This window comes from Allobosea sp. OK403 (assembly GCF_900113835.1).
Lineage (GTDB): Bacteria > Pseudomonadota > Alphaproteobacteria > Rhizobiales > Beijerinckiaceae > Allobosea.
In genome coordinates, this window is record NZ_FOQV01000008.1 from 110,144 (window position 1) to 166,946 (window position 56,803).

At 65.6% G+C, this 56,803-nt stretch carries 51 protein-coding genes and 1 pseudogene (2 of these 52 cut by a window edge); 25 read left to right on the top strand and 27 right to left on the bottom strand.

Translation table 11 applies throughout. The features are described 5' to 3' along the window. The 3 genes from BMZ97_RS22685 to BMZ97_RS31625 all read left to right on the top strand — a co-directional run. A protein-coding gene (locus BMZ97_RS22685; RefSeq protein ID WP_092175029.1) for a GNAT family acetyltransferase crosses the window boundary here: on the top strand, positions 1–311 show its 3' portion. It extends 115 nt beyond the left edge of the window; 311 of the gene's 426 nt are visible here — the last part of the coding sequence; the start codon falls outside the window, past its left edge; the stop codon is at positions 309–311. Positions 312–440: 129 nt separating this feature from the next. After that, a complete protein-coding gene (locus tag BMZ97_RS22690) occupies positions 441–1,667 on the top strand; it encodes a winged helix-turn-helix domain-containing protein (protein WP_092175391.1) in 1,227 nt (408 codons plus the stop codon). 267 nt (positions 1,668–1,934) lie between these two features. Next, positions 1,935–2,627, top strand: coding sequence for a DUF930 domain-containing protein (locus BMZ97_RS31625; protein ID WP_244546554.1), 693 nt, complete (start codon positions 1,935–1,937; stop codon positions 2,625–2,627). Positions 2,628–2,642: 15 nt separating this feature from the next. Here the strand turns inward: BMZ97_RS31625 and mutT are convergent, their stop codons facing one another. From mutT to BMZ97_RS22710, 3 genes are all read right to left on the bottom strand, one after another. Continuing rightward, a complete protein-coding gene (gene mutT / locus BMZ97_RS22700; RefSeq protein WP_092175396.1) occupies positions 2,643–3,059 on the bottom strand; it encodes an 8-oxo-dGTP diphosphatase MutT in 417 nt (138 codons plus the stop codon). 206 nt (positions 3,060–3,265) lie between these two features. Beyond that, positions 3,266–4,516 carry a bifunctional glutamate N-acetyltransferase/amino-acid acetyltransferase ArgJ gene (gene argJ, locus BMZ97_RS22705; protein ID WP_092175032.1) on the bottom strand — a complete coding sequence of 417 codons (1,251 nt, stop codon included), beginning with the start codon at positions 4,514–4,516 and terminating at the stop codon, positions 3,266–3,268. Positions 4,517–4,630: 114 nt separating this feature from the next. Next, positions 4,631–5,479, bottom strand: coding sequence for a peptidylprolyl isomerase (locus BMZ97_RS22710; protein WP_092175035.1), 849 nt, complete (start codon positions 5,477–5,479; stop codon positions 4,631–4,633). 376 nt (positions 5,480–5,855) lie between these two features. Between BMZ97_RS22710 and secA the strand changes: the two genes are divergently transcribed. After that, entirely contained in the window at positions 5,856–8,636 is a 2,781-nt protein-coding gene (gene secA / locus BMZ97_RS22715; RefSeq protein ID WP_092175038.1) for a preprotein translocase subunit SecA, read from the top strand. An 86-nt stretch (positions 8,637–8,722) separates the two neighbouring features. Here the strand turns inward: secA and BMZ97_RS22720 are convergent, their stop codons facing one another. Continuing rightward, on the bottom strand, positions 8,723–8,995 hold the full coding sequence (locus BMZ97_RS22720) for a hypothetical protein (protein WP_139221290.1): 273 nt from the start codon (positions 8,993–8,995) through the stop codon (positions 8,723–8,725). 146 nt (positions 8,996–9,141) lie between these two features. Here BMZ97_RS22720 and BMZ97_RS22725 point away from each other — a divergent pair, with 146 nt between their 5' ends. From BMZ97_RS22725 to serA, 3 genes are all read left to right on the top strand, one after another. After that, positions 9,142–10,122: an SPFH domain-containing protein gene (locus BMZ97_RS22725; protein ID WP_092175044.1), complete on the top strand. Its 981-nt coding sequence runs from the start codon at positions 9,142–9,144 to the stop codon at positions 10,120–10,122. A gap of 8 nt (positions 10,123–10,130) precedes the next feature. Next, positions 10,131–10,580, top strand: coding sequence for an NfeD family protein (locus BMZ97_RS22730; protein WP_092175046.1), 450 nt, complete (start codon positions 10,131–10,133; stop codon positions 10,578–10,580). Positions 10,581–10,678: 98 nt separating this feature from the next. After that, positions 10,679–11,935 (top strand): phosphoglycerate dehydrogenase, encoded by a 1,257-nt coding sequence (serA, locus tag BMZ97_RS22735; protein WP_092175049.1) that lies wholly within the window; start codon positions 10,679–10,681, stop codon positions 11,933–11,935. Between the two features lie 110 nt (positions 11,936–12,045). On the opposite strand, the gene BMZ97_RS22740 is transcribed toward serA, so the two are convergent. Further along, the gene (locus tag BMZ97_RS22740; protein WP_092175052.1) at positions 12,046–13,020 is read right to left on the bottom strand and encodes a KpsF/GutQ family sugar-phosphate isomerase; all 975 of its coding nucleotides are present in this window, start codon (positions 13,018–13,020) and stop codon (positions 12,046–12,048) included. Positions 13,021–13,175: 155 nt separating this feature from the next. On the opposite strand from BMZ97_RS22740, the gene BMZ97_RS22745 reads away from it, so the two are divergent. Continuing rightward, complete coding sequence (locus tag BMZ97_RS22745) at positions 13,176–14,699, top strand: outer membrane beta-barrel protein (RefSeq protein ID WP_175525679.1); 1,524 nt, start codon at positions 13,176–13,178, stop codon at positions 14,697–14,699. A 110-nt stretch (positions 14,700–14,809) separates the two neighbouring features. Here BMZ97_RS22745 and BMZ97_RS22750 read toward each other — a convergent pair whose 3' ends face one another. Further along, complete coding sequence (locus BMZ97_RS22750; protein WP_244546563.1) at positions 14,810–16,645, bottom strand: M3 family oligoendopeptidase; 1,836 nt, start codon at positions 16,643–16,645, stop codon at positions 14,810–14,812. A gap of 233 nt (positions 16,646–16,878) precedes the next feature. On the opposite strand from BMZ97_RS22750, the gene BMZ97_RS22755 reads away from it, so the two are divergent. From BMZ97_RS22755 to BMZ97_RS22765, 3 genes are all read left to right on the top strand, one after another. Beyond that, positions 16,879–18,372 carry a sigma-54-dependent transcriptional regulator gene (locus BMZ97_RS22755; RefSeq protein ID WP_092175060.1) on the top strand — a complete coding sequence of 498 codons (1,494 nt, stop codon included), beginning with the start codon at positions 16,879–16,881 and terminating at the stop codon, positions 18,370–18,372. Between the two features lie 312 nt (positions 18,373–18,684). Then, positions 18,685–20,493: a L,D-transpeptidase scaffold domain-containing protein gene (locus BMZ97_RS22760; protein ID WP_175525680.1), complete on the top strand. Its 1,809-nt coding sequence runs from the start codon at positions 18,685–18,687 to the stop codon at positions 20,491–20,493. A 180-nt stretch (positions 20,494–20,673) separates the two neighbouring features. After that, positions 20,674–22,479, top strand: a complete 1,806-nt coding sequence (locus BMZ97_RS22765) for a peptidoglycan L,D-endopeptidase MepK (RefSeq protein WP_092175065.1) — start codon at positions 20,674–20,676, stop codon at positions 22,477–22,479. 230 nt (positions 22,480–22,709) lie between these two features. Here the strand turns inward: BMZ97_RS22765 and BMZ97_RS22770 are convergent, their stop codons facing one another. Continuing rightward, complete coding sequence (locus BMZ97_RS22770) at positions 22,710–23,324, bottom strand: glutathione S-transferase family protein (RefSeq protein ID WP_092175068.1); 615 nt, start codon at positions 23,322–23,324, stop codon at positions 22,710–22,712. A gap of 184 nt (positions 23,325–23,508) precedes the next feature. Between BMZ97_RS22770 and corA the strand changes: the two genes are divergently transcribed. Beyond that, positions 23,509–24,576, top strand: coding sequence for a magnesium/cobalt transporter CorA (gene corA, locus BMZ97_RS22775; RefSeq protein WP_092175071.1), 1,068 nt, complete (start codon positions 23,509–23,511; stop codon positions 24,574–24,576). A gap of 193 nt (positions 24,577–24,769) precedes the next feature. On the opposite strand, the gene BMZ97_RS22780 is transcribed toward corA, so the two are convergent. Both BMZ97_RS22780 and BMZ97_RS22785 read right to left on the bottom strand, forming a co-directional pair. Beyond that, positions 24,770–25,012: a DUF2312 domain-containing protein gene (locus tag BMZ97_RS22780; protein WP_069688540.1), complete on the bottom strand. Its 243-nt coding sequence runs from the start codon at positions 25,010–25,012 to the stop codon at positions 24,770–24,772. Positions 25,013–25,123: 111 nt separating this feature from the next. Then, positions 25,124–25,927 (bottom strand): N-formylglutamate amidohydrolase, encoded by an 804-nt coding sequence (locus tag BMZ97_RS22785; RefSeq protein ID WP_092175073.1) that lies wholly within the window; start codon positions 25,925–25,927, stop codon positions 25,124–25,126. A 127-nt stretch (positions 25,928–26,054) separates the two neighbouring features. On the opposite strand from BMZ97_RS22785, the gene BMZ97_RS22790 reads away from it, so the two are divergent. Genes BMZ97_RS22790 through pyk form a run of 3 tightly spaced genes read left to right on the top strand, consistent with a single transcriptional unit; the run spans position 26,055 to position 29,257 of the window. Then, entirely contained in the window at positions 26,055–27,359 is a 1,305-nt protein-coding gene (locus BMZ97_RS22790; protein ID WP_092175399.1) for a glycerate kinase type-2 family protein, read from the top strand. Between the two features lies 1 nt (position 27,360). Continuing rightward, positions 27,361–27,804 carry a DUF1036 domain-containing protein gene (locus tag BMZ97_RS22795; RefSeq protein ID WP_092175076.1) on the top strand — a complete coding sequence of 148 codons (444 nt, stop codon included), beginning with the start codon at positions 27,361–27,363 and terminating at the stop codon, positions 27,802–27,804. A 13-nt stretch (positions 27,805–27,817) separates the two neighbouring features. Further along, on the top strand, positions 27,818–29,257 hold the full coding sequence (gene pyk / locus BMZ97_RS22800; RefSeq protein WP_092175079.1) for a pyruvate kinase: 1,440 nt from the start codon (positions 27,818–27,820) through the stop codon (positions 29,255–29,257). 68 nt (positions 29,258–29,325) lie between these two features. On the opposite strand, the gene BMZ97_RS22805 is transcribed toward pyk, so the two are convergent. From BMZ97_RS22805 to BMZ97_RS22820, 4 genes are all read right to left on the bottom strand, one after another. Further along, the gene (locus BMZ97_RS22805) at positions 29,326–30,291 is read right to left on the bottom strand and encodes an alpha/beta fold hydrolase (RefSeq protein ID WP_092175081.1); all 966 of its coding nucleotides are present in this window, start codon (positions 30,289–30,291) and stop codon (positions 29,326–29,328) included. A 56-nt stretch (positions 30,292–30,347) separates the two neighbouring features. Further along, positions 30,348–30,989, bottom strand: a complete 642-nt coding sequence (locus BMZ97_RS22810) for a tetratricopeptide repeat protein (RefSeq protein ID WP_175525681.1) — start codon at positions 30,987–30,989, stop codon at positions 30,348–30,350. A gap of 165 nt (positions 30,990–31,154) precedes the next feature. Beyond that, a complete protein-coding gene (gene ykgO, locus BMZ97_RS22815; RefSeq protein ID WP_038363015.1) occupies positions 31,155–31,280 on the bottom strand; it encodes a type B 50S ribosomal protein L36 in 126 nt (41 codons plus the stop codon). A 178-nt stretch (positions 31,281–31,458) separates the two neighbouring features. Further along, entirely contained in the window at positions 31,459–32,250 is a 792-nt protein-coding gene (locus tag BMZ97_RS22820; RefSeq protein WP_092175086.1) for an MBL fold metallo-hydrolase, read from the bottom strand. Positions 32,251–32,442: 192 nt separating this feature from the next. Between BMZ97_RS22820 and BMZ97_RS22825 the strand changes: the two genes are divergently transcribed. Further along, positions 32,443–32,640 (top strand): hypothetical protein, encoded by a 198-nt coding sequence (locus BMZ97_RS22825; protein WP_092175089.1) that lies wholly within the window; start codon positions 32,443–32,445, stop codon positions 32,638–32,640. Between the two features lie 88 nt (positions 32,641–32,728). Here the strand turns inward: BMZ97_RS22825 and BMZ97_RS22830 are convergent, their stop codons facing one another. The 4 genes from BMZ97_RS22830 to gcvA form a co-directional block, all read right to left on the bottom strand. Then, complete coding sequence (locus BMZ97_RS22830; protein ID WP_092175093.1) at positions 32,729–33,838, bottom strand: NAD(P)H-dependent flavin oxidoreductase; 1,110 nt, start codon at positions 33,836–33,838, stop codon at positions 32,729–32,731. Between the two features lie 96 nt (positions 33,839–33,934). Further along, positions 33,935–34,279 carry an antibiotic biosynthesis monooxygenase family protein gene (locus BMZ97_RS22835; RefSeq protein ID WP_092175096.1) on the bottom strand — a complete coding sequence of 115 codons (345 nt, stop codon included), beginning with the start codon at positions 34,277–34,279 and terminating at the stop codon, positions 33,935–33,937. A gap of 80 nt (positions 34,280–34,359) precedes the next feature. Continuing rightward, positions 34,360–34,782: an antibiotic biosynthesis monooxygenase family protein gene (locus BMZ97_RS22840; protein WP_210188312.1), complete on the bottom strand. Its 423-nt coding sequence runs from the start codon at positions 34,780–34,782 to the stop codon at positions 34,360–34,362. 269 nt (positions 34,783–35,051) lie between these two features. Beyond that, a complete protein-coding gene (gcvA, locus tag BMZ97_RS22845; RefSeq protein WP_210188313.1) occupies positions 35,052–36,092 on the bottom strand; it encodes a transcriptional regulator GcvA in 1,041 nt (346 codons plus the stop codon). Here gcvA and BMZ97_RS22850 point away from each other — a divergent pair. From BMZ97_RS22850 to lpxD, 3 genes are all read left to right on the top strand, one after another. After that, complete coding sequence (locus BMZ97_RS22850) at positions 36,091–36,894, top strand: crotonase/enoyl-CoA hydratase family protein (protein ID WP_092175101.1); 804 nt, start codon at positions 36,091–36,093, stop codon at positions 36,892–36,894. The genes gcvA and BMZ97_RS22850 overlap by 2 nt on opposite strands. Before the next feature lie 51 nt (positions 36,895–36,945). Further along, positions 36,946–37,386: a DUF1330 domain-containing protein gene (locus BMZ97_RS22855; RefSeq protein WP_092175104.1), complete on the top strand. Its 441-nt coding sequence runs from the start codon at positions 36,946–36,948 to the stop codon at positions 37,384–37,386. A 452-nt stretch (positions 37,387–37,838) separates the two neighbouring features. Beyond that, positions 37,839–38,879, top strand: coding sequence for a UDP-3-O-(3-hydroxymyristoyl)glucosamine N-acyltransferase (gene lpxD / locus BMZ97_RS22860; protein WP_092175107.1), 1,041 nt, complete (start codon positions 37,839–37,841; stop codon positions 38,877–38,879). Positions 38,880–39,204: 325 nt separating this feature from the next. Here the strand turns inward: lpxD and hemC are convergent, their stop codons facing one another. Further along, a complete protein-coding gene (hemC, locus tag BMZ97_RS22865) occupies positions 39,205–40,149 on the bottom strand; it encodes a hydroxymethylbilane synthase (RefSeq protein WP_092175110.1) in 945 nt (314 codons plus the stop codon). A gap of 240 nt (positions 40,150–40,389) precedes the next feature. Between hemC and BMZ97_RS22870 the strand changes: the two genes are divergently transcribed. The 3 genes and pseudogenes from BMZ97_RS22870 (at position 40,390) to BMZ97_RS22880 (ending at position 42,482) form a co-directional block, all read left to right on the top strand. Next, positions 40,390–41,613, top strand: a complete 1,224-nt coding sequence (locus BMZ97_RS22870) for an MFS transporter (RefSeq protein ID WP_092175112.1) — start codon at positions 40,390–40,392, stop codon at positions 41,611–41,613. Between the two features lie 99 nt (positions 41,614–41,712). Next, positions 41,713–41,955: pseudogene (locus BMZ97_RS22875) on the top strand (flagellar biosynthetic protein FliP); the annotation flags it as partial. A gap of 89 nt (positions 41,956–42,044) precedes the next feature. After that, a complete protein-coding gene (locus BMZ97_RS22880; protein ID WP_210188314.1) occupies positions 42,045–42,482 on the top strand; it encodes a response regulator in 438 nt (145 codons plus the stop codon). Here the strand turns inward: BMZ97_RS22880 and BMZ97_RS22885 are convergent. Further along, a complete protein-coding gene (locus tag BMZ97_RS22885; RefSeq protein ID WP_092175115.1) occupies positions 42,455–42,634 on the bottom strand; it encodes a hypothetical protein in 180 nt (59 codons plus the stop codon). The two genes, BMZ97_RS22880 and BMZ97_RS22885, sit on opposite strands and share 28 nt — an antisense overlap. Before the next feature lie 48 nt (positions 42,635–42,682). Then, a complete protein-coding gene (locus tag BMZ97_RS31355; RefSeq protein WP_175525682.1) occupies positions 42,683–42,877 on the bottom strand; it encodes a hypothetical protein in 195 nt (64 codons plus the stop codon). 269 nt (positions 42,878–43,146) lie between these two features. Between BMZ97_RS31355 and BMZ97_RS22895 the strand changes: the two genes are divergently transcribed. After that, the gene (locus BMZ97_RS22895) at positions 43,147–44,931 is read left to right on the top strand and encodes a hypothetical protein (RefSeq protein ID WP_139221291.1); all 1,785 of its coding nucleotides are present in this window, start codon (positions 43,147–43,149) and stop codon (positions 44,929–44,931) included. 32 nt (positions 44,932–44,963) lie between these two features. On the opposite strand, the gene BMZ97_RS22900 is transcribed toward BMZ97_RS22895, so the two are convergent. The 5 genes from BMZ97_RS22900 to BMZ97_RS22920 are packed head-to-tail and all read right to left on the bottom strand — an operon-like array spanning position 44,964 to position 50,926. Further along, positions 44,964–47,459, bottom strand: coding sequence for a glycosyl hydrolase 2 galactose-binding domain-containing protein (locus BMZ97_RS22900; protein ID WP_092175124.1), 2,496 nt, complete (start codon positions 47,457–47,459; stop codon positions 44,964–44,966). Between the two features lie 6 nt (positions 47,460–47,465). After that, positions 47,466–48,485 (bottom strand): DUF1839 family protein, encoded by a 1,020-nt coding sequence (locus BMZ97_RS22905; protein WP_092175404.1) that lies wholly within the window; start codon positions 48,483–48,485, stop codon positions 47,466–47,468. Between the two features lie 5 nt (positions 48,486–48,490). Further along, complete coding sequence (locus BMZ97_RS22910; protein WP_092175127.1) at positions 48,491–49,411, bottom strand: amino acid--[acyl-carrier-protein] ligase; 921 nt, start codon at positions 49,409–49,411, stop codon at positions 48,491–48,493. Between the two features lie 4 nt (positions 49,412–49,415). After that, positions 49,416–50,636, bottom strand: coding sequence for an acyl-CoA dehydrogenase family protein (locus tag BMZ97_RS22915; protein ID WP_092175407.1), 1,221 nt, complete (start codon positions 50,634–50,636; stop codon positions 49,416–49,418). Positions 50,637–50,680: 44 nt separating this feature from the next. After that, on the bottom strand, positions 50,681–50,926 hold the full coding sequence (locus tag BMZ97_RS22920) for an acyl carrier protein (RefSeq protein ID WP_092175131.1): 246 nt from the start codon (positions 50,924–50,926) through the stop codon (positions 50,681–50,683). Positions 50,927–51,346: 420 nt separating this feature from the next. On the opposite strand from BMZ97_RS22920, the gene BMZ97_RS22925 reads away from it, so the two are divergent. Next, positions 51,347–52,540 (top strand): acyltransferase family protein, encoded by a 1,194-nt coding sequence (locus BMZ97_RS22925; RefSeq protein ID WP_092175134.1) that lies wholly within the window; start codon positions 51,347–51,349, stop codon positions 52,538–52,540. Here the strand turns inward: BMZ97_RS22925 and BMZ97_RS22930 are convergent. Both BMZ97_RS22930 and BMZ97_RS22935 read right to left on the bottom strand, forming a co-directional pair. Then, positions 52,516–53,778 (bottom strand): UDP-phosphate alpha N-acetylglucosaminyltransferase, encoded by a 1,263-nt coding sequence (locus BMZ97_RS22930; protein ID WP_139221292.1) that lies wholly within the window; start codon positions 53,776–53,778, stop codon positions 52,516–52,518. The two genes, BMZ97_RS22925 and BMZ97_RS22930, sit on opposite strands and share 25 nt — an antisense overlap. Continuing rightward, entirely contained in the window at positions 53,775–55,727 is a 1,953-nt protein-coding gene (locus BMZ97_RS22935) for a GumC family protein (RefSeq protein ID WP_175525683.1), read from the bottom strand. The genes BMZ97_RS22930 and BMZ97_RS22935 overlap by 4 nt, the downstream gene beginning before the upstream one ends. 485 nt (positions 55,728–56,212) lie before the next feature. On the opposite strand from BMZ97_RS22935, the gene BMZ97_RS22940 reads away from it, so the two are divergent. Next, positions 56,213–56,803 carry the 5' end (the start) of a glycosyltransferase gene (locus tag BMZ97_RS22940; protein ID WP_092175142.1) on the top strand. 636 nt of this gene lie beyond the right edge of the window, so only the first 591 of its 1,227 coding nucleotides appear in the window; it begins with the start codon at positions 56,213–56,215; the stop codon falls past the right edge of the window.

Below are 56,803 nucleotides of genomic sequence, written 5' to 3' on the forward strand. Positions count from 1 at the left end.
CCTTCGCCCGCCGCGATGCGCATTCGACGCTCCTCGTCGCCGAGATCGAGGGCCGCATCGTCGCCAGCGTCATGGTCGGCGAGGACGGGCATCGCGGCTGGGTCTATTATGTCGCCGCCGATCCCGCGATGCAGGGCGCTGGTCTCGGCCGGGCGATGATGGCGGCCGCCGAAGCCTGGCTGGTCGGGCGCGGCGTCTGGAAGCTGCAATTGCTGGTTCGCGGCGACAACGACAAGGTCAAGCGCTTCTATGAGCATCTCGGCTATACCGACACGAAGTCGAGTTGCTTCCAGAAGGTGATCGCGCCCTGAGCCTTCGAGGCTATTATGAAAACCGGCTTCCACCGGTCGGGTCGATGTTTCGGCGCTGACGCAGCCTGTCAGCAGAGGCGGCTGCGACGGCTCTACAGCGGGGCGAAACGCGGCTAGCCTTTGCGCATCATGGCCAGACGTCCGAAATCACCGCCCATCCTTCCCGCCTCTGAGGCTCGCCGGATCTGGCTGCACGCGCAGCGCCTCGACGAGCCGGAGCCCTTCGGCGCCGGGCCGGAAGCGACGCGGGCCGCGGTCGCGCATCTCGGCTATGTCCAGATCGACACGATCAACGTGATCGAGCGCTGCCACCACCACATCCTCTACAGCCGCATCCCGAGCTATCGCCGCTCCGATCTCGCGCAGGCGCAATCGCTGGATAAGAGCGTCTTCGAATACTGGACGCATGCGCTCTCCTATGTTCCGACTGCGGATATCCGCTTCTTCCTCGGCGCGATGAAGGCGCATCGCGAGGAGCCCAAGCGCTGGTCGGCGGTCGGCTCGCCCGAGGAGGCGCGCAAGCTGCTGCGGCGCATCCGCAAGGAGGGCGCGCTCACCATCCGCGACATCGACACCGACGTGCTGGTCGAGAAGGCCCATCTCTGGGCGAGCAAGAAGCCGTCCAAGGGCCTGCTCGAGCGCGCCTTCTACGATGGCGAGCTCGTCATCTCGGCGCGCGCCGGCATGCTCAAGACCTATGAACTGATCGACCGGCATTTCGGCTGGGAGAAGAAGCCTACTCCCGCGAGCGAGCGCCAGGTCGTTGCCTACAAACTCGACCGGGCGCTGCGGGCGCAGGGCGTGGTCAGCCTCGATTCGATCTGCCATCTCGATGCGCCCGCCAAGAAGGCCGTGGCCGAGCTGATCGCTGGGCGGGTCAGGCGCAAGGAGCTCGTGCCGGTGCGGATCGAGGGCGCCGAGAAGGCACCGCATTGGGCAAGCCCCGAGGCGCTGGAGGCGGTCGCTCCTCCTGAGGCAGGCCTGGTCCACATCCTCTCGCCTTTCGATCCCCTGATCATCCAGCGCAAGCGATTGAGCCTGTTCTTCGGCTACCAGCACCTGTTCGAGGCCTATTTGCCTCGGGAGAAGCGGGTCTATGGCTATTTCGCCCTGCCGGTCCTGCTCGGGGACCGGATCGTCGCGGTGCTCGACCTGAAGACCGACCGCGCAGCCGGCAAGCTCTTGATCCAGCAATGGAGCTGGCTTGCGGGGGAGGAGACACCGGCGGCAAAGGCCGCGATCGAGGTTGAGCTCGCGCGCTTCGAGCGGTTCCAGCTCGCGCTCGGCAGCGAGAGCGAGCCTGCCTTCGCAGAGGCGCTGCCCGAAGAGGAAAGCTTTGCCGCGCTTCGCGCTTAGACTCTGTTCCGCGAAGCTTAACCCCGTCATTGCGAGCGCAGCGAAGCAATCCAGAGGCGTAGAGCGAGCCCTCCTGGTTTGCTTCGTCGCTCACGCTTCTCGCAATGACGAGCCCATCTGCGCGAAGGGCGATAGCCTATCCCGCCGCAAAAATGCCGGCTTCTTCCGCCGTCTTGCCTCCTGCCGCACGGCAACCCACGGAGCTGTCCGGTGAGATCTAGCCCTTTCTCCGTCTTGGTGAGTGTCCCAGCTATGGCAGGCTGAACCGTGCCGGTATGGGCGCTCGCGCAGATCAGGCCTCCGTCGCAGGGCGTATCCGTTTCGCTCCTGCTGCATCTGGTGCTGTTATCGCTGCTCGGGCTGGCGGCCCTGCGTCCCAGGGAGGAGATCGTCCCTCACCCGGAAAGCGGCGTCGATGTCGAGCTGCTGAGCTCTCCGCAATTCGAGGCGATGATCCGGCCGAAGCCTGCGGAGGAGGCGCCAAAGCCGCTACCGTCAGCGCCGCCGCAAACGGCTCCGGAGAGGGGCGCGCCTGTGGTTCCGCCGGCGAGCGAGCTACCGCTCGAATCCGGCGCGATGATCAAGGCCTCCCGGCTCATGGCGGCGGCTGCCCTCGCCAATCCCCTCAGCCGACAGGCGCGAGAAGCCCTTCCCCATCTCGCCGAGGAGGAGCGTGTCGAGCAGCTTTGCGGGCTGGAGGCGATGAGCCAGATCCATGCCTGGAAGGCCGAATTCCAGCCTGACAGGCTGGTCGCCTATGCCATGGCCGGCACGAAACTTTCCGGCCGTGAGCTCCTCGCTGAGGGTGCGGCTTTCCGCAGCAAGCAGCACTGGTACGCACTGCGCTTCAAATGTGGGTTCACGCCCGACCGAAAGCAGGTCGTGGCCTTCGAATTCCGCGTCGGTGATGCGGTCCCGCGCGCGCAGTGGGAGATGCGCGGCCTGCCGGCGATCCATTGAGGCGAATGGGTGGCCTCAAGCCCCCAGCAGGTCGATCAGATGCGGGATCAGGGGTTCGTCGGCCGGTGGCATCGCCAGTTGGCTGAGCTTGCCGGCGCGGACCCATTTCAGGGCCTGGCCCTCGCGCGAGATGGCCGTGCCTTCCCAGCGCCGGCAGATATAGAGCGGCATCAGCAGGTGGAAGTCCGGATAGGCATAGCTCGCAAAGGTCAAGGGCGCGAGGCAGGCCTCTTTTACGGTGATACCGAGCTCTTCCGAGAGCTCGCGGATCAGCGCGGGTTCGGGCCGTTCGCCGGCCTCCAGCTTGCCGCCGGGGAACTCCCACAGGCCCGCCAGCGCCTTGCCTTCGGGGCGTTGCGCGACAAGGACGCGGTTGTCGGAATCGATCAGGGCGCAGGCGACGACGAGGAGGAGTTTCACGCGGGTGTCAATGTCCGGAGAGGATGAGGTGGACGGGTCTGTCTCCTTACCCGTCACACTCACGATGTCATAGACCGCGTCGCCTTCGTGCAAGAGCGAAGTCTCGTCGCCCCAGATCGCCTGATTGCCTCTGATCAGCTGGTGAAATACTCACCCGGCGCGGGGCTCTCGAAGGCGAAGCGGCCTCCGGCCAAGGGCCGGGCGAGCGCCCGTTTCACTCAGGAGCGATAGTCACCATTGATCTCGACATAGGCCTTGGTCAGATCGCAGGTCCAGACCGTGGACTTGCCCCGGCCCAGTCCGAGATCGGTGGTGATGACGATGTGCTCGCCGGTCATGTAGGCTGAGACCGCCTGCTCGTCATAGGATGGGGCGCGCGCGCCCTGCCGGGCGACCATGATGTCGCCGAAGGAGATGTCGAGCTTGTCGCGATCGGCGGGCTCGCCGGCCTTGCCGACGGCCATGACGATGCGGCCCCAATTGGCGTCCTCGCCGGCGATGGCGGTCTTGACCAACGGGGAATTGGCGATCGAGAGCGCGACCCGCTTGGCCGAGCGCGCGGAGGTCGCTCCCGCGACGCGGATCTCGACGAATTTGCGCGCGCCCTCGCCGTCCTTGCAGACGAGATGGGCGAGCTCGAGCAGCAGCGAATTCAGCGCGCGCTTGAAGCCGGAGAGGCGGGCATCGTTGACCTGGGTGATCGCAGGCACGCCGCGCTCGGCCGCCTTGCCCGTGGCGAAGAGCATCAGCGTGTCGGAAGTCGAGGTGTCGCTGTCGACCGTGACCGCGTTGAACGAGCCTTTCACGCCCTTGGAGAGCAGCGCCTGCAGGACGGGTGCGGCTACGGGTGCGTCGGTGAAGACGAAGGAGAGCATGGTCGCCATGTCGGGCGCGATCATGCCGGCGCCCTTGGCGATCCCGGCCAGCACGACCTCCTTGCCGTCGATCTTGGCCTTGCGGGAGAGCGCCTTGGGGAAGGTGTCCGTGGTCATGATCGCCCGGGCGGCGTCGATCCAGGGGCCATCCGCGGCGCGCCTGGCGCAGTCGCTCAGCACGCCCTCGAATTTGGTCGCGTCGAGCGGCTCGCCGATCACGCCCGTCGAGGCGATGAAGACTTCCGAGGGCTTGCAGCCGGCAGCCTTGGCGGCGATCTCGGCGGTGAGCTTGACCGAGTCGCGACCTTTGAGCCCGGTGAAAGCGTTGGCGTTGCCGGAATTGACCACGATCGCGCGGGCCGAGCCTTGCGCCAGATTCTCGCGGCACCAGTCGACCGGGGCGGAGGGGCATTTCGAGCGAGTGAAGACGCCCGCGGCTTGCGTGCCCTGGTCGAGCAGCATCAGCACGACATCGGTGCGGCCCTTGTAGCGGATGCCCGCCTCGGCGGTCGCGAAGCGCACGCCCGGCACGGCCGGGACCTTGGGCTGGCGCTTGGGCGCGAGCGGGGAAACGGGGACATCCTTGCCGGCCATCGAAGCACCTCCAGATCGAGGAAGCCCATGTGCCGCAGGCCGATGACGAAAACAAGAAGGGCGGCGCATGCGCCGCCCTTCTTTAGTCTCTTGGATGATCGTGGCCGAAGCCTCTCAGGGCTTCTTCGGCTCAGCCGCAGGAGCAGGCGTGGCAGCGGCGGGCTGGTCCAGCCGCTCGACCTTGGCCTTCTCGCGCAGCGCCAGCACGATGTCCTGCTGGGCCTTGCGCTCGAGATACTGGTCGATCTGCGGCTTGACGGCGGCGAAGTCCGGGGTCGGCTTGGTGCGGCGGTCTTCGAGCTTGATGACATGCCAGCCGAACTGGCTCTTCACCGGGTCGGAAATCTGGCCCTTCTGAAGCTTGAAGGCGGCTTCGGCGAATTCTGGCACCATGCGCTCCTTGCTGAACCAGCCGAGATCGCCGCCTTCCTTGCCGGAGCCGGGATCCTTGGAGAGTTCGGCGGCGACCTTGGCGAAATCCTCGCCCTTCTTGACGCGCTCGGCGGCCGTCTTGGCCTGAGCCTCGTCCTCGACCAGGATATGGCGCGCGTGGATCTCTTCCTCGGGCGGCAATGCCTTGACGGTGTCGTCGAACAGCTTCTTGGCGGCTTCCGGGGTCGCGGCCTTCTTGGCCTCGCGCTGGAGATATTCGTCGAGCAGCACCTTGTCGCGGTTATAGGCGAGGCGGGCGGCGAAATCGGGACCTTCGGCGACCTTGGCGTCGGTGGCGGCCTTGGCGCCGAGCTTGAGATCGACGAGATAATTCACCACCTCGTCGCGCTTGCGCTCCTCGGGAACCTGCGCGAGCCTCTCGCCGAGATCCTCCGTCGCCAGCGCGACGTCGCGCTCGGTGATGGCGATGCCGTTGACCTTGGCCACGATCTTATCGGCCTGGGCCAGCGCAGCGGGCGTCGCGGCGAGCACGAAACCGAGAGATATCATGGCGAGACGTGACAGCGTCATCGGGTCAAACCTTCCGCAAGCAGCAAAAACCGGTCATTTGCGCTGCACTGCCAGTTGAACGCGGCAAAGGCAAGGCAGCTGCGCCGTTTCAAGCTTTCACAGGGCGATGCTTTGCCGGCCTTTGCGTGGCTTGCGCAGTTCGATCGCGCGGCTCCCTTGGAACCGCGCGACAAAAACCCCACATCGGTTGCGAATTCCTCCGCTGGCCAAGGCTCGCGCTTGGTGCAAACAAGGCTCGCACTTGGTGCAAAGCGGTGCTGGACCCCGCCCGCGCACGCGTCTAAACACGCGGTCGAATTGAGAATTATCGGGCTTTCGCCCGCGCGCGGGTCACCGCGGACGCAAGGCGAAAGCTGCACTATCGAAAGGCCCAACAATGCTTGGCGCGCTCGCAAAGAAACTCTTCGGCTCGTCGAATGATCGGCGGGTCAAGGGCTATGGCCCTCGTGTCGCAGCGATCAATGCGCTCGAAAACGAGATCGCCGCGCTCAGCGACGAGGCCCTGCAGGCGCGCACCGCCGAGTTCCGCCAGCAGCTCGCCAATGGCGCCAAGCTCGACGATCTCCTGGTGCCGGCCTTCGCCACTGTGCGCGAAGCGGCCAAGCGCGTGCTCGGCCAGCGGCCCTATGACGTCCAGCTCATCGGCGGCATGGTGCTGCATGAGGGTGCCATCGCCGAGATGAAGACCGGCGAAGGCAAGACGCTGGTGGCGACCCTGCCGACCTATCTCAACGCGCTCGAAGGCAAGGGCGTGCATGTCGTCACGGTCAACGACTACCTTGCCCGCCGCGACGCGGAATGGATGGCCAAACTCTACAATTTCCTCGGCCTGTCCGTCGGCATCATCGTCCACGGCATCGACGATGAAGAGCGCCAGCGCGCCTATGCCAGCGACATCACCTACGGCACCAACAACGAATTCGGCTTCGACTACCTGCGCGACAACATGAAATACGACGTCGCGCAGATGTCCCAGCGTGGCCACCATTTCGCGATCGTCGACGAGGTCGACTCGATCCTGGTCGACGAGGCGCGCACGCCGCTGATCATCTCCGGCCCGCTCGACGACAAATCCGATCTCTATGTCGCGATCGACAAGATCCTGCCGGGCTTGGTGGCCGGGGATTTCGAGGTCGACGAGAAGCAGCGCGCCGTCTCGCTGACGGAAGCCGGCAACGAGCATATCGAGGAGCTGCTGCGTGAAGCCGACCTGCTGAAGGAGGGCGATCTCTACGACGCCCAGAACGTCACCCTGGTCCATCACGTCAACCAGGGCCTGCGGGCGCATTCGCTGTTCCAGCGCGACAAGGACTATATCGTCCGCAATGACGAGGTCGTCATCATCGACGAGTTCACCGGCCGCATGATGCCGGGCCGGCGCTATTCGGAAGGCCTGCACCAGGCGCTCGAAGCCAAGGAGCACGTCACCGTCCAGCCCGAGAACGCGACGCTGGCCTCGATCACCTTCCAGAATTATTTCCGGCTCTATTCCAAGCTCGCCGGCATGACCGGCACGGCTTCGACCGAGGCCGACGAGTTCTTCGAGATCTACAAGCTCGAAGTGGTCGAGATCCCGACCAACGTCCCGGTCGCCCGCAAGGACGAGGATGACGAGGTCTACCGCACCTTCGGGGAGAAGGTCCGCGGCGTCATCCGCGAGATCAAGGCGGCGCAGGAGAGCGGCCAGCCCATGCTGGTGGGCACGACCTCGATCGAGCGCTCGGAGCTCGTCGCCGAGATGCTGGCGAAGGAAGGCTTCAAGCAGATCGATTTCAGCGACCCCAGTGGGCTGGAGCCGATCTACGCCGCGGCCCGCGCCGGCAAGCCCTCGAAGGCTTTCGCCGTGCTGAACGCCCGCTTCCACGAGCTGGAGGCCTATATCGTGGCGCAGGCCGGCGTGCCCGGCGCCATCACCATCGCCACCAACATGGCCGGCCGCGGCACCGACATCCAGCTCGGCGGCAATGCCGAGATGCGCATCAATCACGATCTCGCCGGCATGGCGGAGGGGCCGGAGCGGGAGGCCGAGGCGAACCGCATCCGCGCCGAGGTGATCGACTTCAAGCAGCGCGTGATCAAGGCGGGCGGGCTCTACATCGTCGGCACCGAGCGCCATGAGAGCCGCCGCATTGACAACCAGCTGCGGGGCCGCGCCGGTCGCCAGGGCGATCCGGGCCGGTCAAAATTCTTCCTGTCGCTGCAGGACGACCTGATGCGCATCTTCGGCTCCGACCGGATGGACGGCATGCTGCAGAAGCTCGGCCTCAAGGAGGACGAGGCGATCGTCCATCCCTGGATCAACAAGGCGGTCGAGAAGGCTCAGGGCAAGGTCGAGGCGCGCAACTTCGACGTCCGCAAGAACATCCTGAAATACGACGACGTCATGAACTCCCAGCGCAAGGTCGTGTTCGAGCAGCGCCGCGACTTCATGCGCCAGCCGACCGTGCGCGAAACCATCGACGACATGCGCCAGGGCGTCGCCGAGGATCTCGTCAGCCGTCATATCCCCGAGGAGGCCTATCCGGAGCAGTGGGACACCGCCGCGCTCAAGGAAGGTGTGATGCAGTTCCTCAATCTCGATCTGCCGATCGAGGATTGGGCGAAGGAAGAGGGCATCGCCGACACCGAATTGCGCGAGCGCATCCGCAAGATCGCCGACGAGGATTACGCGGCCCGCATCGAACGCAACACCGAAGAGGTGATGACCTATGTCGAGAAGCAGGTGCTGCTGCAGACGCTCGACCATCTCTGGCGCGAGCATCTCGTCACGCTCGACCACCTGCGCCAGGTCATCGGCTGGCGCGGCTATGCCCAGCGCGACCCTCTGAACGAGTACAAGCAGGAAGCCTTCGAGCTGTACGACTCGCTGACCGACCGCCTGCGCGAACAGGTCACCGGCAATCTGATGCGCATCGAGGTGCGGTTCGACGCGCCTGAGGAACCGGGCAGCCTGCCGCCGCAGGATGAAGCCGGTTCCGGCTTCGGCGGCGGCGATTACGGCAGCACGGGCCTGCAATATGCGGCGATCGAGGGCGACATCGCGGTGCTCGACCGCAACCCGACCGACCCCGCAAGCTGGGGCAAGGTCGGCCGCAACGAGGCCTGCCCCTGCGGCTCCGGCAAGAAGTACAAGCACTGCCACGGCCAGTTCGTCTGAGGGCAAAGGCGCTGGAAGCCCTTCTCCCGCTAGGGGAGAAGGGAAGAAGGCGTCGCGTCATTCTCGGCCTTCGGAAACGCTGGCGGCTATTTCCGCTTCTCCTCGCAGATGTTCATCCTGTGAGAATCGCCGGAGAGCTGGCATCTGAAGCCGCATTCGTAGTCGCCGCCCCGGCTGGTCTGGATCAGCTTCATCCGCTCGATCGCGGCATCGCGGCAGTAGCTGAAGGTCTTGAAGCGCGGCGTCACGTCGAATTGGGCGCGGTTGCTCTGATCGGGATAGACGATCGCGGCCCATTCGCCGGGGCTGTCGTCGCATCCGGTCAGCAAGAGCAAAACCACGATTAGGGAAGGTCTCATTCTGATCCCTCCGGTTTCGTCTAAAAATAGCACGCTCCAGCTTAGCAGAGCAGCCCAGCGAGGGCGCCCTTGCATCAGCCCGTCGCAATCGTCAGGTTGTTGATCGCGACGCGAAATGCGCGCACTGCCTGGGGAGGACTGACGGGATGGTTGTAATGACGGGCGCGAACATCGCCATCCTTCTCCTTGTCGGTATCGTCATCCTCGGGCTTGCGCTCGGCGTGCGCACCGTGCCGCAGGGCTACAACTATACTGTCGAGCGCTTCGGCCGCTATTCACGCACGCTCAGCGCGGGGCTCGGGCTGATCGTGCCTTTTTTCGACCGCATCGGCCACAAGGTGAATGTCATGGAGCAGGTGCTCGACATTCCCTCGCAGGAGGCGATCACCAAGGACAATGCCGGCGTGCGCATTGACGCCGCTGCCTTCTACCAGGTGCTCGACGCCGCCAAGGCCAGCTACGAGGTCTCCTCGCTCGGCCAGGCGCTGATGATCCTGACCATGACCAATATCCGCACCGTGGTCGGCTCGATGGACCTCGACCAGTTGCTCTCGCATCGCGACGAGATCAATGAGCGTTTGCTGCGCGTCATGGATGCTGCCGCCTCGCCCTGGGGCGTCAAGGTCACGCGCATCGAGATCCGCGATATCCTGCCGCCGGCCGACATCGCCGGCGCGATGAACCGGCAGATGAAGGCGGAGCGCGAGAAGCGCGCCGCCGTGCTGGAGGCGGAGGGCCTGAGGCAGGCCGAGATCCTCAAGGCCGAGGGCCAGAAGCAGTCGCAGATCCTCGCCGCCGAGGGCCGCAAGGAAGCCGCCTTCCGCGACGCCGAGGCGCGCGAGCGCTCGGCCCAGGCCGAAGCCTCCGCGACAGCGATGGTCTCGGAGGCGATCAGCAAGGGCGACATCCAGGCCGCGAACTTCCTCATCGCCGAGCGCTACACCGACGCGCTGAAGGCAATCGCCTCCGCGCATAACAGCAAGGTGGTGATCGTGCCGATCGAGGCCGCCGCGCTCGCAGGGACGGTCGGCGGCATCGCGCAACTGACCCGCGCGGTCTTCGGCGAGGAGGCGGTCGAGACGCGCCGCGTCGGTTCGGTCCCGCCGTCCGGCCGCACGAACGGGTGAGGCCGGTCATGCTGCTGGACTGGTTTTCCTCGCTTGGCGGCTGGGCTTGGGTCGTGCTCGGCCTCGTGCTGATCGGCGGTGAATTGCTGGCGCCGGGCGTGTTCCTGATCTGGCTCGGCCTCGCCGCGCTGCTGACGGGCGTCGTCGTCGGGCTTTTGGGCATCGGCTGGCAAAGCGCGGCGCTGGTTTTCGCCGTGCTCTGCGTCGCCAGCGTGCTCACTGGGCGGCGCCTGACGCGGCGCAAGGGCGAGGAGCCCGACGCTGCGACGGGTCTCAATGATCGCGGCCGCCAGCTCATCGGCAAGGTTTTCCGATTGGAGGCGACGATGACCGGCGGCGAGGGCCGCATCCGCGTCGGCGATTCCTCCTGGCGCGTCACCGGCCCGGAATTGCTAGCGGGCAGCGAAATCAAGGTGGTGCGGGTCGAGGGCGCGACGCTCGTCGTCGAGAAGGCCTGAGGCCGCGACGGTTTCGCGCGCCCGGCAGGCAAAGAATCGGGTTGTCCGGTGCGCTGGCGGGTCTATAGCGAACGCTCCGTCGTCAGCCCGATCGTTCCATGACACTCCGCACGCAACGCCTGTCCCTCTCCAAGGACCGCATCAAGGTCCTGCTTCTGGAGGGCATCAATGATTCCGCCGCCGATCTGATGGTCCAGGCCGGCTATACCAATATGGTCCGCCTGCCCAAGGCGCTCGACCATGACGCGCTGCTCAAGGCCGTCGAGGGCGTGCATGTGCTCGGCATCCGCTCGCGTACGCAGCTCACGGAGCCGGTCTTCGCCCAGGCGAGCCGGCTCTTCGCGGTCGGCTGCTTTTCCGTCGGCACCAATCAGGTCGATCTGCAGGCGGCGCGCGGGCGCGGCGTGCCGGTCTTCAACGCGCCTTTCTCCAACACCCGCAGCGTCGCCGAACTGACGATCGGCGAGATCGTCATGCTGCTGCGCAAGATCACCGACCGTTCGGTCTCGGCCCATACGGGCGGCTGGGACAAATCCGCGAACGGCTCCTTCGAGGTGCGCGGCAAGGTGCTGGGCATCGTCGGCTACGGCAATATCGGCAGCCAGCTCTCGACGCTCGCCGAGGCGATGGGCATGCGGGTGATCTATTTCGATCAGACCGACCGCCTGCGCCACGGCAACACCGAACCGGTCGACAGCCTGGCCGAATTGCTCGGCAACTCCGACATCGTCTCGCTGCATGTTCCGGAGACGCCGGCGACGGCAGGCATGATCGGGGCCGAGCAGATCGCGCAGATGCGGCCGGGCAGCTACCTCATCAACAATTCGCGCGGCACGGTGGTCGATCTCGAGGCGCTGGCCGTGGCTCTGCGCGAGGGGCGGCTTGCGGGCGCGGCCGTCGACGTCTTCCCGGTCGAGCCCGCCTCCAATGCCGAGCGCTTCGTCTCGCCGCTGCAGGGCCTGGCCAATGTCATCCTCACCCCTCATGTCGGTGGCTCGACCGAGGAGGCGCAGGAGCGCATCGGCGCCGAAGTCGCGCGCAAGCTCGTCGACTATTCCGACATCGGCTCGACCGTCGGCGCGGTGAATTTCCCGCAGGTCCAGCTCACGCCGCGCCCCGCCGGCACGCGCTTCATCCATGTCCAGCGCAATGTGCCGGGCATGCTGCGGCGCCTGAACGACGTCTTCGCCGCCCGCGAAGTCAACATCTCCGCGCAGAACTACCAGACCGATGGCGAGGTCGGTTATGTCGTGATGGAGGCCGACAGCGTCGGCCCCGAGGCGCGCGACATCCTGCGCGAGATCGCGGCGCTCGACGGCACGATCAGGGCAAGGCTTTTGTATCAGCGGGCGTGAACTACGCAGCTCCCGTCATTGCGAGGAGCGTAGCGACGAAGCAATCCAGGGGGCGTAGCGCTCAACGAGACTGGATTGCTTCGCTGCGCTCGCAATGACGGCGAGGGGGGCTACGCCACGCCCAGTGTCAGCAGGTCGTGGACATGGACGAGCCCGACCGGCTTGTCCTCGCCATCGGCGACGATCAGCGCGGTGATGCGCAGGCGGTTGACCGTCTCCAGCGCCTCGACCGCCAGTGCGTCGGGCGCGATGCGGCGCGGATTTTGCGTCATCACGTCACGGGCGCGGCGCGCGGTGACGTTGCCCGAGGTCAGTTTGCGGCGCAGATCGCCATCGGTGACCACGCCTGCCAGCCGGCCGTCGAGGTCGACGACGATGGCGCAGCCGAACCCCTTGGCCGAGATCATCTCGACCACGTCGGCGACGGCGGCGTCGAGGCCGACGCGCGGCAGCGCCTCGCCGCGATGCATGATGCTCTCGACCGTCTTGAGCTGTGCGCCGAGCTTGCCGCCGGGGTGGTAGACGAAGAAATCCTGGCGCGAGAAGCCGCGCGCCTCCAGCAGGGCGACGGCGAGTGCGTCGCCCAGCGCCATCTGCATCGTCGTCGATGTGGTCGGCGCCAGCCCATTCGGGCAGGCCTCTGCCGCCTTGGGCAGGATCAACGCGATATCGGCCTCGCGCCCGAGCGCGCTGTCGGCATTTGAGGTCAGGCCGATCAGGCCGACCCGGAAGCGCCGGGTATGGCCGACGATGGCGGCGAGCTCCGCCGTCTCGCCCGACCAGGACAGCGCGATCACGACATCCTCGGGCTGGACCATGCCGAGATCGCCATGGCTGGCTTCGGCCGGATGGACGAAGTGCGCGGGCGTTCCGGTCGAGGCCAGGGTCGCTGCGATCTTGCGCCCGACATGGCCGGATTTGCCCATGCCGGTGACGACGACGCGGCCGCTGGCGGTGCGGATCAGCTCCACGGCCGCCGCGAAGGGCTGGCCCAGCCCATTGGCGAGCGCCTCGTGAAGCGTGTCGAGCCCGGAGCGCTCGGTTGCGATGGTGCGAAGCGCAGAAGCGCGGATGTCGGCCGTCATGAGCGGCGCTCTAGCACGAGGAACGGCCGTCGCGCCACCATTCCTCGCCGCGCCGACCGGTGCATTGACGCGCCATTAACCCTCTTCGTTCTAACTCTCTTAACCATGCGCGCCATGCCGGCGCGCCCGCCTCTGTCTGGAGCGAGAGCCTCCGCGTGTCCCGTCGCGTCATCATTCTGCTGTCGGGTGTCACCGCGACCAGCCTCGTGCTCGCCACGGCTGGCGTGCAGGCGCAGACGCGCGCGACGGGCTTGCGAACCGGGACGCCTGCCTATGTCGCGCAGGAGGTGCCCGCTGCGTCATCGCCCTCAGGCTTTCCGGGCACACCGAGCGGCGTCGCCGACCCCGCCGCCGTGATCCAGGATCAGAATTCGGTGGTGTCGCGCAAGGCGCCGCCGCGTGCGAGCCGGCCGGTGCAGGCGCGTGGCCTGCGCGGCGTCACGCAGCGCCAGTTCCGTGCGCCGCAGCGCATCGTCACCGGCCTGCCGCCGGCCCCCGAGCCGCCGCCGCCACGCCGGCGCAAGACGGCCGTCGAAGAGGATCCCTACGCACCGCTCGGCCTGCGGCTCGGCAACATCACGCTGAGGCCGGGCTTCACCAATTCGATCGGCTATGACACCAATCCGGAGCGGGTCAGCGGTTCCGCGCGCAACAGCTCGCCATTCGCCCGTTATGAGGGCGATCTCGCCATCCAGTCGGACTGGAACACCAACGAGCTGAAGGGCTCGCTGCGCGCCGGCTATTCCGATTATTTCCGCGACAGGAATGCCTCGCGCCCCGATGGCGAGGGCAAGCTCGATCTGCGGTTGGACGCGACGCGCGACACCCGCATCCTGCTCGAGAGCCGGTTCAATCTGGACACGCAGCGCCCGGGCTCGCCCGATCTCACGGCTTCCGTGACCGGGCGGCCTTTGGTCTATCAATACGGCGCCTCTGCCGGCGTGACCCATGACATGAACCGGCTGCAGTTGACGCTGCGCGGCTCGGTCGACCGCAGCGACTATGAGGACGCCAAGCTCACCAGCGGAACGACGCTCAGCCAGAAGGACCGCAACCAGACGCAATATGGCGTCAGGTTGCGCGCCGCCTATGAGCTGACGCCGGGCTTCAAGCCGTTCATCCAGGGCGAGATCGACACGCGGCAATTCGACCAGGCCGTCGATTCCTCAGGCTATCAGCGCTCCTCCAACGGCCTGACGGGGCGGGTCGGCTCGACCTTCGAGCTGAGCCGGCTGGTCACGGGCGAGGTCTCGGCCGGCTATCAGGACCGGGCCTATGACGACGACCGCTTGAAGAACCTGCGCGGCTTCGTCGGCGACGCCGCGATCCTGTGGTCGCCGACGCCGTTGACGACGGTGACCCTGCGCGGCACCTCGGAGCTCGGCGACACCACCATCGCCGGCTCGTCGGGAACGACGGCGAGGCGCGTCTCGCTCGAAATCGCGCATGCGCTGCGCCGCAACCTGACCCTCACCGGCTTCGCCAAATTCGGCCGCACCGAATATGACGGGCAGGGCCTGCGCGAGGACTTGTCCAGCATCGGCGCCCGCGTCGAGTACAAGCTGACCCGGACCTTCTCGGTGCGCGCGAGCTTCACCCATGAGCGCCTGAACTCGACCACCCGGGGCTCGGACTACACCGCCAATGTCGCGCAGGTGGGGCTGAGGGTACAGTTCTGAGGCAGGCAGTCGACAATGGGCAGTCGGCAGTCGGAAGAAAACGAGCGACTTGCCTCCGACTGCCAACTGCCTATTGCCGACTGCCCATCCAAGCGGCGTAGCCGCGAGCCCTACTCCATCCCTTCCAGCTCGATGATCATCCCCTCGATCATCTTCAGCCCGATTTGCCAGAAGGCGGGATCGCGCGCGTCGAGGCCGAAGGGCGCGAGCAGTTCGGAATGATGCTTGGTGCCGCCGGCCGAGAGCAGGGCGAAATAGCGCTCCTGGAAGCCCTCCGCCGCGTTCTGGTAGACGCCGTAGAGCGAGTTCACCAGGCAATCGCCGAAGGCATAGGCGTAGACGTAGAAGGGCGAATGGATGAAGTGCGGGATGTAGCACCAGAACGGCTCGTAGCCTGATCCCAGCCTGATCGCCGGCCCCAGGCTCTCGGCCTGCACGCTCATCCAGAGTTCGCAGAGATTCTCTGCCGTCAGCTCGCCACCCTTGCGCGCCTCATGAACCTTGCGCTCGAAGGAGTAGAAGGCGATCTGTCGCACGACCGTGTTGATCATGTCCTCGACCTTGGCCGCCAGCATCGCCTTGCGCTGCTTTGCGTCCTTGGTGCCGTCGAGCAGGCGGCGGAAGGTCAGCATCTCCCCGAAGACGCTGGCGGTCTCGGCCAGCGTCAATGGTGTCGGCGCCATCAATGCGCCATTGGGGCCGGCCAGCACCTGATGGACGCCATGGCCGAGCTCATGGGCCAGCGTCATCACGTCGCGCGGCTTGCCCTGATAGTTCACGAGCACATAGGGATGCGCCGAGGGCACGGTCGGGTGAGCAAACGCGCCCGGCGCCTTGCCGGGGCGGGCCGGCGCGTCGATCCAATGTTCGTCGAAGAAGCGCCGCGCGATGCCGGCCATCTCGGGCGAGAAGGCGTGATAGGCGTCGAGCACGGTGTCGCGCGCTTCGGTCCAGGGAATGGTACGCTGCTCGACCTGCGGCAGCGGCGCGTTGCGGTCCCAGAAATCGAGTTGTTCGCGGCCGAACCATTTGGCTTTGAGCTTGTAGTAGCGATGCGACAGGCGCGGATAGGCCTCGCGCACGGCTGAGACCAGCGCATCGACCACCTCGCGTTCGACGCGATTGGCCAGATGGCGGGAATCCGCGACATCCTCGAATTTGCGCCAGCGGTCGGAAATCTCCTTGTCCTTGGCGAGCGTGTTGGTGATCAGCGCGAAGGTGCGCAATTGACCGCGGAAGACCTCGCTCAGCGCTTCGGCCGCGGCCTTGCGGACTGCGCCATCGGCATCCTGCAGCTTGTTCAGCGTCAGTTCGAGCGTCAATTCCTCGCCGTCGAGCTTGAAGCGCAGCGAGGCGATGGTCTCGTCGAAGAGCCGGTTCCAGGCCGCTTGCCCGGTCATCGACTTCTCGTGGAACAACTCCTCGATCCGGTCTTCGAGCTGGTGCGGCTTGTCCTTGGCGAGGTCGTCGAGCCAGGGCTTCCAATGCGAAAGCGGCGCCTGGCCCGAGATGCCCGCCATCAGCGCGGGCTCGATCCGGTTCAGCTCCAGTTCGAAGAAGAGCAATTCCGTCACGGCCGCGTTCAGGCGGTCCTGGGTGTCGCCATAGAATTTCGCGCGCTGCGGGTCGGTGGTGTCGCCGGAATAGATCAGGCCGGCATAAGCGCCGATTCGCCCAAGCAGATCGCTGAGCGTCTCATAACCGGCGACCGCCTCGGCCAGCACGGTCGCGGCGTCCTCGCGCTGGGCGAGCGGGCCGAGCTTGCCGCGATAGAGCTCGGCGAAGCGCTGTGATTCGGTCAAAGCGCGTTCGAGATCGGCCTTGAAGGCGGGCGAATCCATTGCCGGGTAGAGATGGCTCAGATCCCATTCCGGCAACGTGCCCAGTGCCTTGGCGCTGCGCGCCGAGCGCTCGGCAGCTGTGGCGAAAGCGGCGGGCTCGAGCATCCCTGTCACGGCGAAATTCATCTCTGCAACACCTCGCTGGCCCGATAGGCCTTCCCCACTCATATGCGCGGAGCGGCGTTTGCGATCAACGCCGGAGCGCCGGGCAGAGGTGGTTTGACGCAGGCTGTGGCGCTTAAGCGCCGCTTAACCGTTCTGGCCGAGGATGACCCAGAACGGAACAGCCGATTCCGTCTCGCGATGTCGTTTTCGCACTGCCTGGCCTTCGAGGTTTCATGTCCGCCACCGTTCTCGTCGTCGACGACGATCCCGTCCAGCGCCGTCTGCTCGACGCGATGCTGAAGCGTTTTGGTTACGATGTGGTCGTCGTCGAGAGCGGCAGCGAGGCGATCAATCTGCTTGGCCATGGTGAGGGCGAGAGGTTCGATGCCGTGGTGCTCGATCTCGTCATGCCGGAGCTCGACGGCATGGGCGTGCTCGCGGCGTTGCGCGAGCGCGGCATCGAGACGCCGGTCATCGTGCAGACGGCGCATAGCTCGATCGAGACCGTCGTCTCGGCGATACGCGCCGGCGCGGTCGATTTCGTGGTCAAGCCGGTCGGCGCGGAACGCCTGCAGATATCGCTCAAGAACGCGCTGAAGCTGGGCGCGCTCGAACATGAACTGCGTCACATCAAGCGGCGCGTCTCCGGCACGCTCGGTTTCCGCGACCTCGCCACCAAGAGTGCCGATATGGCGCGGGTGGTGCGTCTGGCCGAGCGCGCCGCCAAATCCAACATCCCGATCCTGGTCGAGGGTGAATCGGGTGTCGGCAAGGAGGTGCTGGCGCGCGCGATCCAGGGCACCAGCGATCGCAAGGGCAAGCCTTTCGTCACGGTGAACTGCGGCGCGATCCCGCATAATCTCGTCGAATCGATCCTGTTCGGCCATGAGAAGGGCGCGTTCACCGGCGCGACCGAGCGCCATATCGGCAAATTCGTCGAGGCCAACGGCGGCACGCTCTTCCTCGACGAGGTCGGTGAATTGCCGCTCGACGCGCAGGTCAAATTGTTGCGCGCCATCCAGGAGGGCGAGGTCGACCCTGTCGGCGCCAAGAAGTCGGTGCGCGTCGATATCCGCATCATCTCCGCGACCAATAAAAGCCTGCTGGACCAGGTGAAGCAGGGCGAGTTCCGCGAGGATCTCTATTACCGCCTCAATGTCTTCCCGATCACGCTGCCGCCCTTGCGCCAGCGCCGCGAGGATATCGCCGATCTGGCGCGCGGCTTCCTGGCGCGCTTCGCCGCCGAGGAAGGCAAGAAGCTGCGCGGGCTCAGTGCCGAGGCGCTTGGGCTGATCAGCGGCTATGACTGGCCGGGCAATGTCCGCCAGCTCGAGAACGCGATGTTCCGCGCGGTGGTCCTGGCCGATGGCGACGAATTGACCGTGGCCGAGTTCCCACAGATCGCGGCCCAGATGGAGGGCTTCGACGTCCGCATCCCGCCGGTGTCGGCCTCGCTGATGCGCCAGGACATGCGCAATGATACGCCGCGTATCATCCAGATGCCGGTGCGCGATCCCAATTCGCTCGAACTCGTCGCGGGGTCCGACATGCGCAAACTCGACGATCTCGAGCGCGAGATCATCAAATTCGCGCTGGCTCATTATCGCGGTCACATGTCGGAGATCTCGCGCAAGCTCGGCATCGGCCGCTCGACGCTCTATCGCAAGCTCAAGGACTACGGGTTGATCGAGAACGAGTCCGGCGCTGAAGGCGAGGATGCGGCCTGACGCATGCGGCGCAACCGAAGCTCCGTATTCGCGTATGGCGGGGCCGGTTTGCGCCGAGGTCACACCAAAAATTTAAAGCCGATCGGCACTGTCTGAATAGCGGAGGCTGTTGCGCCGCCGCATCTTGTCCAAATCCGCTGACTCACGCAGAAGCGGTGAGATCTCGGCGAACATTCGAGGATAGCGAGCATGCGTCGTCGCCACTGGGCGGGCTTGGGTTCAGCCTCGGTTCTGGCGCTTGCGCTGGGGCTGACGGCAGCAAGCGCGCAAGCGCCTTCTGCCCAGGCGCCTTCTACCCAAGCGCCTTCTGCCATGGACCCCACGCTCGGCATCGCGTTGCCGGAGCAGCCGGCCCTGGTCATCCTGCGCGACGAGCGGCCGGCCGAGGCCTCGCGTGAAGAGCCGGGCATGGTGACGGGAACGGTGGCTCCCTCAGTGGTGCCGCAGAACAATCTCGTGACGTCCGAGCCGCAGCCTACGCCTGCGACGACGCCTGGGGTCGATGACCGTCCCGCAGCGCTCGCTATCCCTGCTTCGGATATTCCTGCCACCAACATCCCGGCCGTCGATCTGCCGCCGCTCGATCCGGCGTTGTCGCCGCCCGAGCCGCTGCGCTCGGCTGCGCCCAGCGAGGTCACGATTCCCCCGCCGGACCTGCCCAAGGTCGTGGTCGAATTGCCCTCCAGTTCCGGTCTTGCCGGTGATATCGCGGCGCGCATGGCCGAGGGGCTGGCGCTGCCGCGCCTGGCCGAACGTGAGCGCAACGAGATTCTGGCCGCCTATCAGGCGCAGGAGAACCGGCCGCTCTGGATCGACGGCAAGGGCTGGAGCGAGGCCGCCAAGCACCTCGTCGCCCAGCTCGGCCGGGCTGCTGAGGACGGGCTGAGGCCGACCGATTATCCGCTGCCGGTGTTCGAGGCGAGCGATAAGGGCAAGCTCGCGGAAGCCGATGTCAGGCTCTCGGCATTGGCCGTGCTCTATGCTCGCGACGCGCGTGGCGGCCGCATCGATCCGCGCCGCCTGTCGAAGCTGATCACGCCGACGCTCTATCTGCCCTCGGCTACCGAGGTGCTGTCGGAACTGACGGCGGTGCAGGATCCAGGCGCTGCGCTGGCTGCCTATAATCCGCCGCATGAGCAGTATCGCCGTCTCAAGGCCAAGCTCGCCGAGTTGCGCGAGCATCTCGATGATACGCCGCTGGTGCGCATTCCGGCTGGTCCGCCGCTGAAGCTCGGCATGCGCGACGAGCGCGTGCCGCTGGTGCGGGCGCGGCTGGGCCTTGGCCCGTCAGAGGAGCCGGTTTTCGACCATTCTACCGCGCTGGCGCTTGCCGATTTCCAGAAGAAGGCCGGGCTGCCGGCCAATGGCGTGCTCAGCGAGCGCACGCTGGCTGCGCTGGGTACCCCGGCGACCGCGCGTGGCGAGCAGGACATCATCGCCCAGATGGAGCGCTGGCGCTGGCTGCCGCCCGATCTCGGCGAGAGCCACATCATCGTCAATGTGCCGGAGTTCATGGTCCGCGTCGTGCGCGACGGCAAGGTGGTGCACCAGACCCGTGCCATTGTCGGCAAGCCCGATACGGCTACGCCGATCTTCTCGCACAAGATGGACCACGTCATCGTGAATCCGTCCTGGAACGTGCCGCCCTCGATCCTGAAGAAGGAGTTCCTGCCGGGACTCGCTGCCGATCCGAACTATGCCGCCAAGCGCGGCTATGTGGTGACGCGGCACGGCAACAACATCTCCGTCCGCCAGCCCCCGGGCGAGCGCAATGCGCTCGGCTGGATCAAGTTCATGTTCCCCAACGACCATGCCGTCTATCTGCACGACACGCCGAACCGCCGCCTTTTCGCCAGCGAGCGTCGCGCCTTCAGCCATGGCTGCGTGCGCGTCGACAATCCCTTCCTGCTGGCGGATCAGGTGCTCGGGCCGGACTGGTCGCATGAACGGCTGAAGCGCCTGATCGGCTCGGGCGAGCGCATGATCAAGCTGCCACAGCCATTACCGATCCATCTGGTCTACAATACCTATGTCGTAGGCGCCGACGGCCATATGACGGTTTTCGACGATCTCTACGGCTTTCACCGGCTCGTCCGGCAGGCGCTGGAGCAGCGCAGCTGAACCCACCCGGCGGGCTGGGCACGGTTTCGCCACGTTCCGCCGTTAGCGGAATTCGGCGGAAAAGTTGAGGTATGGCAATTGCCGGTCTAGTAACCTTGGATTAACTCTTCTCCGCAACTGTTCGTTCACGTTCATCGCGCCGCGTCAGGCGTGCACCGAGACGGGTCAAGCAGATTGGGCATGTCTACCGCCACGCGTTCGAGACGGCTTTCGGTGCTGCCGAAGCCGGTCTTCCGCCAGTTTTTGGCGCTGAGCGTGGCGGCCACGGCTCTGATGTTCGGCGTGCGCGGTACGCAGGATGCCGTCGCCAATGGCGACACGCGCACCATCACCATCACGCATATGCATACCAAGGAGGAGACGACCGTCACCTTCAAGCGTGACGGCCGCTATGATTCTGCGGCGCTGGAGAAGCTGAACTGGGCGCTGCGCGACTGGCGCACCGATGAGCCGATCCGGATGGACCCGCGCCTGTTCGACCTTGCCTGGGAGGTACAGCGGGCGGTCGGTTCCCAGGAATCCTTCCACGTCGTCTCGGCCTATCGCTCGCCGGGCACCAATTCGATGTTGCGCCGGCGCTCACGCGCTGTCGCGAAGAACAGCCAGCACATGCTCGGCAAGGCGATGGATTTTTATCTGCCGGATACGCCCACGGCGAAGATCCGCGAGGCCGGCATGCAGTTGCAACGCGGCGGCGTCGGCTTTTATCCTGGCGCGCATACGCCCTTCGTCCATCTCGATGCCGGCTCGGTCCGCTCCTGGCCGCGCATGACGCGCGACCAATTGGTGCGATTGTTCCCGGACGAGAAGACAGTGCATCTGCCGGCCGATGGCCATCCTCTCGCGGGCTATGAGCTGGCCAAGGCCGATGTGCTGGCGCGTGGCGGCTCGGTCGCCGGTTACGCAACTGCCGATTCCGATGAAGGCGCGGTGATCTCGTCGGGCCGCAAGAGCCTATGGGCTGCCCTTTTCGGTGGCGATGACGAGGAGGCGGATGCGCGCCCGACGCGCGGTCGCGGCAATTCGCCAAAACCCCAGCCGACCGTCATGGCCTATGCCGCACCGGCCCGGGATGACAGCAATTCCAATGATGGCGGACGCTTCGCCGTCTCGGTGCCGGCTCCCGCTCCGGAAGCGGCAGCCCGCACGGTCGTGCGCGAGCGCTCCGAGCGGCTGGCGCCGAGAATCGTCGAGCCACAGCCGGCGCAGGCCGTCGCCATGGCGCCTGCCGCGGCGTCGGCACCGCCGGCCGACGACAAGCGGCCGAGACTGATCGACGCGCCGCTTCCGCTGGCGCGACCGCGCGGCCTGACCATGCCGCTGCAGCCCGGCGATTCGATCCAGGTCGCAGCCTTGCCAGCCTCCGGCGGTGCGCTCGCCTTCGCCCCGCAAGGCGCGGCTACAGAGGATCAGAAGCTTGTCCTGGCTTCGCTGCCGCCGCGCCGGCCCGACCAGATGGTTTCGCTGATCGAGGCCGTGGTGGAAGGCAAGCCGATGAACGCACCTTTGCCGCCGACCCGTCCCGCTGCCTTCGCCAATCTGGTGCTCGCGGATCTGCGCGGCGGGGCAGGAGCTTCCGCCGAGACGCCGGAGGTTCAGCCAGTTGGGCGTCTGGTCACGATCACGCATCCGCTGCCGCCTGGCCGCCCGCGCGAGGACGGTTTCGCGCTGGCCTCGGTGCCATCCGTCAGCCGGCATGCGCCGAGCCCGGCTCCGACCCCGATCGTCGCTCAATATGATGCCGACCGGACGGGGCTCGATTCGCTCTTCGCGACGGCTGCGCGCAGCCCGGCCACCGCTGGCAAGGCGGTCACGGTCGCCACCGCCCGCACCAAAGCCGGGCCAGCCAACAATGTCGAACCGATTCAGGCTCCGGGACCGGCAGCCTCTCTCGGCTTCAGCCATGCCGAGCCGAGCGACGCCAAGACGGGCTCGTTCAGCGGCCCGGCGGTGCGGCCGCTGCCGACGAATTTCGTCCAGAACTGAGCGCAGTTGGTTTTGACGGCCGTCTGACGCGGTTGTCTGCGCTTCCGGTGCTCACGGACTTCAGTCCGCTCCGCTCCGGTTCTCGACAACCACGCCAGCCGACTAGAGCCGTTTCCGATCCAATTGGATCGTTCAACGCTCTAGCTCATTGTTTTGGCGCGTTTTCTTCACGCGAACCGGTATCCACTTCGCTCGAAAACGCTCTAGCCATAACGAACTGCGGGCGCGGTCTACGGCTCCTCGCGGTCGATCGGCCAGTGCTTGAACACGTCGAGCGCCTCGCAGGCCTTCGCTTGCGCGGCCAGCGCCGGCCAGCGTTCTTCCGGCGCATAATCGGGGATTACGAAGCGGCAGAAACCCCAGGCGATCGCGGCGGAGATGTCGCCGGGCCGCAGGTTCGGCCCCGCGCCGAGCTCGCCGCGCTTGGCCGCGGCATCGAGCAGGTCGAGCGCGGTGTCGAGCTGGGCGACGATGCGTTCCTGCCAGGGCGCGTAGCGCTGTGTGTCGGGCCGCTTGCGCTCATATTCGATCGAGACGGCCTTGTCGGCGGCAACGATGCCGATGCCGGTCAGGCTGAGATCGCGTGCCCGCGCTGCCGCATCGCTTGGGCGTAGCGAGCGGCCGGCGACATCCTCGAAATGCAGGATGATCAGATTGGAATCGGTGATCACCGTGCCGTCGTCACAGACGAGCGAGGGCGCCTTGATCAGCGGGTTGATCTTGGCGAAGGCCTCCATGTGGCGGAACACCGAGACCGAGCGGTGCTCGAAATCGAGCCCTAGGAGCCTCCCCGTGACGGCGGCGCGGCGGACATAGGGGCTGTCCAGCATTCCAACGAGCAGCATGGCGGTCTCCGGTTCGCGTGCATCGCAACAATGCTGTGAAGCCGGCGTGAAGCCACGCGAATTCGCGTGAATTGACGCATCACGGGGCGTGATGGAGCCCCGCACGAAATAGCGAAAACCCTTGTCCGGGCTAACAAACGCGCTAGCCTGTCAGACAAGCCCCCAGGCTGGACGAGGTGCGCTCATGTCAGTTGCCGAAAAACGGTTTGCCGCCGAAACCCTGTCTTCGCCGCCCGCCGATCCCGCGCCCTCCCAGGTCCCCGAGCCAGGCCATCTCCACGAGACCGGCGTCGTCGCCTCCAGCGTCTATGCCCATGGCGTGCGCATTGCCGACATACCCATCGAGGAAGCTGGCGCATGGGCCCGCAAGGACGGTCATGTCGTTTGGATCGGCCTGCTCGAGCCCGATGCCGATCTGCTCCATCGTGTGCAGCAGCAATTCAACCTGCATCCGCTCGCGGTCGAGGACGCGACGAACGCGCATCAGCGCCCCAAGCTCGAACAATATGGCGATGCCCTGTTTGTCGTCGCGCGCACGGCCCAATTGGTCGACAAACGCATCGCCTTTGGCGAAACGCATATCTTCGTTGGCAACGGCTATATCGTCAGCGTCCGCCACGGCGCCTCGACCTCCTACAAGACGGTGCGACAGCACTGGGAGACCTGTCCGACCTCGCTCGCGAAGGGGGAGGATTTCATCCTCTACGCGATCCTCGATTTCATCGTCGACAACTACATGCCGGTGCTCGAGGCGATCCATGAGGAGGTCGAGGAGATCGAGGACAAGGTGCTGGCGAAGCCGATGATCCGCGACGACATCGAGCGGCTCTACATGCTGCGGCGTGATCTTCTGCGCCTCCGCAATGCAGCCGCGCCTTTGGTTGATGTCTGCCAGCGCCTCGCCAATGCGAGTGTGCCGCAGGTGCGTCCGACGCTCGCGCCGATGTTTCGCGACGTGACCGACCATGTCCGCACGGTTCAGGAAAAGATCGACAGCCTGCGCGAGGTGCTCGCCTTCGCTTTCGAGGTGAGCCTGCTCATCGGCCAGGGCCAGGAAAACGCGATCACCAAGAAACTCGCTTCATGGGCCGCCATCCTGGCGGTGCCGACCGCGGTCGCCGGCATCTATGGCATGAACTTCAAGAACATGCCGGAGCTCGAACTCCAGTTCGGCTATCACACCGTCCTGGTGCTGATCGTGATCTCCTGCACGGTGCTCTATTGGCGCTTCCGAAAGAATGGCTGGTTGTAGGAGATCGATTGAGAATGGGATCGTCATCCTGAGGAACTGCGAAGCGGCGTCTCGAAGGATGAGGGCTCGGATAAATCCCAGGCAGTCTCTGAACGCTTATACAGGCGCCGAAACAGGCGTTATCTGCACCGCCACCCCGAGCAAGCGGCGTAGGCCGCGTTGATCCGGGATGACGGAGCGGGTGTGAAGGCGCTCAGGCGCTCTCGCCGACGGCCTGCAGGTAGAGGTCGAGGATGGCCTCCTCCTCGGCGCGCTCATTGGCGTCACGCTTGCGGATGGCGATCACCTTGCGCAGGACCTTGACGTCATAGCCATTGCCCTTAGCCTCGGCATAGACCTCCTTGATGTCGTCGGAGATGGTCTTCTTCTCTTCCTCGAGGCGCTCGATGCGCTCGACGATGCTCTTGAGCTGGTCGCCAGCAACCGGATCTTCCATCTGCATATCCTTAAGCGGTGGGGAAATTTGGCCGGAGGGTTCGCACCGCGCGGGGGCCGGCGTCAAGCGCGAAGCGGCACTTCGCGCGGGATGCTCAACAGCCGCGATGTCTCAGCCGGCGCGCAATGAGGCAAGACATCCAGGCAGGATTGCGGCCAGTCGCTCTCCCCAGTCGCGTGCGGTGGCGTCGCTGGCGATCAGATCCTGGCGCAGCTCGATCAGCGTCTCGCGCAGGCCCCGGCGCGTGGCGTGGCGATCGATCGTGTCGCCGGGCAAGCCGCCGCGATAGGGTTCGTTGTCGCCGACCACGAGGTCGCCCTCGCGCTGCAGGGCGGCGATCAACAGCTGCGACAATGCGCCTTCACCGTCCCAGAGCACGCCGATATGCCAGGGCCGCGCCGCGGCCTTCCAGAACGGCGTGAAGGAGTGCAGCGAGACGATCGCGGGTGGATGGCCGGCCGCGAGCGCCGCCTCGATGGCTGTATCGATCGCCGCGTCATAGGGCTCGTAGTAGCGCGCCACGCGCTCAGCGATGCCGGCTTGGTCGAGATGGCGGTTGCCGGGCACGATCGCGCCGTCGGAGAGGCGCATCACCAGCGTCGGGTCGTCCAGGCCGCGATTGGGGTCGATCAGCAGGCGCGAAAAATTGCTCAGCACGGCAGGCGCATCGAGCGCCCGCGCCATGGCGCGCGTCATCTCGGCCGCGCCGATGTCGTAGGCGATATGGCGTTCGAGCTGGGCCGGCGGCAGGCCCAGCGATGCCAGCTCGGGCGGAATCGCGTTGGTGGCGTGGTCGCAGATCAGCAGGATGCCGCTCGCGAGATTGCCTGGAATGACCTCTACCTCGCCGGGTGCGCGAGGCACCGCCGGCTTCAGCGCCGTGGCCGGTTGGGTCTCGGCCGGATCGATCCGCATGTATCCCTCAAAAAGTATGATTATATCGGGAAAAGGCTGATGACGTTCGCCCGGCCGCGACTTAAAAGAATCAGCAACGAAAGTCGATGAAATCGACGTGAAAGTTCGGGCGGAAGGCGGCGCGGCGGTGCAGGCGAGACGTGACGATACGGCAGGCTCTCGCGCAACCGCCCGTGCGATCTTCGATGCTGCCGTCGCGCGCGCCCATCCCGCCGGCTGCCTGCCGACGCATCTGCCGGCTCCTCCGGCTTCTGGCCGCCTGATCCTGCTCGCCGCGGGCAAGGCGGCGGGCAGCATGACCGCGCTGGCCGAGGCACATTATCTCGATTCAGACTTTCCGCAGAACCGGCTCGCCGGCCATGCCGTGGCGCGCCATGGCTATGAGACGGCGACCCGCCACATCCCGATGGTCGCTGCCGGCCATCCCGTGCCCGATCAGGGCAGCGTCGACAGCGCGGCGAAGGCGCTGGCGCTGGCGGCCTCCGCCACCGCCGACGATCTCGTACTGGTGCTGCTCTCGGGTGGCGGTTCGGCGAACTGGGTCGCACCGGCCGGCAGCCTGACGCTGGCCGAGAAGCAGGCGATGAACAAGGCGCTGCTGCGCTCGGGCGCGCCGATCGGCGAGATGAACATCGTCCGCAAGCGGCTTTCGCGGATCAAGGGCGGCAGGCTGGCGCTCGCCGCCGCTCCGGCGCGTTTGCTGACGCTTGCGGTCTCCGACGTGCCCGGCGATGAGCCGACCGCCATCGCCTCGGGGCCGACCGTGCCCGACCCGACCACGATGGCGCAGGCCCGCGCCATCGTCGCCCATTACAGGCTCGATCTGCCGGCCGCCGCGCGCGCGCTTCTCGACGACGACGCCAGCGAGACGCCCAAGCCCGGTCATCCCGCCTTCGCCAACAGCGAATTCCGTATCATCGCCCGCCCGGCTGATGCGCTCGCGGCGGCGCGGGAGGCTGCGGAGGCTGCGGGCTATGCGGTGCATGATCTTGGCGCCGATCTCGAAGGCGAGGCGCGCGACGTTGCCGCCGCCCATGCGGCGCTTGCGCGCAAATTGAAGGCGCTGGGCAAGCGCACCGCCATCCTGTCCGGCGGTGAATTGACGGTGACGCTGCGCGGGCAAGGCCGGGGCGGGCCGAATCAGGAATATGCGCTGGCGCTCGCCATCGCGCTTGCGGGCGAGCCGGGCATCGTCGCGCTCTCCGGCGATACCGACGGCACCGACGGCGGCGGCGGCGAGGCGACCGATCCGGCCGGCGCGGTGATCGATCCCACGACTTTGGCGCGCGCTGCCGCGCTCGGCCTCGTTCCTGCCCAATCGCTCGCCGACAACGATTCGACGGGTTTCTTCGAGCCGCTTGGCGATCTGCTGCGGACGGGGCCGACCTTGACCAATGTGAATGATTGCCGCGTGATCCTGATAGACCCTTGAGATGACCCGCATCAGCCCGACGACCTTGCGACTATGCCTGCTGGCGGCCGGCCTCCTGGCCGGGACTTCACCCGCCTTCGCCGATCTGCGCATGTGCAACACCACGGGCAGCCGCGTCGGCGTCGCGATCGGTTATCGCGACGCGCAGGGCTGGACCACGGAGGGCTGGTGGAACCTCAGCCCGCGCGGCTGCGAGACGCTGCTGCGCGGCACCTTGGCGGCGCGCTTCTACTATGTGCATGCGGTGGATTACGACAAGGGTGGCGAGTGGACGGGAAAATCCGTCATGTGCACGCGCAACAAGGAATTCACGATCCGTGGCATCGAGGATTGCCTGGCGCGCGGTTTCGACCGCGCCGGCTTCTTCGAGGTCGATACGGGCGAGCAGAAAAGCTGGACGATCCAGCTCACCGACACCACCGGCAATGCGCCGCAACGCCCTTGAGGGATGAAGAAGAATGAAGCGGGAACGCCGGATCAAGATCATCGCCACGCTGGGGCCTGCCTCCGCGACCGAGGAGATGTGCGCAAAGCTGTTCGAGGCGGGCGTCGACGTCTTTCGCATCAATATGAGCCATACGCAGCGCGAGACCTTGCCCGAGAAGATCGCGATGCTGCGCTCGCTGGAGACGAAGTTCCGACGCCCGGTCGGGATTCTCGCCGATCTGCAGGGGCCGAAGCTACGCGTCGGCCAGTTCGGCGGTGATGGCGGCGTGATGCTGGAGAAGGGCGCGAAGTTCACGCTCGATTCCGATCCCACGCCCGGCACGCTCAAGCGGGTGCATCTGCCCCATCCCGAGATCCTGACCGCGCTGGAGCCCGGCCATAACCTCATCCTCGACGACGGCAAGATCCGGCTCGTGGTCGAGAAGGCGACGCCGACCCAGGCCGTGACCCGCGTCACGATCGCCGGCCGCCTGTCCTCGCGCAAGGGCGTCAGCCTGCCGGATACGACCATCCCGGTCTCGGCGATGACGGATAAGGACCGTTCGGACGCTGAAGCCGCGGCCGCCGCCGGCGTCGACTGGATTGCACTCTCCTTCGTGCAGCGGCCGGAGGACATGGCCGATCTGCGCAAGATCGTGCAGGGCAGGGCGCTGGCGCTCGCCAAGATCGAGAAGCCCCAGGCGCTGCTGCGTCTGGAGGAGATCATCGAGGCCTCCGATGCGATCATGGTGGCGCGCGGTGATCTCGGCGTCGAGATGCCGCTGGAGAAGGTGCCGGGCACGCAGAAGCGCATCGTCCGCATGGCGCGGCGCAAGGGCAAGCCGGTCGTCGTCGCCACGCAGATGCTGGAGAGCATGATCACCGCCCCGGTGCCGACGCGAGCCGAGGTTTCGGACGTGGCCACCGCCGTGTTCGAGGGCGCCGACGCCGTGATGCTCTCGGCCGAGAGCGCGGCCGGGCAGTATCCGGTCGAGGCGGTGACGATGATGAACCGCATCGCCGAGGAGGTCGAAAGCGAGGCGGTCTATCGCACCATCCTGGAATCGCAGCGGGCCGAGCCCGAGGCGACGGGCGCCGACGCCATTGCCAAGGCTGCCCATGAGATCGCCGACACGCTGAACCTCAAGGCCGTCTGCGCCTGGACCTCTTCGGGCTCGACGGCGATGCGGCTCGCGCGCGAGCGGCCGAATTCGACCGTGATCGCCTTGACCCCGAACCGCGCCACGGCGCGCCGCCTCACCCTCGTCTGGGGCGTGCATGCGGTGGTGACCAAGGACGCCAGCGACATCGACGACATGGCCTCGCGCGCCTGCAAATTCGCGGTGCGCGAGAAGTTCGCCAAGCTCGGCGACCGCATCATCGTGGTGGCGGGCGTGCCCTTCGGCACACCGGGCGCGACCAATATGGTGCGCATCGCCTTCGTGGCGAAGGAGCATGTCGAGCAGGCCTGAGGGCGATGTCATCCCGCACGCGTTGCGGCACGCAGTGCTGCGACGCAGATGCGGGATGACACGGTGCGTTAGTTCAGCGCCAGTCCCGATCGGGGGCCGACCATCTGGTCGACCGCCTCGACGACGATCTCCGGCGCGGCATGGTGGGGCATATGGCCGACGCCTGGCAGCAGGATAAGTCGGCCCTGAGGCGCCTCGCGCGCGATCGCGGCGGAATGGATGGTTGGCGAGACGATGGCGTCGCTGTCGCCGGTGATCGCTGCCACCGGCACCTTCAGTTCGCGATAGCGTGGGGCCTGGGCTGCGACGAAATCAAAGGTCGCGGCGATATCCTGCGAATTGGCCTGGAAGTCGGCCGGGCGCAACAGCAATCTGATCTCGCCCGTTTCGAGATAGCCGGGCGTCACCGCACGCGGTGCAAAGACGCTGCTTGCACCCTCGTCCAGCATAAGGTTCGCAGCGGGCAAGGCGACGAGCCTGGTGAAGAGCGGGCCGATCAAGGGCCATGTCGCGAGGTGGTGATACCAGGCGATGCCGCTCGGCCAGGGATGGGTGACGCCGCCGAGCAGGACGAGTCCCTTCAATCGCTCCGGCCGGTCGAGCGCGATGCGGGTCGAGAGCGCGCCGGCGAGCGAGTGCGCCACCAGGACGAAGCGCTCGGGCGCGATCTGGTCGAGCGCCCGCATGATCGCGGCAGCCTGGTGTCCGGGATCGGCCATCGCCGCGCCTTCCAGCCTGTCGCTCCAGCCATGGCCCGGCCGGTCGAGTGCGATGACGCGGTAATGGCCGAGCTCCGGTCCGAGCGTCGCCAGCAGGTCGGCATGGTCCGAGGAGGCGCCATGGACCAGCACGACCGTGCCATGGCTTTCCCCGGAGGGCTGGAGTTCGCGATAATGCAGGCGGCCGCCGGGGAGAGCGACGAAGGCGCCCTTGGGCGGGTAGAGCTGGGCGACCTCGGCGCCGAGCCATTCGGCGCGCAGCATCAGGCCGCAGGCGAGGAGAAGGGCGAGAGTGACGAGGGCGCGGATCAGCATGCTTCGCTTACGCGCCGGCTTTGATTTCGGTTTCGCCAGGGATCAAATTGGGCGCTTCAGGCGTCGCGCCCATCGACTTCGCTCGCCAGCGATTCGACCGCGCTCTTGATCGCGTCCAGCTGTGGATAGATTGCGAGCGCGCGGCGATAGGCCACCATGGCGTGCTTGTCGTCGCCCTGTTGCCGCAGGATCGAGCCGAGGCCGATCATCGCGCCATAATGGCGCGGCTCGCGTTTCAAGGTCTCTCCGATGTCGAGCATCGAGCGAATCGGGTCGCCGGCGATGAAGAGCGCATTCGCGCGCTGGTTCCAGGCCTCGGCCCAGTCGGGCTCCAGGCTGATGATGCGGTCGAGCAGTTCGATCGCGAGTTCGGTTTGCTTGTCGCGCAGCGCCGTCTGGGCGCGCGTCATCAGCAGATCGGTAGTGTCGGAGCCCGAGCGCGCCCAGCGGCGCTGGATCAGATTGGCGATGCCCTTGGCTTCCTCGGGCGATTTGGCCGCCGCGAGACGCTCGAACAGGCGGTCGAGCGTGGCGGCCGGCGTCCTTGGCGGAGCAGGCGTGGGGGCAACCGGATTATCGTCCTTGTCGGCGGGCGGAACCAAGCCGGGGCGCGGCGGCGGGCTTTCCTGAGCGCGCAGCGGGGCGGCCGAGAAGGGAGCGGCCGCAGTCAGCGCCAGCGCGAAAGCGACGGGAAGCATGCGCGAATTGATCATGCACTGCAGTGTAATGGAGCCACTGCGCGCGTCAATTCACGGAGAGGCGACTGAACCACAACGCAAAAAGGCGGGATACGCCCGAGGGCGCCCCGCCATGCCGTCCAACCGGAGCGAGAGCCGCGCGACGAAGCCGCCGCGCGCCAAATCTCAGCCCTGGCGCGCCTTGAAGCGCTTCTGGACCTTGTTGATGATGTAGACGCGGCCCTTGCGGCGCACGAGCTGGTTGTCGCGATGGCGTGCGCGCAGCGACTTCAGCGAATTGCGGATCTTCATGGTCTCAACTCCGTCGATCTGCCATTGCGGGCAAACCGGTCAAAAACTAAGCCTTCCGACGCGAACCGGAGACCGGCCCTCATCGACCACGCGAATGGTGCGGCTGATGCGATGCCGGCTGTATACGGATTTTTCCGGATATCGCAAGGGCGAAGCCGGCGGGAAGCACCAAAAAACCTCAGGCGATTGCCGCCAGATAACGCTCGAAGGAGCGCTCCAGCGCCGCCTTGGCGCCGCCGGCGATGACCCGGCCCTCGAAGGCGCCGTAGACCCTGTCGAAAGCATAGGGTTCCAGGATCGCCGCGATCCGGCGGATCGTCGCGGCATTGACCGGGATCATGTTCGGATAGGAGTAGAGCACGCTGACATGGCGGCGATCGGCCGTGACCTGCAGCACGTCGCCGGTATAGAGCACTCCCGCCCCCGCCGCGTGATGCAGCACGGTTGCGCCTGCGAAATGCCCGCCGCAGCGCAAGAGGGTGAGCGAGGGGCCAAGCTTCAGTGCCTCGCCGTCCCAGTGCTGGATCGCTGGGTCGGGCTCGGTCACCCAGACCCGGTCATCGGCATGGAGATGCACCGGTACGTCGAGCGCTCGCGCCCATTCCGCCATCGCGGTGTAGTAGTGCGGATGCGAGATCGCGATGCCGATGACCTTGCCGCGCGCCAGGATCGCATCGAGCGCGGCTTGCGTGACCAGGCCGATGCAGTCCCAGAGCAGATTGCCCTCCTCGGCTTCGATAAGCAGCGCGCGCTGGTCGATGGCGAAGGCGGGCTCGATGCGCAGGCCGAGCACGCCATGGTCCGGCGCGCAGGCGATATGGTGATCGGCAGCCAGTTCGTCTGGTGTCAGCCAGTCCTGGCCGCCCCAGCGAACATATTGCCGTTCGTCGAGGCAGATCGGGCAACCGGGAGGTGGTGTCGGGGCATCGGGAAAGCGCGCGCCGCATTGGCGGCAGAGGAAGCGGGGCATGGCAAGCGCTCCAGGGCGGCAAGGTTGCGATGCTAACTCCAAGGGCGCGGCGGCGTTATCTGTCGCCGAGCCGGGGCGGCATGCATGTGCCGCGACCATGGCGCCGGCATGGCCCATAAGAGCCTCTAGGCAAGGGAACTTTCGGGCATCGCCAGGCGTTTCCAATGATCGATCTCTTTTGGGAAAATCATTGTGAAAACCCTGACCTTGACTCTGCTTGCCGTGACCGCACTCGCGCTTGGAGCCTGCGGCAACCGGACGGAACAGCGCATCGGCGGCGCGGCCGTGGGCGCGGGCACCGGCGCGGTCATCGCCGGCCCTGTCGGAGCCGTGGTCGGCGGAGCGGCTGGCGCGATCAGCGCACCGGCCGTGGTGCGCGCCACGCGCTAAGCCCAGGCGGCCCAGGATTGCGGAAGCGAGAAAAGCCACCCGTAAGGGTGGCCTTTTTCTTTTGTCTTGAAGGAGAGCGTCGACGTTTTTATGCGCCGAGGAATTTGAAGTGGCCGCCGGCCCGCGCCTGAAATACCTGCCGCGTCTCCCGGACCAGTGCGTCGAACAACTCACCCGCCGTACGGTGACACAGCAGGGCCGCCGATTGTCCGGCGTAGATCGAAAGCAGGTCGTCGCGGCCGCGCTCGATGGCCGCGCCGCGCAGGCTGTTCGTCAGCCAGTTCTGTGCCGGGTATGGTGCGAGATCATCTCCGTAGGCTGCCATTTCCTCGGAATATCCGTTGCAGATGGCGCGTGCCAATCGCCCCGAAAAAACCCGCGTCAGCGTCGTGTGACGCGCCCGATCGGACAGCAGGGCTGCACGATAGAGAGGTGATGCGCCGGATTCTGCGCAGGCCAGGAACGCCGTGCCGACCTGCACGCCGTCGGCACCGAGCGCCATCGCAGCTGCGACCCCTCGGCCGTCTGCGATGCCGCCGGCGGCAATGACCGGGATTCGGACGGCATCCCGAACCTGCGGGATCAGTGCGAAGGTCCCCACGAGCGAACGTTCGGGCGGCTCCAAGAACGACACCCGATGACCACCCGCCTCCGCGCCTGATGCGAGAACGAGGTCGATACCCGCGGCTTCGATCGCGTGCGCCTCCTCGACCGTCGTCGCATTGCCGATCGTGCGGATGCCGCGGGATCGGCACGCCTCGACGATCCGCGGCGAGGGAACGCCGAAGACGAAGCTGATGACCGGAGGCGCCGCCTCGATCAGCGCCTCGATCTGCTCGTCAAAGTTCTGCCCGAAACGATCGGGGAATGTCGGGGTATCCAGTTCGAGCGCTGCGTAGTGAGCATGCAACCGCCCGACGTGACGCTCGAACGACGCTCGGTCGAATCTGGCCATTGCCGGATCTTCGTTGTCGACCCAGAGATTGATGGCGAATGGCGATGCCGTGCGCTCGCCTATGCGCACCACGATGTCCCTGATGTGAGCGGGGCTGAAGATATGGGCTCCGAACGAACCGAGGCCACCGAGATTGGAAACCGCGGCAGTCAACTCTACCGAGGAAAGCCCTCCGCCGAACGGGCCCTGGACGATCGGATAGGTAACCCTCAGCAATCTCGCCGCTTCGGTCTCATTCCACATTGTCGCTCGTCCCGCGATAGCATCCAGCAAAAGATTGGATGAGTTGCGTTGCCCTGCGCCCGACCGTGGCCGGATTGCGCCGCCCTCGACGAGCATTCACGCAAGGGCCTCGCGGCTGTCGCACGGCGACTGCTCCCTCTCGGTCATGCCGTAGTCGCGCAAGACGGCTGCGACCCGCAGGCGGTAATCCAGAAACACATGCTTGCGGCTGTTGGCCTGGACAGTGCGATGGATGTTCCAATTGCGGAATGCGGTGACCGCCTCTTCGTCGCGCCAGATGGACAGCGCTAGCAGCTTGTTCGGGTCGGACAAGCTCTGGAAACGCTCGATGGAGATGAAGCCGTCTATCGTCTCGAGCTGGGGCCCGAGCCGCGCGCCCATGGCCAGATAGGTCTGCATGTTTCCGGGCGCCGGCCACGACTCGAAGATCACCGCAATCATGTCCTGCTCCTGGTCATTGAAGGATGCCCCGGGCCCCGGGCTTCGCGCTGCGGGCGGCCGGGAGCCATCTCGGCATATCGTCAGCCCGCTTTGCCGGGCGGCGCCTTGGCCAACCACGCCCGCGCCCGGATGACGCTGCAGATCTGGTATTTGAATTCACTGTAGAAATTCTCGAAGCCGCGCTTTTTGGCCTCACGATGCTCGATATCGACACGCCATTGGTTCAGCGCCTCTTCGGTTTCGAACTCGACGATCGTCACTCGTTCTCCATCGTCGGCCACGAATCCCTTGTGCGAGACATAGCCGGGCATCGTCCGCGCCCGCTCGCTCATGCGCTGGGCCGCCGGGCCATACTCATCCTGCACGCCGGGCTTCAGCCGGCTGCGCAATACCGTAACGATCATGGAAGTGCCTCCATCCTGATGTTGCCGTCGCCCGTCGATGAAGCTGCAGGATTCGCGCTGCAGCGCCTGCCGCCGCTCATGCGTGGGTTGGCCGGCCAAGGTGCCTGTGCCTGAAGAATTCCAGGATCTCATCCCGGGCCGCGATCGTCGGTTGGGTTCGGCAGAACGAAGCACCCTTGCCGATGCAGGGCACGGAAGCGCGCACGCTTCTCGGAATGATAGACGACCAATTGGCGCCCCTCCTGTTGAGACAGGCGGGATTTAGGGAGCCGACGTCATGCGGGGCAAACGAGTAATAGTGGAGCCCGCGTGAATGATATTCACGCGCGACGCTGCCGTGAAGGCTCCGGCTTGACGCCTTCGGCAGCTCAACCTGCCGATGTCGCGCTTTCCTGCAGGATCCAGGATCGGAATGCGACAATGCGCGGATCGTCCGCCCGGCTTTCCGCGCCCACGAGCCAATAGGCGGTCTGGCTCGGAACGTGGTCCCAAACTTCGACCAGGTTGCCCGAAGCCAGCTCCTCATTCACCAGGGGCTTGCGCCCGATCGCCACGCCGAGGCCCTGGCAGGCTGCTTGGAACGCCATGTGAATGGTATCGAAGCTAAGCCCCTTCGCCGCATCGGGCATCGCATGGCCGGTCGCGCTCGCCCACATCTCCCAGTCCTCGCTGGTGCTCGTCACATGGATCAAGGGCGCCTGCTCGATATCGGCGAGATCGCACACGCGTTCACGGATCGACGGCGCGCAGACCGGGACGAGTTCCTCCGCGACCAGCTTGTCGGCGATAACGCCCTGCCAATTGCCACGGCCCATGCGGATGGCCAAGTCCACGCCGTCCTCCGACAACTCCGCCCGCTCCTGGGATGTGTCGATGACGATCTGGATGTCCGGATGGAGCTCGCGGAATATGTGCAGCCGCGGCAGCAGCCACAGAGCCGCGAATGTCGGCGCCGCGCTGATCGAAAGCTGGCCCGAGCCATGCTTATTGATGACCTGCGCGCTGCCGCTGGCCAGAAGGTGAAGCGCCTGACGGACGGTCGGGATATAGGTCTGTCCCGCCTCGGACAGCACCAGACCCTTCGTCGTCCGCAGGAAGAGTGGCACGCCAAGCCATTCCTCCAGCGATTGAATGCCGTGGCTGACGGCGCTTGGTGTCAGCAGCAGCTCCTCCGCCGCGTTCTTGAAGCTCAACAGCCGGGCGGCCGCCTCGAACAGCCGAAGTGAATTCAGCGGCGGTAACCGGGAGCGCATCGCACTGGCCTCCTGCCGAACATCTCGTCGCATGCGCGCTCCGGCGCAGATCACGAGGTGAGATTTTCTCATGCGCCGGAGACGATTATCCGTTTGTTCGATCGCGAGCGCGATTGCAACGTCCCGCCACGCAGCAAGGGCAGGAACCGCAATCATGACGTCAACGACAGAGCATCCAGTCCTGATCGAGATCGCCGGCAGCATCGCCACCCTCACGCTCAATCGGCCGGCCAAGCTCAACGCGCTGAACTATGCGACGATCGATGCGCTCCAGCGACATCTCGATGCCATCGAACGGGACGAAGCCGTTCGCATCGTGATCCTGACAGGCGTCGGCGAGAAGGCCTTCAGCGCGGGCGCCGACATCGCTGGCTTCTCGCTCAGCGTCGAGGCCGGCGTGACCACCGCGATGCGGGAATTCGTCGGGCGCGGTCAGGCCTTGACCCGGCGCATCGAGAATTTTCCGAAGCCCGTCATCGCCGCGGTGAACGGCCTCGCCTTCGGCGGGGGCTGCGAGATCGTCGAGGCCTGTCCGCTCGCTATTGCCAGCGACCATGCCCGCTTCGCCAAGCCGGAGATCAATCTCGGCTTTCCCCCGACATTTGGCGGAACCCAGCGCCTGCCGCGCCATGTCGGTCGCAAGCGGGCCTTGCATCTCATCCTGACCGGCGACCCGATCTCGGCCGAGGAAGCCGTGCGGATCGGGCTGATCAACGAGATCGTGCCCGCTTCCCGGCTCTTGAAGCGGACGCGGCAGCTCGCGGCGACGATCCTCGGCAAGTCGCCGGCGGCCGTCAGCGCCTGCCTCGCAAGCGTCACCCGCGGCATCAACCTGTCGATCGACGAAGGCCTGGCCGTCGAAGCCAGCCAGTTTGCGCAATTGGCCCATACCAGCGACGTGCGCGAGGGCATCAGCGCCTTCCTCGAGCGCCGGCCAGCCCATTTCAGCGGACGCTGACGTCCGCAGGAACCAAAACCACAACCTCCGATCACAGAGAGGCGATGAACAATGTCGGGCCATATCGATCTCGAGAAGGCACAGTTCCTGGCGCTTCGCGACAGCGGGCATCAGGGCCCCTTGCATCTGCTCAACCTGATCCGGCTGCGCGAGCGTGCCGATTATCTCGATGGCCGCGAGGTCAGCGGCATCGAAGCCTATCAAAGCTATGGCCGGGCCAGCGAAGCCGTGCTCGCCCGCATCGGCGCGAGAATCGTCTGGGAGGGCCAATTCGACATGGTGCTGATCGGACCGCTGGCCGAGCACTGGGATCTCTGTTTCGTTGCGGAATATCCCAGCGTGCAGGCCTTCGTCGAACTGATCCGCGATCCCCTCTATCGGGAAGCCGCGCTGCACCGGAAGGCCTCCGCACAGGACACTCGCCTCATCGCGTTGCAGCCGCGGCCGGGGGCGATCCGGTTCGGCCAGTTCCTTGAAGAAGCCCGCGGCTGATCGCCGGCATCAGCGCGAACGTAAGCCAGTTCGTGATATTCAAGTCGTGGTCGGCGCTGGCTTGGGGCCGTGTCCAGCATCAGGCGCTGGCTCTGCAATGGGTCGATATCAGTTTTGCTGCGACATCGCTCTGGGGGTCCGCTTTCGGGCGAGGAGCCAACTTCCGCAACTGGCGCGAGGCGGCGGCTCGTTCCGCACGCAGTTCGATTTCACCACCGCAATCGCGACGCCCGCGTTTCTCACGCTGTCTCTCAGTAACATTTCCAAATATCAAGCCTTCGGTCGGACACGCTTCAAACAATCGAACGTCGTAATGCACGGTGAAACTCACAAGTCATGCGGGTCATCCGGCAGAATCAGTCGACCGATTCACAGAATCCGTCATCTGCGGGCGGGCTCAGGTTCTCCACGGACGCGGCACCGAACCGAAACCGACCTATCGGAAGGCGATCATGACCGCGATCCAAATTTCTGAGCCTACTGGAATAACTTTGGCAGAACTCGCGGAAGCGGCTGGACTATCGCTTCCGGTATCCGCCAATCCAGAGGTTCGGCTGAGCGGAGGAGCCAGCCTCGAGACAGCCGAGCCGTGGCATGTGGCCTATATGGATCACGGCCGCTACGCGGAGGCGTTGCGGGCCACCCTGGCGGGCGTCTGCGTCGTGACGGAGCGCTTCGCCGATATTGTCCCGCCCGGGACCGTCGCGATCGTCGTCCGGGATCCGCACCTGGCCTATGCCAACCTGCTCGCTCGGCTGCACCCGGAGGCGTTGCGGCCCGAGCCCGTTCTGGGCCAGGCCGGCACGGCCTTCGGATGTTTCGTGCATCCCGGGGCCCAAGTCGGTGTCGGGGTTGTGCTCGATCCCGGTGTCGTCATTGGAGACGGGGTCGTCGTCGGAGACGGCACGAGGCTCGGGGCCCATACGGTGCTCGGCGCCGATGTTGTGATAGGCAGGAATTGTTCGATCGGCGCGGGCGTCACCATCGCGCAATGCGACATGGGCGACCGCGTGATCATCCATCCTGGGGCTCGCATCGGCCAGGACGGCTTCGGGTTCGCGCTAAGCGCTTCGGGCCATGTGAAAGTGCCACAGCTCGGCCGCGTCCTGATCGGAAACGACGTCGAGATCGGCGCGAACACGACGGTCGATCGTGGCAGCGGGCGGGACACGGTCATCGGAGCCGGGACCAAAATCGATAACCTGGTGCAGGTTGCTCACAATGTGCGCATCGGTCGCCACTGCGTGATCGCCGCGCAGGTTGGCATCGCAGGCTCGACCGTTCTGGACGATGGCGTCGCCGTTGGAGGGCAAAGTGCGATTGCGGGCCATCTCCACATCGGCCGGGGCGCTCAACTGGCCGGGGCATCTGGATTCATGAGGAATATTCCGGCTGGCGAACGCTGGGGTGGAATGCCGGCCAGACGTGCCCGCGAATGGTTCAGGGAGCAGACAACGCTCAAGAACCTGGCGAGGCCATCGAGCGCCGCCTGATTGGCCCTGCGCCGCGTGTCATTTAGTGCCATATGCAAATCGGGCACTACGTGACACCGAGACCATTATCGAGCGCTCGAAAATAGAAGAGGTACGGCTGGCAGTGTCCCGCCATGCGGCCGATCTATTCTGGCGCCACCGCGCGGACGGCACGAGCGGAGACACAATCGCCGGAGCAGCCGGCCTGCCGAAGCGCACGGTCTGGCGCTATATCCGCTGTCACAATTGGCCATTTACCCGCCGACGCACGAACTATGTCAGTGTTGGGTATAAGTCCGTTCGGGTGGCCTTTTTCTTTTGCCTTGAAGGGGAGCGTCGGCGTTTTTTACGCGCCGAGGAATTTGAAGTGGCCGCCGAAGCTTCGGTAGGATGATTCGAGGATGGCGACGCCGCCGCGAAGCCGCAAGGTCTCGGCGGCGGCGAGCCCGAGTTCCACGGCCCGTTCGGCGGTGTCCTCTTCCGTGGCGACGATGCGCTCTCGCCCGTCGAGCGAGGTGATCTGGGCGTGCAGGACGAGGCGTCCGTCCTTCCAGCTGGTGCAGACGCCGACAGGCAGGCTGCAGCCCGCCCCCAAGGCATGCAGCATCGCCCGCTCGCAATCGACCTCGGCGCGGGCCTTCGGATCTTCGATGTCCTTCAGGATCGCCAGAACATCGGCGTCGTCACCTCTCGCCTCGATGCCGAGCGCGCCCTGGCCGACGGCGTGGGGAAAGAGCTGCGGGTCCAGCAATTCCGTCGTGGCGCCCGCCAGTCCCAGGCGCTGAAGCCCGGCCTGGGCCAGGATCACGGCACTGAGGCCGTGCTCCCCGTCGATCTTGGCGAGCCGGGGGCCGACATTGCCCCGGATCGGTACGACCTCAATATCAGGACACAAGCTCATGATCTGGGCGCGCCGGCGCAGGGAGCCGGTCCCGACCTTGGCGCCGGGTTTGAGATTGTCCAACGTCGCGCCGCAGAGAACGTCGCGTGCATCCTCCCGCTCGGGGACCGCGGCCAGGACCAGCCCCTCGCGCAGCATCGTCGGCAGATCCTTCAAGGAGTGGACGACGATATCGACTTCCCGGGAGACCAGTTGCTCCTCATGTTCGGTCGAGAACACGCCGATGATGCCGAACTGGTGGAATTCGGAGACGCGGTCCTTGTCCGCGATCGTCGCGATCGGGTGCAGCGAGAACTCGGTCTCGGGGTGCTTCGCCTTGATCAGGCCGATGATGTAATTGGTTTGCGCCATCGCCAATGGGCTGCGCCGCGTGCCTATCTTGATGTGCATGGGGACGGTTCACCTGGGCTGGAAGCCCGCTCGCGGCCATTGATTTGAAGCGCTCTATATCAGGAGCGGGTGGCGGCGACGAGTGCGGCGTTCCAGCGCCCTCCGACCGGCTGGGACTGGCGGGCAGGCTGCGCTGGTTCGGCGTCATGCGTATTCCAGGCGAGAGCCCGCCTCAAACGTCGCTGGCGGCACCCCGGCTGCGGTGTAAACGTCGCCGCCCCACGCTGCCAAGGCCACTCAATGCTCGTCTTCAAACCGCTCGCAGAGCGCCGCATCGCCTTGCTGTGGGGTAGCCAATTGTTCTCCGCAACCGGCGCCGAGTTCTACATGGTCGCGGTGGTGTGGATCGCGACCTCGCTGATCGGGCGCGATGCCGGCTATATTTCGGCACTGCAAGCGGGAGCGCTGCTCGCAGGCAGCCTGTTCGGCGGCGTCCTGACCGATCGCTGGCGCTTCAAGACGACGATGATCGCAACCAGCCTCATCCGGGCGCTGCTTCTTGTCGTCCTGTCCGTGGCTGGCATGCTCGGCCTGATGAGCCTGCCGCTGCTTGCGATCGTTGCCGGGCTCGTGGCGCTGGCGACCTCGGCCTATGATCCGGCACTGCAGGGCACGCTTCCGGTGCTGGCGCCCGAGCCTCGCTTGCGCCACGCGGTCAACGGTCTGTTTGATGCGACGCGGCGCATGGCGCGCATCCTCGGCCCGAGCCTGATCGCGCTGGTCAACGGCATCGTGCCGATCGGGCAGTTCTTCTCGATCACGGCGGCGGGCTTCCTGCTCTCGGCGATCGGCGTCGGGCGTGGCCTGAAAGGCGTCGAGATTCCGCCGACCTCGAGCGGACGAGGTTTTGCCGCGGTGAGGGACGCGCTGTCGGGTGGCCTGCGCGCGATGCGCGGGCATGCCGTCATGCGGTACGGCCTGATCGCCGATCTCGTCGGCAATATCGCCTGGTCGATGGGTTTCCTGCTCGGCATGGCCTTGTATCTGCGCGCGACGAGCACCGACCCGCTCACGGATTACAGCCTGATGATGACCGCCTATGGGCTGGGAAATCTCGGCGCGAACCTCGTCCTGGTGAGCCTGCGGCCGCAGCGTCCCGCGCTATGGCTCGTTGGCTCGAAATTGATCTTCGGCGCCGGCGTCATGCTGCTGCCCTTCGCGCCCGACCGCGCCTGGCTGATGGCCTTCGCCGCCTTTGCCGCCATCAACGGACCGCTCGAAAATCTCGCGCTGCTTCACATCATGCAGCATGATTTTCCGCCGCAGCGCCTCTCACAGGTCTACCGCCTGCAGATGTGTGCGGTCTTCGCCGGCTCGCTGATCGGCTATCTCGCGGCGCCCGCCCTGTTCGGCCAGTTCGGGGTCGGCGTGATGATCACGGCGACGGGCGCTGCAACCTTCGTCATGGGCGTCATTGGCCTGGCGCTCTTCGCGTGGCGCGGACCGGCCTCACCCGCAGAATGACTTCGCCTTGTCGGTCCATTGACCGAAGCCGGTCGCGACGATGCGCCTCTTTGCCGATATCGCGCCGCCAGCATCCGGCCGGCCGACCCGACACAGAGCGTCGATCTGCGGATCCTGATCCCGTCCTTCATGATTTCGGAATTGCGGCGCGCCTTCGAGATCGGCTTCCTGATCGCCCAGCCATTCCTCGTCACCGACATGATCGTCGCGACGGTGGTGATGTCGATGGGCATGATGATGCTGCCGCCGACCGTGATCTCGCTGCCTCTGCAGGTGATCTTCTTCCGCCTGATCGACGGCTGGAATCTGCTGATAGGCGGCTTGGTCAGATCCTTTTCCTAGATGGTCTGGGGGGCGAGTTGTTCCGTTTGGGCTGTCCAAATCAGATGACCGGCGCTTCATCGAAGCGCGGTTGTTCTGGAGTGAGGTGAATGAAGATCCTGGCCATCGACGACACCAAGACGCTGCTCAGCTTGCTTTGCCTGACATTGCGCAATGCCGGCCATGACGTGGCCGCGGCGGAGAACGGCGAGGAGGGCCTGGCGACCTCTGACAAGTTCAAGCCGGATCTGGTGATCACCGACCTCAACATGCCTTTGATGGACGGCATCGAGTTCACCCGCGCCTGCCGGGCGAGGCCCGAGGGGGGAGAACATTCCGATCATCATGCTGACCACCGAGAATGGCGCCGAGATCAAGGCGGAAGGCCGCCGTGCCGGCGCCAGCGCCTGGATGGTCAAACCTTTCGAACCCTCGACGCTGCTGGGCCTCGTCGCCCGCTATCAGGGCTGAGGGCGCGAATAGCGGCGTCTATGGTGGGGCTTGCGTCGGCCGCTGCCCGTCAAAGCCAGTCGGACCAGCAGTCCTGATGGCTCTCCCAGCGCTCGACCGCTTCCAGCAGGGCGAGGAGCTCGGCCTCCTCGCGCGAGCCCGCCGCGGCATGCGCGATCTCGTCGATCCGTTGTGTCGCGCGTTCGTGGTCGTCTTCGGTGTGAATGCGCACGCGTTGCTGCAAGGTCATCGGCAACTCCACTGATCGCGGGCTCATAGCCTGCGTTCGATGTCAGTTTCACGAAGACGACACGGTGCAAAAAGGATGCCGGCGGCGAATTTTCGCTTCTATAGGCCCGGCACGGTGCAGCGTGCGGGCGCCGAAATCCACGTGTCCATTGACCAGTGCTTTGTCCCAGCCGAGCCCGAGCATCGCCGCGCTGCGGGTGCCGGTCGCGAAACCAATCTCGGCGAAGCGCTCCAGGCGCGGCAAGCTTTCGCCCGAGGGCTGCCAAATGGCGGCGCTGGACTCCGGATCGCTAGCGACCCAGCGCTCGCCCGGGATGGTGCGCAGGAGGTGAGCATACTCAGCCTCCGTGAACCAGCCGGGGTGCAACTGGCTTGTGATTAAGCCGGCCGAAGGAGTGCGTTAGACAGCCACAAAATTTGGATCGTAACAGTGCGGCGCATGGTTCGGTCAGGTTCGTAGATCTCTAACCATGATGCGCGCATGATCTACTATGATCTCGACAATGACCGGCCGTGGCGCAAATCAGAAGTCATCGTCGTGATATCCATACGTACTGGCATGGTTCCATTGGTAGCCGCCGCCGCAGAAGGACCAGCCTGGTGACAGACGAAAAGGCGGGAATGGAGCGTGTGACTAGACTGGAAGAGCGGCGCGGGACATCGACCCTTTCAACAACTCTGATCGCAGCCTTCGCGCTCGCTGCGGTGGTTGCGCTGATTCTGCCTCTCAACCTACCCATCGGCCCGTATAACTGGGACACCCTTGTCTATTACGATGCGATAAACCGCATTCGCGCCGGCCAAACGCCGAATGTCGACTTCTTCGCGCCGGTCGGACCGCTGGGTTATTATCTCGCGACATTGCTGGATAGCGTGTTCCCCCGCGCCCAGCCCATGCTGCTGGTCAATTGGGCGCTTCTGCCGGTGCTGCTGCCATCGATGGCCATGCTCACGGGCCATGTCGCTGCCTACTCTCGCGGCCAGGCGCTCGCGCTACTGCTGCCCTTTCTGCTGCTTGCGTCGCTGCCGATCAATCTCCAGGCAATCTATCCCATTTCGGGCTTCGACGGTTACGGGCATTACAACCGCCACGTCGCCTTGCTGCTCTACACGCTGGTCGCGACGCTGATCTTCTCGCGAGACCGGCGGCTTCTCGTGGGGCTCGTGGCGCTGTTGATGCTGACATTGTTCCTGGTGAAGATCACCGGGGCTGTGAGTGGCGTGCTGCTGGTCGGCTATGCTGTGCTCGTGGGCCGTTTGCGCGTCATGGATGCCGTGCTGGCGGCAGCGCTGGTCCTCGTGCCGCTAGGCGCGCTCGATCTGACCACGGGCATGGTCGGGGCGTATATCGACGACATCCTGACGCTGCTTCGCCTCAACGGCGGGTCGCTGTCGAGCCGCTTCCTCATGGTGGCCTCGCTCAACCTGGATGTGATCGCGCCCTGCGTCCTGCTTCTGGGCACATTGGCGCTGGCCGGTTGGCGTGAGCGCGCCGACCTGTCCTGGGTCCGCATGCGATCGCTGGGGGCTTCTCCACCCGGTTGGCTGGCAGCCGTTTTGATCGCGGAGATTCTGTTCGAGACGCAGAATACTGGCTCACTGGAATTCATCGGGCTCTGGCCGGTCATCCTGCTTGTGCTGGTCGATTGGCAGGCACGGCGGGATTGGCTAGGCCTTCTCGTGCTGGTGCTGTGCCTGGCTGTGGTGCTGCCGGCCGTATCCGCCTTCACCCAGCGTAGCGCCAGGGCGGTGCTCGCCACCCCATTCTATCATACGCTCGACCTCGCCGATCTCGGCACGTTCGGACAGGTCAACGTCAAAGCCGAGATCGCCGAGCGTGCGCCGATCATGCTGGAGCACTACGCCACATACCAGGAGAGCTATCGCGATCTCACCACGCGCGGGCAGATGCCGTCCTACATCCTGTACTCGGAAACTGATTATCAGGCGACGTGGCTCCTCGAGTTGCAGCAGGGGCTGGTCGCGATCCGTGCCTGGGAAGCGACAGCGGGACGTCGGCTGAACGGCGTGTTCACGCTGGATTTCGTGGATCCGTTCAACCGGCTGCTCGGGCGCGAGCCGGCGCGCCATGTCCCGATCGGCGTGGATCCGGCGCGTACGAATCCCCCGCTGACAGAGCAGACGCTCGCGGCGCTGGAGGGCATCGATGCGATCCTCCAACCCAAATGTCCGTTGACGGTCAACCGAACGACGATCGCAACGCATTTCGCTCGCGCCTTGCAGGGCCGCAGGCGCGTCGCGCTCTCGAGCTGCTGGGACATGTACCTGAAGGACTGACGCGCGTTGCCGTCGGAAGCCGGGCGGCCGCTTCAGGCGCCGACGTCCGCAGGCGCATAGAGCACGCGGTCCACGGCGTTCACAGCGCGTATCTCGCCCAGCGGCGCGGCCAGTGAATCTGCACGCGGCCGCAACGGAATTCGCCTGGTGTTTCCCGGCGCGAGATGAAACCAGTTATGCGCCGGCCGCCAGCCCTCGCTGATGATGTGGACGGACTGCGCCAGACGCCGACAGGAGAGGTCGAGAGCCCACCCGTCCCCGTCGCGTTCGAGTTTGGCGTGCAGACCAACATCGTGGCGCGCATGCCCGCGCCCGAGAGGAAAATGGAACGCGTCTGCCAGCACAGGACCGGCCTGGGCCGCTCGCAGCACGACGGAGGTCGCGTCATGGCCGGGCGGGCCGAAGCGATAGGCATAGGAGATGTCGAAGAAACGGCCCAGCAGATCGAAGGCGGAGAAGGACGTGCTTCCATATGCTTCGAGCGCGATCGTCCGAGACGCGTTCGCCACCGCCACCGCACCATCGCGCCAGCATGTCAGTTCGAGATGAGCTGTGAGCGGCACCGGGCGCTCGTTGATGAGATGGATCATCAGTCCATTGACGCCCTCATCGGTCATCATGACCTGTACCGGCCGGAAGGCGCGAGCGAGCCCATGCCATGCCGCCTTCGGCTCGCCATCGCTGGCGATGACACCCCAGCCCGCGCCGGGCACCAGATCTTGCAGCAGCCAGACCAGGGCGCCGCATGTCGGTGATCCGGGCCGACGCCATTCTGCGAAGGTCTCCTCCATCACCTCCGCGGAGGTAGCGCGAGAGAGCGCGAGATAGTGCTGGGGGTCCTCCCGTCGCAGCCGTGCCGGGTCGAGCCCGTAGAGCAGACCGAGATAGTGGTCCCGCACATCCTCGAAATCCCAGGATGCGCCGAGATCGCGCGGCACGCCGCGTTTCCAGTCCGGATGATGCGTCAGCGCCGGCGGGTGGCCAGAGGCCAGCGAGATCTCTTCGGGAACATTGGCGAAAGCGAGGCTTTCCGCTGCGAACCGAACAGTGGCGCGGCGGGCATCGTCGAGGCCGCGCTGATAGGCGCCCACGCCGTAATAATGCGCCACGCCCTTGTCGGCGACGAAGGGCAAGGGGCCGCCCGAAGGCGAATTCGGCACATAGGCGATATTGGGCCGCAGCCGTGACACGACCTCGGGAAGGATACGGTCGAAGACCGGGCCGGACCAAGCAGCAGGCGGCGCGCCCAGCATCGCCGCCTGCTGGAAGACCTCGCTGCCTCCGCAGAGAACGACAAGGCTCGGCGAGCCTTGCGTCCTGTCGAGCAGCGTTTCAGCTTCCGCCTGGATCGCGGCGCAGAACGCAGCGTCGCCTTGCGGATAGTCGAAATTGGCCAGCATCATCTCCTGCCAGACCATGATGCCGAGTTCGTCGCACAGTTCGAAGAACGCCTCGTCCTCATAGGTGGTGACGCCGGGGACGCGAATCATGTTCATGCCGGCGTCGCGGGCGAGACGCAGCCAGGGCTCATAGGCGGCCCGGCCGCAGGCGAGCGTGGCCAGATCGGCGCTGCTCCAGCAGGCGCCGCGGCAGAAGATGGGTACGTCGTTGACGACAATGCCGAAACCCTCACCGTCGGCGCCGCGGTCGACGGCAAGCGAGCGAAAGCCGATGCGACCGAGGTCGATGGTTTCGCCGCTGATCAGGAGTGTCAGTCCGTGCAGGGCGGGGGTGCCATGGGTGTGCGGAAACCAGGGCGCGACGCCCGGCAGGCTGAGCGTACCCGACAGCGTGCCGGGCGCGGCAATATCCAACGCGGCTTCTCGTCCTGCGCACCGCATCAGGGCGCGGGGGGATATGCCCCTGGTATCATCCGACAGCGACACCGTGAGCGCGACCGTGCCGGCCTCGCCGTCATAGCGCGTGCGCAGATCGATGCCCGCGATAACGGGCACCGCATTGCCGATCTCGACCCGCTGCACCGGCCGAAACGGCCCGGTCGGCAGACCCGGAGGGCACCAGCCCGGCATCGAGCCCAATGCGGTGGTGCGGAACCAGCGCAGCCCGTTGGGCTGGATCATCGCCGGGCGCCAGCGCGAGCGACGCGGCGCGGAGGCGAGCCTCGGCGCCAACGCACGGAAGCAGAGCGCAATCTCCGCCCCTGCGGGCAGATTGACGGCCAGAGCGAGCGGCTGGAACATCGAGCGGCTCTCGGCGGCCAACGTTCCGTCGATCCAGATCTCGGTCCAGCTCGCAAGCCCCTCGAAGCGCAGGACACCGCTCAACGCCCGGTCGAGCCGGGTCCTGTACCAGTGGTCCTGCCGGCCGATAGCCTCGGCCGTGTCGTCCGCCAGTCGCCCGAGCGCGCGCAAGGTGCCGGCGACCGTGCCGGGGACAGCCGCCTCCAGCCAGGCGCTATCGTGCGGCAGCTCAGCCGGGGCCGCGACGGCGTCGGCCGCCGTCGCAAGCCAGCCCCAGTTCCCGATCGCCTCGACGTTTTCGCCAGTGCGCGCGACGATGCGGGCCATCCGCGTTCAAGCCGGAAAGCGGCGGGCGAGCGTCTCGCTCACAATGTCGTGCTGCGTGGCAAGCTCGGCGAGGCTCGCGTCGAAACGCTCGAAGCGCTTCTGCTTCATGGCCCGCGCCAGATGGAACTGGGCGATCTTGGCGCTCTCGGCAATCCGAAGTGCGGCCTCTCGCGCATCGTCGAGCCCGTCCACGGTGGTGCAGAGCCAGCCGAGATGGGTCGCCAGCAGCTCGAAATTGGCGCCGAGCTGACGCAGCGTGTTGAAGGCGTAGTGATGGAAGACCTCGGTCGGCCGCTCCGCAAGAGCCTGCGCCTGCGCGGTCGCGACCGCGCGGAAGGCCGAGACCGGGTTGGTGTCCGGTCGCCTTGCGACGTGGCGTGCCAGCAGCCGCAGCGCGGTCGCGCGTAGCTCCGCGTCGCTCGGCAGATGCTCGGGCAGGCGCACCATCTCCGCATAGGGAAACAACGTATCGTCGCGCATCTGGCCCGGCAGCAGTCGCAGGAGGCCGTCGAAATCCTCGCCCAGGGCGCGGTGGAGCCCGTCATTGTGGAAGTAGTCGAGCTGGCGGCCGGCGCGGTCGAGCCGGTTGACGGCGATCGTCGTCTTGCCGTGGCTGGTGCGGTAGGAGATGCCCTGTGTATCGGGCATGTAGAAGGAATCGAGCTCGATCAGCACGAGGCGCCGCCGTGCGATCTGCTGTTCAAGATGGCCGACCAGATCGTCATACAGCGCAAGCTCTGCGACGCGCAGACCGTAGAGCGCCTCGAGATCATCCAGCGGCGGCTTGAAGAAGGTGAATTGGTCGCCTTCGAAATCCTGCGCAACGGTGAAGCCGAAGGCGGCTGCGGGCTCGGTGCCCAGCCTGTGCAGGATTTCGATCCAGAGATCGGCATAGCAGTTCGTCTGCGGCCAGTGCCGATCGCCGGAATGCATCGCATGGCGGCGATAGGCGAGCGGGTCGCCCGACAGAAGCGGGGCCGCTCCTGCCGCTGCGACCGGACGCTCGATCGTCGCGTGGGCAGTCATGGCGCTTACGGCCAAAGCACGTCGCGCACGGCCGCCGGCCATGTCTGGACGTCGAAACCGTGATGCTTGAAGAGCGCCAGTGCGACGCGCTCCATGCCGAAGCCGACACAAGCCGTATGCGCGGTCTCTCCGTCTTCCGTCTTGATGCCCCAGGTCGTGCCGAAATGATCCTGATGATAGTTGAAAGACAAGCAGGCGGTGGGCTTCTCGACGCTCTCGATGGGGATCAGGAGTTCGAATTTCAGGCGCTGATCGCGTTGGTTGTTGGCGAGCATGCGTCCGGCGCGGCCGAAAAAGGGATCATTGGCGACATCGATATGCAGCGGCATGCCCAGTGAGGCCATCATCGCCTGGCCGCGCTCCAGCCAGGTCGCGCGAAATTCCGTGACCTGGTCGGGCGTGCCGAAGCGCACATATTCGCGCATCCGGAAGAGCTGCATGCGGGCCGGGTCCTTGGAGGGCTCGTGCCGGAAGCAGTAGGATTGCAGGTCAAACAGTGCGCCGCCCCTGCCGACCGGACCGCGCTTGGCCACGACGGGGTAGAGCACATAGCAGGCAGCCGGAGTCAGCACGATGTCGGTGGACTTCTGACCCGCCGTCCAGTCGAGACCGTCGGAGACGTTGTGCAGCAACTCGGCATGGGCCCGCTCGTCGCCGTCGAAAGCATGGACTGTGCCTGCGAGCTGCGGGAAGCTTTTCAGATAGCCGCTGCGCTCGAAATGCTTGCGGTTCATCGCGGGCGGGAAGCGCGCGACCTCAGCGCCGTCCTGGCCGCCATACCGGGTGATCAGATCGTCAAAGCGAGCGACAACCTCCTCGAACAGACCGCTGCGTCCATAGAGACCGTCGACGCCGGTGTCGATCAGCAGGCCGCTCTCGATGAGTTCAGCAAGGAAACCCTGCTGTTGCTGGCAGTTCTGGCACATGAGATCACCGGGACAGGCTGGAATCGTGCTTGTACACGGCCAGCAGATTGGATGTGTTGCCGAGGATTCGGTCGTTGTTGATCATGATCGGTGCCGAGAGCGCGTCGCGCATGAGGCGTGTCAGGCTCGACGGGCTGTCGTTGCGATAGCCCTGGATGCCGCAGATCAGGAAGGCTTGGCTGACGATCTCGCCGACGTTCTGAGATGCGGCGATCTTGATGCTGTTCATCGCCACGACAAAGCCCATCGAGGAGAGCTCGTCGGCATCGTCGCGCGCGCGTTCGTAGCGGTCGAGCCCGGCGACGACCAGCGCCTTGAACTGCTGCAGGCGAGCGAGCAGCTCGGCCAGGCGGAGCGCGCTGGGCGGTGTCGTGCCCGGGCGCTTGCGGGCCTCGCCGCGCACGAAGCTCTCGGCGCGCGCAACAGCCTCGGCGGCGATCCCGTACCACACGGCGGCCCAGAGCAGATGGGCATGGGCAAGCATGGATTGCGCTGCGATCTCGGCGAAGGGCGTCGGAATGATCTGTTGCGCGGGTGCGCGGCCGGCAAAGGTGAAATTGTCGGAGCAGGTGCCGCGCATGCCCATCGTGTCCCAGACGGCGCTGCGCTCCAGCCGGTACTGATCTCGGGTCACCACTGCCATGACCTGGTCGGAGGGCGGTGCTTCGGGCGTGCGGCGGGCTGTGATCAGGATGGCATCGGCCTGCGCGCCATAGGAGATCAAACAGCCCTCTTTTTCGAGGGTGAAGTCCTCGCCGTCGCGCGCGACGCCACAGACGCTGCTGCGCAGGTCGCCGCCGACGCCGCCGCCTTCGGTCGTAGCCGAAGCGAGCAGGAGCTGCTCACCGGCGATCCGCGCCATGAAGTCGCGATGCCAGGAATCCGCAGCGCAGTGCACCACGAGGCTCGACACCTTGATCTGGTGCATCGCGTAGATCATGCCGGTCGAGGAGCAGCCCTGGGCCAGGACGGAGGCGATCTCGGCGATGGTGGCGAGGCTTGCTTGCTCGCCGCCATCGGCCGCCGGGATCATGATGCCCAGAAGGCGTTGCGCCCGCAGGGCATCGAAGGCCTCCTGTGGGAAGCGCGCCTTCACATCGACGTCGGCGGCATGCTCGGCCGCGATCCGTGCAACCGCGCGGGCCTTGGCGACCATCGCCTTCTCGTTCTCTGCGCGCGCGCCGAGATCGACCAGGACGGGGCGCTGCCTGCTTTCGGCCAGCATCCCGGGCTGCGATTGGGGGGCGGCGCGGCCGGCGAGTGACGCCATCAGACGCGCTCGCTCAGAATGCTTTGGATCGCGTTTTCGATTGCCGCAACGGAAGCGAAGTTGCGACGGTTCATCATCTTGTCGGGAAACTCGACCTCGAAGGCTTCTTCGAGCGCCATCATCAGCTCGACGGTGCCAAACGAGGTCAGGCCGGCATTATAGAGATCGGCGTCGTCGGCGAGGGTGGCGACGTCAACCGGCAGGCGCGCCGTCGTCTTGAGAATATCCCTGATCTTGCTCTTCATCGTTTGGTCCTGCCCATTTCATCCGCTGGCGACTTCGCGGCGGAAGATGACGTCCGCATGCGAAGTCAAGATGAGCGTTCCAGGCGCTCGCCGAGGCTTCCTGCCGATCTCATCTCTCGGGAAGTCCTTATTTGTAGTGTTCGACGCGATATTTTCTTATGAGGCCGGCATACCGCGGAAAATTTAATGGCGCGTTGCAGTTTTCGCCGAAACCTGCATTCGAACATCTCGATGACGGCATCTTGCACATTTTGGTAAACGGCGATCACGCCGCCATGCGTGCGCTAAATTGGCGATGTCTCGTTTACGATATCTTCAAGTTCTGCCTGGCGAAGACGTTCCCGAGCGCCCTTGAAGCCGCTTGGCTGTTATATCAGGCCTCCGGTGCGGACGATCTGCTGCCGGGAAGGAGCTCAAGGCATGGCGACGTTCGGATCGCGTCTTGCGGATCATAAGGGTGTCGGGCCCGGCTTCGATGCAATGCGCGTCGCGCTCGCGCTCGCAGTGCTCTACATCCACACCGGCCTGCTGCGGGTCGCGAGCCCCGAGGCCTTGCTTGCGCCGGTGGCGCCTTACGTTCCGATGACCCAGTGGGCGTTCGACTTCGCACCGCTGCCGATGTTCTTCGCGCTGAGTGGATTTCTGGTTGCCGGCAGCGCCGAGCGGCTGTCGATCGGACAGTTCGTCGTCAATCGCGGCCTGCGCATCCTGCCTGCGCTGGCCGTCGAGATCATCCTGTCGGCGCTCGTCCTGGGACCGCTGCTGACGATCTACAGCTTCGGTCACTATGTCTCGGACCCGCTCTTCGCGGGCTATTTCCTGAACATCCTGGGCAACATCCACTACGAACTGCCGGGTGTGTTTCTCGACAATCCCAATCCGCGCATCGTCAACGGCTCGCTCTGGACGGTGCCGCATGAAATCGCCTGCTACGCCCTGCTGGTCGGCGCGATGTTCACCGGCGTGTTCCGGCGGCGCTTGCTCGTCCTGCTCGCGACGCTGGCTCTGTTTGGCGTCTCGATCGGCATCTTCCTCTGCGGCAAGCTCGGCATCGTGCTGCCCTATCACGATGCGCTCAGCTATCTGTTCGTGACGCGCGGCGCGGCTCGGCTGGTGCCGCTCTTCCTTGCTGGCATCGTGCTCTACCAGTACCGGGACCGCATTCCCTACCGTTTCGGATATGCCGTGGCCTGCGTCGCCGCCTATGTCGCGATCGCGGCTTTCGGCACGCCGGACTGGAACGCCAATCCGATCTTCAGCTTCATCACGGCGCCGATCTTCGCCTATATCGTGGTCTATGCCGGGTTGTCGCCGAAGCTCGTCTTCAAGCCGCTCGCGCGCGGCGACTACTCCTACGGCATCTATCTCTACGGCTATCCGCTGCAGCAGGCGATGATCCAGCTCATGCCGTGGATCGACAACCGGCCGGCCTTCTTCGCGCTGTCGATCGCCGCCGCGAGCGCGATGGCGATCTTCTCCTGGCATGTCATCGAGAAGCCGATTCTGCGCCTGCGTCGCAAGTTCTCGCTGACGGCGCGGATCCATACGGGGCAGGTTGACCCCGCCTCGCGCGCGGCGCTTCCGCCCGGTCAGACGGTTCCGGTCGCCAAGTAATCTGGGCGCGCGCCCGCAGGCTCAGTGGCAAACTCCGCTTCGGCCGCATCGGGCGCGGTATCGCTGGTGCCCGTCAGGAACCACAGCAGCGCCGCGGTCTTGATCGAGTAGACGGAATCGCTGACGAGCATCAGCAGGCAGATATAAGTTGCCACGCAGACCTTGAAGCGCCAGGCCCGGCGCGAGCGTTCAGGCGTGAAGATGAAGAGGCTCCAGAAGCCGATCGCGCCGATCAGACCGATCTGGTTGAGTGAATAGGCGTAGCCGGAATCCGATAGGAAGGGCTTGTCCGGCGAAAGCCCCCAGACAGCCGAAGACGATAGCGAGGTCACCAGCCGTGCCGTCCAAAGGAGGCGGCCGGCGAAGTTGTTCTGCCAGCTCACCTCCGCGCTGGTGAAGCCGTATATGGCCAGCCCAGCCAGCACGAAGAAGGGCGCAGCCAGCCAGACGAAGCGTGGTGTGCGCGGCGCGAGGAGCCAGGCGATCGTCGCGACGATGCAGACATTGGCGCCGAAGCGGGAGTCGCTGAGAATGATAGCGCCGATGCCGGTCGCCATCGTCAGCCAGCGCTTGTTCATCTCTTTCCGGTTCAGGCACCAGATATAGATGATCGCTCCGAAATTGCCGGTCGAGATCGGCTCCAGAAAGACGGACGAGGCGCGGTGCGGCCCCAGGAAGGGCAGCAGCGTGCGCGCATCGGGCCGCATGCCCGACGCAAAGAGCGCGCCGGTATCGGCCTTGACGTCGGAGGGTGCGACCGTGCCGCGCGCAACGTAGTATTTGATGATGTTGAAATATTTGACGTAGACGTCGAGCGCCAGGAACTCGAACAGGCCGAAGGCCACGACGATCAGCCCGCTGATCAGGGCCGCGCGATCGGCCAGACGCGGGTCTCGGCAGCTCCGCCCGAGCAGGTAGAAGGCGATCGGGATCAGAAAATCACGCACCGCCTTCGGGTCGAGAGCCGGGCGCATCGCCATCAGCATGGCAGCGTAGGACATGAAAACGGCCAGCACGATATAGGGCGCCACGCTCCGGCCGAGGCCGAGATAGAGCGCGCTGGCCACGAGCACGACCTCGGAGCCCATGACCATGGTGTCGTTGACGCCCATGACATTCGTGTTGAGGAAGCACAGCGCGGTGTTGAAGGTCAGCGCACCCACCAGCAGCGCGAGCGTCAGGGGGGAGGGCGGCTGCGAGCCATCTGCGCCTGCGACATGATCCCGGACGGAAGTCACGCGGCTGCCCTTGGCCACCTTCGGAACAGGCGCTCAGTCTCGCCAGGGGTCACGAGCGCCACGACGAGCTCGCCGGTCGGATCGACCTTGGACGCCGTGCGGATAATGTCGGGCACCCCCATGCCCGAGAGATCCGCCGCCAGCACAATCGCATCAGGCGAGATCGCGCGGGTGTTGTCTGTCGCCTCGGAACGCAGGACGAGCACGAAGTTGCTGCGGCGCGCCCCGCTTCCGGGCTGACCCCTACCGGCATCGATGCGCCGCATGTTGATGTCGTTGCGCCCCGCACTCTCGCGGTAGATCAGGACGCTCTCACCGATCTCCGCCAGGGCCTGGGCGAGATGTTGCGCGATATCGGCCTGCACCGCTGCGTCGAGCGGCCCGGCGATCAGGATGGAGGCCGGTAGATGTCGCCCGAACCGCGCCTGGAGCAGTTTTGCGGTCGGTGCGAGCGCAGCCTGCCGCTCGGTTACCTCTTTGGGCAACCGCGCCACGCTGGCGACGCCCAGGATCTCGCCGGCCTGTTTGGGGGTCAGCGCGCTTTGCGGCAGCAGGCGGGCGGTTCGTTGGGGTAGCAGTTCAAGCAGATAGGCGATTCCCAGCCCGGCGCAGGCCCCGAACAGCAACGCGGCTGCCAGGACGATGATCGCCGGCGGCTTGGATGCGACAGCGGGCGGGACGGCTTCGGACAGCAGACGGGAATTGCTCGTCTCGATCTTCTTCTGCTGGTCGAGTTCGCGGGCGCGGGTCAGCGATGCGTTGTAGACAGCGCGGATGGCCTCGGCCTCGCTCTCGAGCTGGCGGAGCCGGATTTCGGCCACGCCGCTGGTTTCCTGGGAGCGCGTCAACTCGCTGGCGCGCTTCTGCAGATTGGCAAGGTTGGCCTCGGCCTGACGATAGGCCTGCTGCACGGAGGAGCGCACGCGTCCCAGCTCCGCGGCGAGCAGCTTGCGCGTCTCGGCCAGCTCCGCCCTGATCTCGATCAGTCGCGGGTGCTGGGGCATCAATGTCTGCGCCAGGCTCGCCGCTTCGCGCGCCGTCTGTGCATATTGCGTGCGTAGCGACGCGACGCTGGTCGAGGTCAGGGCTTCGGGAATGGTCTCGGACAGCAGCCCATTGTCCCGCAGGTTGGCAATGCCGTCGCGCCGCGCCGCCTGGCGGGCAAGTTCTGCGCTGGCCTGGCTGATCTGGGTATAGAGATCGCGCAACTGCTGCGTCACCACGAGCCCGGTCTCGCCGGTGCTGACGAGATTGTTCTTGATCCGGAAGGCCTGAACGGCCGCTTCGGCATCATTGAGCTGTGTCCGCAGACCGGCAATCTGACTGATCAGAGACTCGTTGGCGCGCTCGACCGCACCACGGCGCCCGTCATTGCCCTGGCGAAAATAAGCCCTGGCCAGCGCGTTCGCGATATCGGCCGCTTTCGTCGCGTCGGGATGCGACACGATGATGCGGAAGACCAGCGAGTTCTCGACCCGCTGGATGACGATGGCACGGCGCAGCGCGTCCATCGTTTGGGCAGAGCGCTGTTGCGGGGTCGGCATCAAGAGTTTGCCGAAATGGCGTGCGAGAAACCCGGGTTGGGGCGCGAAGGCGCTGTCCTGTTCAAGGTCGAGATCGCTGATCATCTGGCGCAGCACGCCTGACGATGTCATCACCAGAGACTGGCTATCGACATTGGCGAAGTCGATCGAAGCCGAGCTGTCCGAACGTACGATATCCTTGCCGACGATCTGCAGGGCCTGCGGATCGACCAACAATTCGGCCGTCGCGCGATAGACCGGTGTCTGGGCGACGAGATAGGCGAGAGCGAGCAGCAGCGTCACGCACGCGCTGGCGGCGACCATGAGGCGCCTGCGCTTCAGCAGGTTCAGCAGCTCCGGCACGCCGAATGCCGAGGTCGGCGTCGGCGCGTCGTGTCGTCCGCCGACCTCCAACGCAGTAACCACCTGAAGCCTCCTGAAACGCGGCCTAAACGCGCCCCGGCCGGCGCTGCTGGCCCGAAGGGCAGGCGACCGAAGGCGCTGGAATCCAACGGGCATGCTGGCTATCTGTGGTTAAGATCTTCCTAAACAGGTCGATAAAATTCTGATGATCTGTAGAGATTTGTCTAAAATCGGATTTAACCACGATTGATACGGAAATGGTTTCGATGTTTCTTGTTATCGACCTTGGTGATAAATAGATATTTAGAGAAATCGACCCGATCTTACAACGACCAACGCCGCCGTCCCTGGAGACGCGTCCTGGGTGGAGCCGCAGCATTGCCGACCCGCTTCAGACCCCGGTCCAGACGCTGCGCCGGATCCCGCGCGGCGATGTCGCGGCCATTTAAGGCATCATGAACGCATCTCGTGGCAAGGATCGAGCGGGGCTATCGGCCTTGCATGTCGGTCGGGAAAACGGGGGTGGCGTCCCGGAAAAACCGAGCGGCATGCGGATTCTGATGGCCTGCGCGGCGTTCCCTCCCTTCATCGACGGCGGCGGACCGATCTCGGCGATGATCGTGGCGAAGCTGCTGCGAGCGGCAGGCCACGACGTCGAGGTGGTCAATGTCGCCGGCGAGGACAAGCACGAGATTTTCGACGGCGTGCCGGTCCACCGGCTTCGTTCGCTCAATATCGACTGGAATTATCGCCTGCCGCGCCCTGCGTGGAAAAAGCTCGTCTGGCACGCGCTGGAAAATTTCAACCCTCGCGCCTTCTTCGCGATGCGCCGCGAGATCAGGCGTGTCCAGCCCGATATCGTCCTCACGGACTCCATCGAAAACATCAATGTGGCGACTTGGGCTGCCGCCAAAAGCCTGGGTGTGCCCGTCTGCCACATTCTGCGAAGCACCTTCCTCCTGTGCTGGAAGGGCAGCATGTGGCGCAACGGCGACAATTGCGCCCGCGCCTGCGGCTCCTGCCGGGCGACCTCCTATGGCAAGAAGCTGATGTCGCGCTTCGTCGATGCCGTGGTGGGCGAGACCGATTTCATCACCGCGCGCCATCTCAGCGAGGGATACTTTCCTCATGCGACCTCA

Coding starts and splice junctions, on each gene's coding strand:
- BMZ97_RS22690 (WP_092175391.1), top strand. CDS start 441: ATGGCCAGACGTCCGAAATCACCGCCCATCCTTCCCGCCTCTGAGGCT.
- argJ (WP_092175032.1), bottom strand. CDS start 4,516: ATGGCCGGCAAGGATGTCCCCGTTTCCCCGCTCGCGCCCAAGCGCCAG.
- BMZ97_RS22710 (WP_092175035.1), bottom strand. CDS start 5,479: ATGACGCTGTCACGTCTCGCCATGATATCTCTCGGTTTCGTGCTCGCC.
- secA (WP_092175038.1), top strand. CDS start 5,856: ATGCTTGGCGCGCTCGCAAAGAAACTCTTCGGCTCGTCGAATGATCGG.
- BMZ97_RS22720 (WP_139221290.1), bottom strand. CDS start 8,995: ATGAGACCTTCCCTAATCGTGGTTTTGCTCTTGCTGACCGGATGCGAC.
- BMZ97_RS22725 (WP_092175044.1), top strand. CDS start 9,142: ATGGTTGTAATGACGGGCGCGAACATCGCCATCCTTCTCCTTGTCGGT.
- BMZ97_RS22730 (WP_092175046.1), top strand. CDS start 10,131: ATGCTGCTGGACTGGTTTTCCTCGCTTGGCGGCTGGGCTTGGGTCGTG.
- serA (WP_092175049.1), top strand. CDS start 10,679: ATGACACTCCGCACGCAACGCCTGTCCCTCTCCAAGGACCGCATCAAG.
- BMZ97_RS22740 (WP_092175052.1), bottom strand. CDS start 13,020: ATGACGGCCGACATCCGCGCTTCTGCGCTTCGCACCATCGCAACCGAG.
- BMZ97_RS22750 (WP_244546563.1), bottom strand. CDS start 16,645: ATGCTCGAGCCCGCCGCTTTCGCCACAGCTGCCGAGCGCTCGGCGCGC.
- BMZ97_RS22755 (WP_092175060.1), top strand. CDS start 16,879: ATGTCCGCCACCGTTCTCGTCGTCGACGACGATCCCGTCCAGCGCCGT.
- BMZ97_RS22760 (WP_175525680.1), top strand. CDS start 18,685: ATGGACCCCACGCTCGGCATCGCGTTGCCGGAGCAGCCGGCCCTGGTC.
- BMZ97_RS22765 (WP_092175065.1), top strand. CDS start 20,674: ATGTCTACCGCCACGCGTTCGAGACGGCTTTCGGTGCTGCCGAAGCCG.
- BMZ97_RS22770 (WP_092175068.1), bottom strand. CDS start 23,324: ATGCTGCTCGTTGGAATGCTGGACAGCCCCTATGTCCGCCGCGCCGCC.
- corA (WP_092175071.1), top strand. CDS start 23,509: ATGTCAGTTGCCGAAAAACGGTTTGCCGCCGAAACCCTGTCTTCGCCG.
- BMZ97_RS22780 (WP_069688540.1), bottom strand. CDS start 25,012: ATGGAAGATCCGGTTGCTGGCGACCAGCTCAAGAGCATCGTCGAGCGC.
- BMZ97_RS22785 (WP_092175073.1), bottom strand. CDS start 25,927: ATGCGGATCGATCCGGCCGAGACCCAACCGGCCACGGCGCTGAAGCCG.
- BMZ97_RS22795 (WP_092175076.1), top strand. CDS start 27,361: ATGACCCGCATCAGCCCGACGACCTTGCGACTATGCCTGCTGGCGGCC.
- pyk (WP_092175079.1), top strand. CDS start 27,818: ATGAAGCGGGAACGCCGGATCAAGATCATCGCCACGCTGGGGCCTGCC.
- BMZ97_RS22805 (WP_092175081.1), bottom strand. CDS start 30,291: ATGCTGATCCGCGCCCTCGTCACTCTCGCCCTTCTCCTCGCCTGCGGC.
- BMZ97_RS22810 (WP_175525681.1), bottom strand. CDS start 30,989: ATGCTTCCCGTCGCTTTCGCGCTGGCGCTGACTGCGGCCGCTCCCTTC.
- ykgO (WP_038363015.1), bottom strand. CDS start 31,280: ATGAAGATCCGCAATTCGCTGAAGTCGCTGCGCGCACGCCATCGCGAC.
- BMZ97_RS22820 (WP_092175086.1), bottom strand. CDS start 32,250: ATGCCCCGCTTCCTCTGCCGCCAATGCGGCGCGCGCTTTCCCGATGCC.
- BMZ97_RS22830 (WP_092175093.1), bottom strand. CDS start 33,838: ATGTGGAATGAGACCGAAGCGGCGAGATTGCTGAGGGTTACCTATCCG.
- BMZ97_RS22835 (WP_092175096.1), bottom strand. CDS start 34,279: ATGATTGCGGTGATCTTCGAGTCGTGGCCGGCGCCCGGAAACATGCAG.
- BMZ97_RS22850 (WP_092175101.1), top strand. CDS start 36,091: ATGACGTCAACGACAGAGCATCCAGTCCTGATCGAGATCGCCGGCAGC.
- gcvA (WP_210188313.1), bottom strand. CDS start 36,092: ATGATTGCGGTTCCTGCCCTTGCTGCGTGGCGGGACGTTGCAATCGCG.
- BMZ97_RS22855 (WP_092175104.1), top strand. CDS start 36,946: ATGTCGGGCCATATCGATCTCGAGAAGGCACAGTTCCTGGCGCTTCGC.
- lpxD (WP_092175107.1), top strand. CDS start 37,839: ATGACCGCGATCCAAATTTCTGAGCCTACTGGAATAACTTTGGCAGAA.
- hemC (WP_092175110.1), bottom strand. CDS start 40,149: ATGCACATCAAGATAGGCACGCGGCGCAGCCCATTGGCGATGGCGCAA.
- BMZ97_RS22870 (WP_092175112.1), top strand. CDS start 40,390: ATGCTCGTCTTCAAACCGCTCGCAGAGCGCCGCATCGCCTTGCTGTGG.
- BMZ97_RS22880 (WP_210188314.1), top strand. CDS start 42,045: ATGAAGATCCTGGCCATCGACGACACCAAGACGCTGCTCAGCTTGCTT.
- BMZ97_RS22885 (WP_092175115.1), bottom strand. CDS start 42,634: ATGACCTTGCAGCAACGCGTGCGCATTCACACCGAAGACGACCACGAA.
- BMZ97_RS22900 (WP_092175124.1), bottom strand. CDS start 47,459: ATGGCCCGCATCGTCGCGCGCACTGGCGAAAACGTCGAGGCGATCGGG.
- BMZ97_RS22905 (WP_092175404.1), bottom strand. CDS start 48,485: ATGACTGCCCACGCGACGATCGAGCGTCCGGTCGCAGCGGCAGGAGCG.
- BMZ97_RS22910 (WP_092175127.1), bottom strand. CDS start 49,411: ATGTGCCAGAACTGCCAGCAACAGCAGGGTTTCCTTGCTGAACTCATC.
- BMZ97_RS22915 (WP_092175407.1), bottom strand. CDS start 50,636: ATGCTGGCCGAAAGCAGGCAGCGCCCCGTCCTGGTCGATCTCGGCGCG.
- BMZ97_RS22920 (WP_092175131.1), bottom strand. CDS start 50,926: ATGAAGAGCAAGATCAGGGATATTCTCAAGACGACGGCGCGCCTGCCG.
- BMZ97_RS22925 (WP_092175134.1), top strand. CDS start 51,347: ATGGCGACGTTCGGATCGCGTCTTGCGGATCATAAGGGTGTCGGGCCC.